This is a genomic window from Rhizobium hidalgonense (assembly GCF_002914525.1).
Lineage (GTDB): Bacteria > Pseudomonadota > Alphaproteobacteria > Rhizobiales > Rhizobiaceae > Rhizobium > Rhizobium hidalgonense.
Genome location: NZ_LODW01000033.1, coordinates 112,032 through 167,870, shown reverse-complemented (window position 1 = coordinate 167,870; position 55,839 = coordinate 112,032). Strand labels below are relative to the sequence as shown.

Below are 55,839 nucleotides of genomic sequence, written 5' to 3'. Positions count from 1 at the left end.
TCGGCGGCGCTCTCGGGGCGCAGCAGCAAAAGGCGCTCCTGCGCAACGCCGATTACGTCTTCAACCATGCGGGTGATCTGCCGGCGCATGATTTCATGGGTGAAGCGGCTCGGTTCCAGATGCGGATACCGGTCCCTCACCTCGGCCATCAGCCCGGCAAGGAACGGGATTTCCTCCAGCATATCGAAAGTCAGGTAGCCGGAGCGCAGCCCGTCGTCGATATCGTGGGTGTTGTAGGCGATGTCGTCGGCGATCGCCGCCACCTGGGCCTCGAGGCTGGCATAAGTTGCAAGCTCGAGATCGTGCAGTTCGCAATAATCGAGGATCGGCTGCGGCACGGGCCCGCGCGTGCCGACACCATCCGGCGTCAGCAGCGGACCATTGTGCTTGACCAGACCTTCGAGGCTTTCCCATGTCAGGTTGATGCCGTCGAATTCGGCATACCGCCGCTCCAGCTTGGTCACGATGCGCAGCGATTGGGCATTGTGATCGAAGCCGCCATAAGGCAGCAGCACCTCGTGCAGCGCGTCCTCACCGGTATGACCGAACGGCGTGTGGCCGAAATCATGCACCAGCGCCACGCCCTCGGCCAGATCCTCGTCGAGCTTCAGGGCGCGGGCGAGCGCGCGGGCAATCTGCGCCACCTCGATCGTATGCGTCAGCCGGGTGCGGTAGTGATCGCCGTCCTGGGCAATGAAGACCTGGGTCTTGTGCTTCAGCCGGCGGAAGGCGGTAGTATGGACGATGCGGTCGCGGTCGCGCTGGAAATCGGAGCGCGTCGGGCTTCCGTCCTCGTGATAGAGCCGTCCGCGGCTCGTCCAGGGGTCTGCCGCATAGACCGCCCTCTCACCGCTGCCGAAACCTAAAGCACGCCTATCGATCGTCATTCTTCACAGTCATCCTGCATGTTGCCGCATCTGCCCATTGACGCCGCTTTGCCCTCTTCATACCTATAGCCCGAAGAAACGGCAAAGAGGCACTTTCTCATCCACCTCGGCGCATCGTGGCCTTTTTCCGAGGATCATGATAAGTTTGTTTGATATCAGGCATTTGAACATTCAAGTGCCAAAACCCATTCTCTCCGGATCTTGACCCCGGCAGGAGGAAACATGACGGATACGAGTGTAACCCTTTCAGATGCCGCAGCAAAGCGTATCGCTGCGATCGTCGGCGCCGAAGCCGGCAAGAGCGCGTTGCGCGTCTCCGTCGAAGGCGGCGGCTGTTCGGGCTTTTCCTACAAGTTCGACCTTGCCGACGGCGCCGGCGACGACGACATCATCGTCGAAAAGAACGACGCCAAAGTGCTGATCGACAGCCTTTCGCTCGTCTACATGGCGGGCTCGGAGATCGACTTCGTCGACAATCTGCTTGGCCAATCCTTCCAGATCAAGAACCCGAATGCGGTGGCAAGCTGCGGCTGCGGCACCAGCTTCTCGATCTGAAGATCTGAACCTAAGGCATTGTCCCCATCGAACCGGCCGAAGAACTGCTTCCGGCCGGTTTATCGTCTTGTCCCCTGGCGAAATACCGCGATACAAGAAGCCCGCTAAAGCTGCATCGACGCTGATTCATGCGGCACGCTTTAGCTCTTTGTTTTTACGCATGTCGTCATGAACGGGACAGAGCCATGAAGATCGCGACCTGGAACATCAACGGCGTCAAGGCGCGCATCGACAATCTCACGCAATGGCTCAAGGATTCCGATCCGGATATCGTCTGCCTGCAGGAGATCAAGACGGTCGACGAAGGTTTTCCCAGGCTGGAGATCGAAGCGCTCGGCTATCACGTCGAAACACACGGTCAAAAGGGCTTCAATGGCGTGGCGATCCTCTCCAAGAGTTCGCCTTCCGAAGTGAACCGCGGCCTGCCCGGCGATCCACTCGACGAACAGTCGCGCTTCCTCGAAGCCGTGTTCACGCTGCCCGACACACGCATCCTGCGCGTCTGCTGCATCTACCTGCCGAACGGCAACCCTGTCGACACGGAGAAATACCCCTACAAGCTCGCCTGGATGGAGCGCCTGCGGACCTTTGCCGCCGAACGGCTGGCCTATGAGGAGATGCTGGTGCTTGCCGGCGACTACAATGTCATCCCGGAACCGCACGATTGCTTCGATCCCAGGGTCTGGGAAAGTGATGCGCTGTTTCTGCCGCAGACGCGGGAGGCGTTCAGACGGCTCGAAAATCTCGGGCTGACGGATGCGGTGCGCGCGACGACGGATGCGACGCAGTTCTATTCGTTCTGGGACTATCAGGCCGGCGCCTGGCCGAAGAACAACGGCATCCGCATCGATCACCTGCTGCTATCGCCTGAGGCGGCCGACCGGATGACCTCGGCTGCGATCGAAAAACATGTACGAGCCTGGGAAAAGCCGTCCGACCACGTGCCTGTGATCGCCTATTTCGATTTCGCGGCCTGAGGCTTCCGTCCGAACTTAATCGTCAGAGCCGCTGGCGATGCTGTGCGACAGGGATACCGCCGTGCGGCGGTCGGCCTCGTTGGCAACCGAGAAGGCCTGTTCCTGCAGCGCTTCCATCCAGTTGCAATCCTTGGGCTTGCAGCGGTCGAGAGCGGCGGTCATCAAAGCGAGACCGCGGGCCGTCTGGCCTTCGTCGAAAAGAATATTGCCGAAAACCGCCATGGCGCCGGGATGACCGCTCTTGCGGGCCTGGTTTAGCCATTTCTTCGCCTGCTGCGGGCTGGCATTGCCACCCTCGCCGGCCAGCATCATCTGCGCCAGCTGGAACTGCGCCTCGGGGACGCCAAAGGTGGAGGCCACCTGAAAATAAAGCTGGCGCGCCTGGGTCAGGTCGATCCGGACCGGACTGCCTGATATGCCATGTTTGTAATAGTTGGCGAGCGAGAGCAGCGCGTTGACGAAGAAGCCGGTATCTTCCGAGCCGGGCTCGACACCCTGCTGGGCGATCTCGCTGTAGATCTTGAAGGCTTCGAAATCATCCTGCGTCACGCCGTCGCCATCGGCATACATGTTGGCAAGCGCCCAGCGCGAGCCGGTGTGGCCCTTTTCGGCAGCGTATTTATAGGCTTCGACCGCCTCTTCCTTCTGTCCGTTCTTATAGGCTTTGAAGCCGAACTTGAAGAGATCGAAGGGTCCGGATTCCTTGCTGACGGGGGCCTTGATGTCGAATGCGCGGACTGGGCCGGACAGCGCCAGCGCTACGGCCAAAGACATGCCCATCAGCATGAATTGGAACAGTTTGAACTCGGACGTCACCATTTCAACCGATTTCTTTCGCTCATCGCAGGCAGGAGGCAGCGGCGCTCGCGCCGTGCGTTCCGCGGATGTATTTCGTCGAGGCGAGCGATCCCGCGGCGAGCTCCATGGCTCCTTTGCCCGCGTCGCATCCAGCCCATTGACCTTCTCTCGAAGGCCGAATTCTCACCCCATCACTCAGAACCACCCGGCTCCCGGCATGGCCCGACTGCAATCTCCGTGGCACTCTTTCGGCAGGTGCGGCATCCGCCTTCCCGCCTTCACCATATTCGTAAACGGCAAATGTGACGAAACCGGTATCGGCGTCTCCGGCAATGCCGGGCTGCTGACCCGAGCGGGCCGAAAACGACAACAACGAACGGCTCGACGGCGCCGCCGCGAGGCCGGGTTGGCGGCCGGAACACCCTTGTGCGGAAAGCGAAACGCCCACAACCAAACGATTGCCGCCAATCGTATCGCGCGATCTGGTATTACCGGAAAAAAATCGACCCATGCTACTATTTACACGCACCGCAAGCCTGCCCACATCCTCGCCTGCAAATATCGCTGCGCTCTCTTTGTGGCGGGAAATGGACAATTTCACCCCGCCGCCACCTTACGCCAATCGTCGTAAAAAAGTGTTGCGGAATCGTCACAAAACGGGATGAGAAAATGGCATGATTAACGGGCGTGAATAAAGAAGAGCCCGGTAGTGCCGGGCTCGTCAATTCTTCAAATGGGAGGATTAGAACTTGACCTTTAGGCTGGTCGACAGTGCAGCGACCAGATCGTTGCCAAAGGAATAGGAGACATCATCTCCGAAGGTGACGCCGTTCCGGGTCATGACCCCGGACGAACCGCTCGTCAACACGCCCACGGCACCGGCGACACGCCATTCAATATGTTCGGTCGGTGTGTAGGCTGCACCGAGCCCCACGGTCCAGCTGTCGGTCTGCGCGCCATAGCCCTGGCTGGTGCCGCGGTCCCATGTCAGGCTGACTGCACCGGACCACTGATCGTTGAACTTGTGGCCCACGCCACCGCTGATCGTCCAGCCATCCTGATAAAGCAGGTCGAGCGAGGTTAGCTCCGTCGAGCCGCCGGATTTGCAGGCAACCACGCCCTTGGTCGACGTCGGGCAGAAAGGCACGGATTGCAGGACACTCCAGTTCGTCCACTTGACCGACCCGAAGGCCAGCCAATCCGGAGCGATTCCGCTTTGCAGCTTCAGCTCCAGCGAATCCGGCGCTTCGGCGGAACCAAAAACAGGTGTGACTTGGCCGCCAAACATCGGGACAACCGGAACCTGACGGAGGTCAACAGTCCCGGTCAAGTTATCGTACTTGACGCGGCTGTTATAGACGAGGCTCGCACGCATCGCATATTCCGGAATCTCGTAAGCGAGACCCGCACGCCAGCCCCAGCCGCTATCGTCGAGATCCAGGCGGCCGACGCCAGTTCCAGTACCGAACAGAAGCGGAACCGTTGAAACCAGACGTTCTTTGAAGCCTTCGACTTCCTGATAGAAAGCGCCGCCGATGAAGCGAAGCTGTCCAGGGCCGACATCAAAACGATAGGAGCAGGTGCCGCCATAGTTGCGAGTCTTGATCTCTGTCTCAATGTTATTGTTGGCGCCGGCCCAGTTCGAACCGGGGTCGGTATGCGCGCCGAAGGGCTCCGAATAGTCGACAAGGCAGTCGACTGCATCGCCGAAACCAGCCTTAAAGCCGATATAGGGGATCGTGTAATTTGAGGTCTCGTCGGCGGAGTTTGGACGGCTGTTCAGATTGCCGCCTGAAGATAGCGACGTCTCCGTATCGCGGACGTCCTTCAGCTTGCGCTGCGGCGTGACGTAGGTCACGCCCGACTGAAATGAGAAAGGCGACGTATCGAACAGCTGATCGATATTGTATCCACCGCGCTCCAGACCGCCGGCGAAGGACGGGGATGCAAGCGACGAAAAAAGAACGAGCGACGTAACGCCCTTGGAAAACCTACGCGATGCCATTGTGTCTCCCCCACTCCAGCAATTGATGTGACGCCACTCTAGTAAGTGTTCGCTCGACCTGGCAACGCGCCCCACGGCGGTGCTCCCAGGCCTTAGATCGGCCAACTTACGTAAAGAAATTGACGGACACGTCAAAAAATCTGGTTAATAAAATTTTATTCCAGAGCGGCCGATTTTCAGATGGGGTTTTGGGTTTTCATTCCACACATTGCGGAAGCTGTATCAATCCGACAACAGTGACAGTTTTCGCCCGCAGGAGGCCCGGGAAGCCACAATCCACAGCCTTAGCGCCTGAAATCAGCGTTTTCAGGACCGAATCAACGCGCGCCCAAACGACAAAAGACGCGCCCCTGGGGAGCGCGTCTTTGAAATAGCTTGCCAAAACGAGGGCTGAAACTTATCCGGCTTCGCTCACCCTGGAGAGCGCGGTCTTCAAGCTGGCGATCTGCCCCTTCAGCTCCTCGAGGCGCTCACGCTCGGCGTCGACCACGTCGGGATTGGCATTGGCGACAAACTTCTCGTTGGAGAGCTTGCCGTCGATGCGCGAGATCTCCCCTTCCATTTTGCCGATCGCCTTTTCCAGCCGGGCTTTTTCAGCGGAAAGGTCGATCAGATTGCCGAGCGGCAGGCAGATGGTCGCCTCGTCGACGACGATCTGAGCAGCCCCCTTCGGCGCATCGTCGGCCAGCGATATCGCCTCGACGCGCGCAAGCCGCTTGATGGCGGCGTCGTGGCGGAACAGCCTTTCGCGCGTCAGGTTGTTGGCCTTGACGACGACGAGCGGCGCTGTCGCCGACGGCGGCACGTTCATTTCGGCGCGCACCGAGCGGATGCCGGAGACGAGGTCGATCAGCCAGTTGATCTCGTCGGCGGCCCCGTTATCGGCATAGGAGGGCGAGGGCCATTCGGCATGGCAGACCAAGGTGTCGCGCTCCTTGCCCTCGCCTGCCGTATGCGCCCAGAGCTCTTCGGTCATGAAGGGCATGAAGGGATGCAGCAGCTTGTAGATCTCTTCGAGGATATAGGCGCTGCAGGCCTGCGCCTCGGCCTTGGCGCCCTCGTCCTCGCCGTTGAAGACCGGCTTTAGCAGTTCGAGATACCAGTCGCAGACCTCGTTCCAGACGAAACGGTAGAGCGCGCCGGCGGCATCGTTGAAACGGAAGGATTCGAGCGCTTCCGTAACGTCACGTTCCGTACGGGCAAGTTCCGTCAGGATCCATCGGTTGATGGTGAGTTCGGCAGCCTCGGGCACGAAATACGGATCACTCTTGGCACCGTTCATCTCGGCGAAACGCGTGGCGTTCCAGAGCTTGGTGCCGAAATTGCGATAGCCTGCGATGCGGGCCGGATCGAGCTTCACGTCGCGGCCCTGCGCCGCCATGATTGCCAGGGTGAAACGCAGCGCATCGGCGCCGTATTCGTCGATCAATTCCAGGGGATCGATGACGTTGCCCTTGGACTTCGACATCTTCTGCCCATTCTTGTCGCGCACCAGCGCGTGAATGTAGATCGTATGGAAGGGTTCGACGGGATCGCCATTCTCGTCCTTCATGAAATGCAGGCCCATCTGCATCATGCGAACGACCCAGAACGGAATGATATCGAAACCTGTGACCAGAACACTCGTCGGATAGTAGCGGGCAAGTTCCGGCGTCTGGTCGGGCCAACCGAGAGTCGAGAAGGGCCAGAGCGCGGAGGAGAACCACGTATCGAGCACGTCTTCATCGCGCGTCAGGATTTCGCCCGGTTTGAAGTTTTCGAGCAGGTCCTCGACATAGGCCTTCATCGGCCCCTCATGCGAGAGGTAATGCTGGATCGCCGCCTGCAGCGCCTCCTCCTCGGTCTGCTCGACGAAGACCTGACCATCCGGGCCATACCAGGCGGGAATCTGATGCCCCCACCAGAGTTGGCGCGAAATGCACCACGGCTCGATGTTCTCCAGCCAGTTGAAATAGGTGTTTTCCCAGTTCCTCGGAATGAACCTGGTTTTTCCCTCGCGAACGGATTCAAGCGCGGGCTGTCCCAATGTCTTATTGTCGACAAACCATTGTTCGGTCAGCCGCGGCTCGATCGGCACGCCGCCGCGGTCTCCGTGCGGAACCATATGCTTGTGCGGTTCGATCTTGTCGACGAGGCCGGCCTCCTCGAAAATCTCGACGATGATCTTGCGCGCGTAGAAACGGTCCTGCCCTTCCAGACGGTCCCAGGCGCCATGCAGTGCGGCCGGGTTGTCGAGGCCTTCGAGGAAATCCTCGTTGTCCTTGATGGTAATCGTGGCATCGACGTTCATAACGTTGATGGCGCGCAGCTTCGCGCGCTTGCCGACTTCGAAGTCGTTGAAGTCGTGCGCAGGCGTGATCTTCACCGCACCCGTGCCGGCCGTCGGGTCGGCATAGGAATCGGCGACGATCGGAACCTTGCGGCCGACGATCGGCAGGATGACATGCTTGCCGACGATCGATTTATAGCGCTCATCTTCGGGGTTCACGGCAATGCCGGTATCCCCGAGCATCGTCTCCGGCCGCGTCGTCGCAACGACGATATAGTCGCGCGTCTCGAATTCGGTCGGCTTGCCTTCCTCATCGAAGGCAATCGGATATTGATAGGTGACGCCGGGCTCGAGCGGATAGCGCAGATGCCACAGATGGCCCTTCACCTCGTGCTGCTCGACCTCCATGTCGGAAATAGCCGTCAGGAGTTTGGGGTCCCAATTGACGAGGCGCTTGTCCTTGTAGATCAGGCCTTCCTTGTAGAGCGTGACGAAAACTTCGAGCACGGCCTTCGACAGGCCTTCGTCCATGGTGAAGCGTTCGCGTGACCAGTCGCAGGACGCGCCCAACCGCTTCAGCTGGTTGAAGATCAGCCCGCCCGATTCAGCCTTCCACTCCCAGATCTTGTCGATGAAGGCCTCGCGGCCCATTTCGCGGCGGCCAGGCAGCTGCTGTTCCATCAGCTTGCGCTCGACGACCATCTGCGTGGCGATGCCGGCATGGTCCATGCCGGGCTGCCAGAGCACGTCCTTGCCGCGCATGCGCTCGAAGCGCACCATGATGTCCTGCAGCGTGTTGTTGAGCGCATGGCCCATGTGCAGCGAACCGGTGACATTCGGCGGCGGGATGACGATGGTGAAGGTCTCGGCCCCGGGCTTGGCGTTCGCGCCGGCGCGGAAAGCGTCTTCCTCATCCCATTTCGCGGCGATTTTGGGTTCGACGGCAGCAGAATCATAGGTCTTGTCGAGCATTTTCTGACCAATTTTCGAGGTTCGAGGGTGGCGTTTGTAAATAGGATGGGCACCGGCAAGTCAATAAAAAAGCCGCCCCGGAGACCGGAGCGGCTTTTCAGGAAAAAGCAATCCGATCAGCGGCGCGGGCCGCGCGCCACGCGCTCGATTTCCTCGCGCACCAGCCGCTCGACCAGCGTCGGCAGATTATCATCGAGCCATTCGCGCAGCATCGGGCGCAGCATATCCTCTGCGATCTCGTCCAGCGAGCGGCGCTCCGCACCGTCGATGGCGGCGGCGAGCTCTTCGAAGGAGCGGCTGATCTGCAGGCCGGCATTCTCGGAAAGCAGGTTCGGCTGAACCTCGTCGGCGAGGCTCGGCAGAAAACGCTCGGCCGAGGACTGGACCGGTTCCAAAGGCGGCAACGCCGTCTCCACGGCAGGCGCCGGCTCGGCGACTGCGACCGCCGGGGTTTCTGCAAACACCGGCGCCTCGACCGGCTGCTGAATTGCGACCTGCTGAACGGACGGGGTAGCCTCGAAAACAGGCTGAGCCGACTGCGGCTGCGGTGCCGCGGCGCGCGGCGCTTCCGGCATCGGGGCCGGCTGCGGCTCGGGCTGACGGAAGCCGCTCGGAATTTCGCGCAGTGCCTGACCGGCCTGCACGGCGCTGCGCTCGGAGGCGGCGCGCACGCGGGCGGCGACATCGGCAAGCGACAGGGCGCGGGCCGGCACTTCAGCTTCGGGGGCGGTGCCGGCCGAATTGGCGGCAACGAAACGCGGATCGGAGGAGCGCAGGGCCGGCTCGGGGAACTCCACGCCGGCATAGGTGTCATCCACCGTCAGATGGATTTCGGAGCCGTTGTCATCCTCGTCGGCGCCGTAGACCGGCGGCAGGGATGCGGAAATCGCCTTGCCCGCGCCGGGCTCATTGCTTTCGATGATCTGGCGGATGGAGGCCAGAATTTCTTCCATGGACGGTTCACGCGCTACACTTGGCTGAGCCATTTCTATCCCCGTTATCCAAAAACAACGACCGGACGATGTGGAGCGTTCATCCGAATCACCACGACCTTAGAATACCCCAGCCATGAAAAAAATCATCGCGAATCAATTGAGTGCGGCCATGCACAGTTTTGTTACCTGGTGTTTTCGACATGGCGGCGTCAGGATAAATCATGTTTGTGAAGGCGCTCACGCGGCCCCGATAAAAAAATGGGCGCCGATGGCGCCCATTGCTAAACGCATCGACAAAATCAGATCAGAAAACGAACTCGCGCACCTTGGCGAAACCCGGCAGCGGCTTGACCGAAGCGTTGAAGAAGACGTTTTCCGAAACGGCGCCGCGCTCGGCGACGAACACTTTGGCGCGGGCGGCATTGCCGTAACCTTCGACCGTCACAAGACGGCCGCCATCACGCAATTGACCGAGAAGAGCTGTCGGAACCTCCTCGACTGCGCCATTGACGAAAATCAGATCATAGGGAGCGCCGGCAGCGTAGCCCTTTTCGAGCGGCCCGGTGACCACCTCGACCTTGGCGTAGCCGGCGAGCTGCGTCTTCGCCTCGGCGGCCAGCGCCTCGTCGCATTCGAGGGCGATGACCGAGCCGGCAATGATCGACAGCAGCGCCGATGTGTAACCGGTGCCGCAGCCGACTTCGAGAACGAAATCATCCTTGGTGATCGCGGCCAGCTGCAGCAGCTTGGCGAGCGGCGATGCCTCCATCAGGAAGCGTGCCGGCTTTCCGGGTGCGGCAGCCGATATCTCGACGTCGTTGTCGATATAGGCCAGCAGCTTCGCCTTCTCCGGCACGAATGCCTCACGCGGCACCGTGAGAAACGCCGTCAGCACGGAATGCGACGTAACGTCCGTCGTGCGAACCTGGGTGTCGACCATCTTTGCGCGCGCTGCTTCGAAATCCATCATGTCCTCTCGCTCTTGAAAGCGGTTCCTGTCCCTCGTCTCTTAATCCCCGCCACCGATGCTTTCAAGGCTTGGCAGCCGCCGGCGAAAAGAATCCGACAAACGCTTCTTCCGCGCCACAGAGGCAATGAGGCGCTGCAACGCAACGTGGAATCCCCTGCCCCTTCATGTTATTGTTTTCAACGGAGGAAATAGGAGGAGCAGGCCATGTCTGCGATTTTGGAGTATTTGACGCTGTTCGACTTCTTCATCCTTGCAGCGCTCATCGGCATCTTCTGCTGCGGGCTGCTGGACGGCGAAACGACCTTGAAGTGATAAGGGCGCGCGAACGCGCTCAAACATCGTCTCCGCATAGAGTCTGTGGCAATCCCATGCCGACGGACGTCACGACATGCGACGGTACGCGGCGCGGGTGGCACTGCGCCTCAGGCGCCAATGCGGGCGTCGCCGCCTGGGTGCATTTCAGCCGAGTTATGTCATGTGGGAAGATGTTGGAGGCCTCGCCCGGAATTGAACCGGGGTACAAGGATTTGCAGTCCTCTGCGTCACCACTCCGCCACGAGGCCTCACGGGCTCGTTATCTGAGCCGTGGCGAGCGTTTAGAATGATCGTAAGGAAATCGCAAGAGGGCATTTCCGAAAAACGCTATTCCGCAGTTGCCGAAAGGACCGTTTTCTAGCGCACGTCACAGGCTGGAAATTCCATGACCGTAGCGATGCCCCGCTGCCCGCCCTGATCGCATTTGAAACAAATCGTTAGCTTGACGATCGCCCCGCGGGCCTCATATTGCCTCCGGGAGGGTGATAGGAGCTGCAATGGATTGGGCTGCCCTCAAATCGAAGCACGCGCGTGCCGCATATGATGCCGAGAGCCGGGATCTTCATGTAAAATTCCCGGGTTCTCCAACCGTCAAACATGCGGACATTCCACCGCACGTCTACCAGAACCTGCTGGAAACGACCGATCCGCACTTCTACTACAACTATTATATTGCGCCCTCCCGCGTATCACCGGGCCGCAGATATGCGGTTTCCGTGTCCTACGCGATGAAGCTCGTCCTCATCCTGGCCGCCTGCAGCCTGTTGTTGGCCACCAGCCTTGATCCGGATCATGGCGGCACTTTCGAGGAAAGCGAACTCAGATCGAATTAGGCCGATGCCGGCTGAATTGCAGCGCGGCAATGCGGCTGGATGCAGCCTCGAAATTGTCGCTTCTGTTCTGGTTGCGAAAGCGGCGATCGTCCCGGCCGCGGTCGTTGTCGCCATCCCGCTCGTTCCGGCCGTTGAAATTGCGATAGTTGCGAGGACCTTTATAGCTGCCACCCTGGCCGTGATCGACCACGCAGCCTTCCGAACGACGGCAAATGCCGCGCGCGTCAAATCCGCGGCTATCGACCTGAGCCTCAGCGGGGAAAACGCCGGAGAAGATCGTCGCCGTGGACAGGGCGATTACAAAAAATGCCTTCATTTCCTCACCTGGCCCATTGGACGCGTTTTCGGCGTTTTACATTCCATAAACCACGAATGCGAAAAGCGCTCCGCCGTTCCATGCCCCCCGGGGTGGTCGTCAGTCGGCCGGTTTCCGCCGCCTGTGCCACCAGACTGCCAGCCGCCGCCGAAGCCGGCGTGCGACCGGCAGATCGTGCGAAAGCACGAGGAAGCCGAGCGGCAGCATCCAGAAGCCCAGGATCGGCAGGAACCCCAGAAACCCACAAAGAATGAGGGCGACGCCGATTCCCATCCGCGCGATGCGCGAGCGCGGCAAGCCGATGCTGAAGGAGCCGAGCAATAGCCTGCCGCTCGCATGATCGATGCCGAAGCGCTTTGCCCGCTTCCCGGGCTTTTCGCCGCCCCTCGCCTCGCCGTAATCATTCCCGTTCGTCATTCCCCAGAGATGGGCGCAGGCATCCCAAATACAAGTTCATTTCATTTTTTTGAAAAAACCGCTTGGCAAATCGGGAAAGCATTTGTATTAGCCCACTCACACCGCGCCAAGCAGTGATCCCTGGTAGCTCAGCGGTAGAGCATTCGACTGTTAATCGACAGGTCGCCGGTTCGAATCCGGCCCGGGGAGCCATTTTTCAAGTTAATTGCCTGTTTCGTTGAGACGTCCGGAGCAGGCACTTACTTCCCCGCTTTTCTCCCCCTTTTGGATGCCCATGAGATCCGCGTTCTCTGCTGTGGAGGGTTTATTCCGGTCGATCTTCCCGTCAGCTCATCAACTGAGCTCCGGCGAAATCCAGAAGCCTGCGATCAATCTTGCTCAGAAGCTTGTCGCATCGGTCAAGACTGGATTGACGGCGCGCACCTCTACAGACATGAACCCGGCGATCAGGAACCGCCGCAGCCTCCTCTCGAATTGGCAATTTATGGTGAGTGCCCTCTTTACTACGATGGCGAGAAACGGAAACGCCGCCGGCCGGGCAGGCGACAAAGAGGTTGGCGCCCCCCTCGCCTAGCCCTAAATCAGCACTCCCTAATCCTTGCGAAAATTCACGAGGCGCATAAATTCAATCTACCGGATAGCTTTTGCTGGTGACCACGGATGTACTGGCACCGTGCGGATGCAATCAAAGAAGGGTCGGCGCGAGCATTCGCCCCGACCTTTTTCTTTGTTCAGGCGCCGGAAACAAAACGTCCGCCGGGTTGGTCGATCGACGGGCTGCTGTGGTGGCGTGGTGAGGTCAAGCCGACTGCTTCAAGTGAACTGCCGACTAAAAATCGAAGTACACGGTCACACCTGACCGACGACGATAGGGGTAATCGTCGCGATAGCCGTAATAGTCGCGATAGCCATACTGCCGAGGACGGTAGCACGAGCCGTAGTACCGGCAGTCGCGGTAAGCGTATCGGCTTTTCTTCCAGTGGCCATACGCATGTCCATTACCGTGGCGACGGTGTTTGACCTGCTCGACGTCGGCGGCGTGCATCGCCATGGCTTTCGGCACGACGATTGGCGTGGCGTTTAGCGGCAGGGCGAAAGATGCAGACAAGACCATGGCTGCAAGCGAGGAAAAAAGCATCTTCATCGGCACATCCTTTCAAGCCGCGATTCTGGGTTAATAAGCATTAACCTCCGATGAACGGCTGCGCGCTTGAAGGAAGACCGTCCGGCGCGCTGCTGCTGTTGGCGCAGGTGGTGACCGCGCCGGCCATCGGTGTTCATGCTGCCTGCAGGCGTCAAGGCAAGCACCCACCGGCAGCACAGCCGGCCGCCACCGGCTATCTGCGAGGGGTGCCGGGTGCCGCAAGCGGCATAAAGTTCCTGCACGAAAGCGCCGCTGGCGACCACGGGTAAACTGGGCCATGCAGATGATGGTTGGGGAGGGTCGGCGTGAACACGATCGCGCCGACCTCATTGCTTCAACTCCAAGAAAACCTCATCGAAGGCGGCCACCGCTCCTCGCACCGGGATTGGTCAGATCCCGACAGATAGCGGCGGATGTTGCCAAGCCGCATGTTCTTGTCTCGAGCGGCCATCTTTGCGTTGCCGGTTTGATGGTATACAGACTGCCGCAGAACGCGACCGCCATTAACTTAAGAATGGGGTCGGGCGGCAGATTGACGTCACGTCGCTGCCACGAGATCACGTGGCCGTTCTGTCTTGATCATGGGAGCACGCGTACCGGATAGCATCAGCGATGGCTCTCGGTATGGCGCCGCGGTTGGCCCGATGAAGCCGTAGCGGGCTGAGCCGACCGCCCTAGTAGCTGCACGAACGGCCGTCGCCAGGGCGAAATCCATCCGCACAAGCTGGGTTCATCGAATCTCCCGGCTGATATCCCGATGCCGAACCGTATGAATTCGGCGCGGTCGAGCAGGCCGAGGCTATGGCGGCAAGCGTGATCACTCCGGCAGCTAGAAATGCCCGTAATCCGTTCATCGATACTTCTCCAATTCAGGCCGTAGGCAAAATGATCGGTGCCTTCTGCCAAAAGAGAAATGGCAGGAGAAATTTCCGGCAATTCATCTCCGTCCAGAGCACCCCATGTGGAAACATATATGTATTCTCCTCGGCTGGCGTCAGCGGCGAACGCGCAATATTTCCGTCGATATCTGCGCCATCGCCCCTCCTCGCCGCACTTCGCCCGTTTTGGGTGGGTCGTCCAATCGCCCGTTCACACAGGGCCCGGAATGAGCTGCGCGGACTATCCCCCGCTCTTGACTCGGGATCTGACCGGAACATAATAAGAACATCGGCAATACTGCCGCCAATCTGAGAACTTGCATCTGATAACTCCGAAAGAGATCAAGGCCGTGCGTCCGCAAATCGCCGAGAAACTGGCAGAAGAAGCGCTGAAGGAAGACGTCGACGCAGTTGTCGCCTACCACGATGGCGACGTCCGTGCCGCCATCACGACGTTGCTGCTGGATTGCCGTCATTTGCGACTTCAGCTTGCCCTCGCAGAAGGGCAGACAATCGGCAGCATGACAGCGGGATCGCGGCCGACTGCCCAACGAACATGAAACATCGCCGCAGTATCGAGCTCGCGCCCCCTGAGGGCTTTGCCGTCGAGGAAAAGCAGACGCTCGCAACCTTGCCGCAATGGTTCGTCGTCCACGCCCGCTGTGGCGTCTGCGGTTACCAGTCACTTCTCGAGCGCCGGGGCATTGCCCGGCGCTGCGGCCTAGACCTGTCTCTCGCCAGACTGGCCGGACGCCTCAAATGACGAGAATGCGGCAACCGGTCCGACAATCTCTTGTTGCTTGGTAAGCTGCCGAGAGATTGACTTACACCGCTACCGGAGGGCGTTGGGAAATTCTTCCTGCCAGTTCCAAACCGGCCGGGAACAATCGGCGCAGTAAAAAGTTGAGTGGCATCAACAACGTAAGGTCAACCCTGACAGGAGGTCTCTCATGGGTCGCGGTATTCTACTTTGGCTGCTCGGTGTTCCACTGCCTATCATCATCCTTCTTGCTCTGTTTATGCGATAGGAACAGATCATGTCGGTTTCAATGATAGGTTCCGGAGAGGTTGCCACTCCGGTCGAATCCTCCAAATCGGCCATGACGTGGGGCCCCATCTTCGGCGGTGCTGCCGCTGCCATCGGCGTAACCCTGATCCTTCTGCTTCTCGGATCCGGGCTCGGGCTGACAATGGTCTCCCCCTGGTCGGGGCAAAGCAGTTCGCTCGGCACACTCGGCGTGACGGCGGCAATCTGGCTGGTTCTCGTGCAATGGCTTTCCTCAGCGCTCGGCGGCTATATTACCGGCCGGCTGCGGACGAAATGGGCGGCCGTTCACACGGATGAAGTTTTCTTCCGTGATACGGCGCATGGTTTCTTAAGTTGGGCTCTGGCGACCGTCTTCGTCGCCGGGTTTCTTGCATCGTCGCTGACCTCGCTGGCCGGCGCAGGTGCACAAGCCGTGGGGTCGGCGGCCACGGCCGCCGGTACGGCAGCAGCATCGTCGGCAACCTCGCCGGCGGACCTCTCCACTTCCTACTTTACCGACGCATTATTGCGCCCTGATCAGGCTCGCGCGGCGGCGACATCCAATGATGCCGCAGCAACATCCGAGGTATCACGCATCCTCCTCAACGGCGCCGCCCAAGGCCAGATTCCCGATGATGACAAGGCCTATCTTGCCACCATCGTTTCTGCTCGAACCGGTCTTTCAGAAGCCGATGCGCGCACTCGCGTCGACACGGTGCTGAAGCGCATCGACGATGCCAAGGTTGCCACCCAGAAAGCTGCCGATGAGGCACGCAAGGCGGCGTCGACCACGGCCTTGCTCGGCTCCTTGTCACTTCTGATTGGGGCTTTCATCGCCTCTGCCGCTGCAGCGTTTGGCGGATCGCAACGCGACGAAGAGGAAGATCTCCTCGTTACGCGGCTCTGACAACCGGCGGAAATCATCGGGCGCGGGGTCGAAAGACCCCGCGCCCTCTTTTATGCATCTGATTTAATGTCGTTATCACGCGCAACCCGTCGCGACGCCGCTGTTTATTTTGCCGCGGGCGGAACATGTCGCCATTTTTGAGCTTCGGTTAGGTCAAACGCTTTCCGGAGAAAATAAATGGCCAAGACGACGAAGACCTCGCCCTCGGACGACGCAACGATTCATGATCAGAAAATGCACCGCGGTGCAGGCGGTGAGCTGCATCAGTTTGCCGAAGACGGCATGCCGGTGCTGACCACAGCACAAGGCGGCCCGGTCTCCGACGATCAGAATACGCTCCGTCTCGGCGCCCGCGGCCCCGCCCTCATCGACGACTTCCATTTTCGCGAAAAGATCTTTCATTTCGATCACGAGCGCATCCCCGAGCGGGTCGTGCATGCGCGCGGTTACGGCGCCCATGGCTATTTCGAAACATATGAATCGCTGGCCGCCTATACCCGGGCCGATCTTTTCCAGCGGCCCGGCGAAAAGACACCGGCCTTCGTGCGGTTTTCGACGGTCGCCGGCAGCAAGGGGTCCTTCGATCTGGCGCGCGATGTCCGCGGCTTCGCGGTGAAGCTCTACACGCAGCAGGGGAATTGGGATCTGGTCGGCAACAACATTCCCGTTTTCTTCATTCAGGACGCGATCAAGTTTCCCGACGTCGTCCATTCCGTGAAGCCGGAGCCCGACAGGCAATTTCCGCAGGCGCAGTCGGCGCATGATAATTTCTGGGACTTCATCTCCCTCACCCCGGAAAGCATGCATATGATCATGTGGGTCATGTCGGACCGTGCCATCCCACGCTCCTTCCGTTTCATGGAGGGGTTTGGCGTTCACACCTTCCGCTTCGTGAACGCGGCCGATGAATCGACCTTCGTCAAATTCCACTGGAAACCGAAGCTCGGCCTGCAATCCGTCGCCTGGAACGAGGCGGTCAAGATCAACGGTGCGGATCCGGATTTCCATCGCCGCGACCTCTGGCAATCGATCCAGTCAGGCAACTTTCCGGAATGGGAACTTTGTGTTCAGCTTTTCGATCAGGACTTCGCCGACACGTTCGATTTCGACGTCCTCGATCCGACGAAGATCATTCCGGAAGAGATTCTGCCGGTCAAACCGGTCGGCCGGCTTGTGCTCAACCGCATGCCCGAAAACTTTTTCGCCGAGACCGAGCAGGTCGCCTTCATGACCCAGAACGTTCCGCCCGGCATCGATTTCAGCAACGATCCGCTGTTGCAGGGACGGAACTTCTCCTATCTCGACACGCAGCTGAAACGTCTGGGCGGCCCGAATTTCACGCATCTGCCGATCAACGCTCCGAAATGTCCCTTCCACAATTTCCAGCAGGACGGCCACATGGCGATGCGCAATCCCGTCGGGCGGGTCAATTACCAACCGAATTCGTGGAATCAGGGACCGCGAGAGTCGCCGGTTCAGGGCTATCGTCACTTCCCGGCCGAGGAGCAGGGTGCCAAGGTCCGGCTGCGGCCGGAAAGCTTTGCCGATCACTACAGCCAGGCCCGGCAGTTCTACATCAGCCAGACGCCGCCGGAGCAACGCCATATCGCCGCAGCGCTGACCTTCGAACTGAGCAAGGTCGAAACCCCGGTCATTCGCGAGCGCATGGTCTCGCATCTCCTGAACATCGACGAGACCCTGGCCGGCAAGGTCGGCCACGCACTCGGCTTCAAATCGATGCCGAAGCCTGCCGATGCCGCCATGCCGACACGCCAGGACCTCGAGCCGTCGCCGGCGCTCAGCATTATCGAGCGTGGTCCGCAGCGCTTCGAAGGGCGCAAGCTCGGTATTCTCGTCACCGATGGCAGCGACGCTGCGATCTTCAAGGCGCTGCTTGCCGAGATCACCGAACAGAAGGCAACCTTCGAAGTCATCGCGCCAAAGATCGGCGGCGTGACACTTTCCGACGGCAATTGGATCGAGGCGCATCAGATGATCGATGGCGGACCCTCGGTGCTCTACGACGCCGTCGCGCTGCTGCCCTCGTCAGAGGGAGCCAGCGATCTGCTGAAGGAGGCAACGGCCCATGATTTCGTGTCGGATGCCTTCGTGCACTGCAAGTTCATCGGCTATGTGAAAACCGCGCTGCCACTCATGCAGAGGGCCGGAATTGCAGATTCACTGGACGAGGGCGTGATTGCGCTTGGCGCGGCTGGGGATGTCGCAGCCTTCATCAAGGCGCTCGGCAAACTGCGTGTCTGGGGCCGGGAACCGTCGGTCAAACTGAATTGATCTCTTGTCGCCATGAGATACGGCCGTCGTCATATAAAACCCGCGGAAACGCGGGTTTTACACCGTTCGCGCCGCGCATTTTATTGAATGAGGGTGATGGAAACGGCTTCGATCTGCTCCATCTTCAATGTTGTGCGCTGTGGAGAGCCGTATGCGCTGGCGTTTTCGACAGATTTCCGACTTGGCCGTCTTGTGGGCAGGGCATCGCGCGGTACCTATAACGCTCATCATAGTCGCAGTCTTGTGGGCGGCAGTCGGTCTGCACTTATCTTACCCACGACAATGGTTTCTGCTGACCAACATGGTGGGGACTCTCATCGTATTTTTCATTTTATTGCTGGTGCAGCACTCCCAAAATCGGGACATGATGGCGCTCCAAACCAAGCTTGACGAACTGATCCGATCAAGCAAGGCCGGAAACCACTGGATTGCGGCCGAGAAGAAAGAGGCTGAGGCCATTGAGGAAATGCGCCAGCAACACCAAGACCAGATCTCAGAGACGATGAACTGAAGCGCGTCGCATCGAGGCGATATGCATCAGGTGGAGGTTGCCTGTGCCGCAGATTTCTCATCCGCTTTTTCCTCGACGCATTCGGCCTGCGCGGCAAGTGTCTTGCTCATTTCTCTGAGTTCACCCTCCTCCAGCTTTTCGATGCCGACGAACTTGTTGGCGGCCTGGCTCGTCAGGATGAGTTCGTCAAGCTTGGCCTGGACTGCTTTGCCGTCACGGTTCTGGCTATTCTGCAACACAAATACCATCAGGAAGGTAATGATGGTCGTGGTTGTGTTGATCACCAGTTGCCAGGTTTCAGAATAGCCGAAAAAAGGGCCGGAAACCGCCCAGCCAAGCACGAGCGTCAAAGCCGCGACAAAGGTGAACGGCTTTCCCGAAAAATCGGCGACGGCGGTTGCAAAAGAAGAGAAGAAGTTGGGTTTGTTCGACATCTGAAAAGCCTCGCTGGATCGCAGCATCATGCTGTCGATCGCCAACTTCAACGTCATTTCCGGGCCGAAGTTCCTCGGGCTGCCGAGCTGCCCACGCACTCGGAAAATCCGGCTACTCAGAAAATATTGTGCAGCGCAGCAACTTTCCGCCGACTGACGCGTTTAGTCATGCATCACCGCCATCCCGGCAGCTGATTGGCGGAGACTTTCATGAGATCTATGTCAGACACACTCGCACGCCTTGCTGCGCTGCGAGGAACGTTTCGCCCCCGCCCCATGCAGGACAATCCCGATCTGGTCGCTCTGGCCGCATTTGGTACGAACCCGGGTGCTTTGGGAGGTTATATCTACCTGCCGTCGAAGCGCGCAAGAAACATGGCCCTAGTCGTCGTCCTGCACGGCTGCACGCAGACTGCCGCCGGCTATGATATCGGGGCGGGTTGGTCTGGCTTGGCCGAAGATTATGGTTTCGCGCTGCTGTTTCCCGAGCAGCGGAGGTCAAACAATCAAAATCTCTGCTTCAACTGGTTTAACCCGGAGGATATACGCCGGGATCACGGCGAGGTCTTTTCCATTCGGCAGATGATCGCAAAGGTCGTTGCGGAACACAGTATCGACAGCAGGCGCGTTTTCGTGACCGGGCTTTCGGCCGGTGGCGCGATGACCGCCGCGATGCTTGCCACCTACCCGGAGGTTTTTGCGGGCGGCGCCATCATTGCCGGCCTGCCCTATGCAAGTGCTGCGACCATTCCCGAGGCCTTCGACCGAATGCGCGGTCATGGCGGCCCGACCGCTCGAGAACTGGAACTGCGCTTGAGAAACGCCTCAGGCCACCGAGGCCCGTGGCCGACATTATCGCTCTGGCAGGGAAGCGCGGACAGAACCGTCGTGCCATCCAATGCGAATGCAATCGTCGAGCAATGGAGAAACGTCCACGGCATCGACGCACTACCGTCGCGCGTGGAAAATATCGGACGACACCAGCGGAGGGTCTGGACAGATGCCCATGGGGTCGAGGTGATCGAGCTCTATACGATTGCCGGCATGGACCACGGCACGCCGCTCGATGTCGGCACCGGCTACGGGGCAAGCGGCCCCTTCATGCTCGACGTCGGAATTTCCTCGACCGTCGAAATTGCCAGGTCCTGGGGTCTGGTTCCCTCGTTTGAAAAACGACGCAAGGCAGACCTCTCTGCTGCGCAAAACACCGCGGCTACATCCACTACCGGCAGCGACCGCGGCGGCATTCAGCAGGTCATTGAAGACGCCCTCCGGTCGGCCGGGCTGCTGCGGTAATTGTCGAAAATTGCCGTTATCGGTTCCGAGACTTGGGCAGCGGCCCGTTTTGATGGCTGAGGACGAGTTCGATCTGGACATCCTGCTGAAACTGCAGCACCCGCTCGCCGACGTCGCTCTCCGGCATCCCGGCTGCCAGAAGCTGATCGGCAATCCTGCGGCATTCCGCTCTCCAGAATTCTATCGCATCAGCGCCATGTCGCCGGCCGAGTTCACGGGCGCAGCGCTCGATATTGGCGGTTCCGGTTCCGGAAGGAAAAGCAATCACCACGCCTTCACTCAGGGCGGCGGGGCGGCAGGTCATTTCAGTAGCCATCGAACGCAGGTTCCTTTGATCCTGTTCGTTGTCTACGGGACTATGGTTAATGCTTTCTATCCGTCGTACCCGTTCTTTCCACGAATCAGAATTTGCAACCGAAGCCGTCACGCCGTGTCGCCTTCGACCTTGACGCCGGCCCGCCGATACGCCGACAGTTCACATCACGATCGACACTCCAGGCAGAGACACCGATGACGATATCAACTCCCCGCGATTTCCTGAAAAGCCTGTTCGACGCGGCGGTTCGCGCCGCCGATCCGCTGACCGGCATCAGGGCGAACCTGCCTGACAGGCCGAAGGGAAGGACCGTGGTGATCGGCGCCGGCAAGGGTGCTGCGCAGATGGCGCGAACGCTCGAAAGCGTCTGGGACGGACCGCTCGAGGGTCTGGTGGTCACACGCTACGGCTATGGCTGCGAGACGCGCGACATCGAGATCATCGAGGCCGCCCATCCGGTCCCGGATGCGGCAGGACTTGCCGCGGCAAGACGGCTGATGGAGACGGTGAATGGACTGACGGAAGACGATCTGGTGATCGCCCTGATCTGCGGCGGCGGCTCGGCGCTGCTGCCCGCGCCGCCGGAGGGGCTGACCCTCGAAGACGAGATTGCCCTCAACGAAATGCTGCTGGCTTCGGGCGCGCCGATCTCGGCGATGAACGTCGTGCGCAAGCATCTCTCGACCATCAAAGGCGGGAGACTTGCGGCAGCCACCAGAGCAAGAGTCGTCAGCCTGATCGTCTCCGACATTCCCGGCGACAATCCCGCCCATGTCGCCTCGGGGCCGACAGTGCCGGATAGTTCAACGCGGCACGATGCGCTTGACATCGTCAAGCAATATGGACTGCAGCTGCCGCAGGCAGCCCTCGACCATCTGCACTCGCCGAAGGCCGATGCGCCGCAGCCGGACGATGCGGTCTTTTTACGCCACGCGCATCACGTCATCGCCTCTGCCGGCGTGTCGCTGGAAGCAGCGGCCGTCCTGGCGAAATCGCAGGGGATCGAGCCCGCTATCCTTTCGGATGCGATCGAGGGAGAATCGCGCGACGTGGCGCAGGTGCATGCGGCGATCGCCCGCGAGGTGCTCGGCCGGAACAGGCCGTTTTCCAAGCCGGTGGTCATCCTTTCCGGCGGCGAGACGACGGTGACACTGCGAGCCAAGGGCGGCAAGGGCGGACGCAACGGCGAATTCGCGCTCGCCATGGCGCTTGCGATCGACGGACAGGAGGGCATCCATCTCCTTGCCGCCGACACGGACGGGATCGACGGCTCGGAGGATAATGCCGGCGCCTTTGCCGATGGCGGCACAGTCAAGCGCTTGCGTGCCGCCGGGCTAGATCCGCGCCGGCTGCTCGACGGCAATGACAGCTATTCTGGCTTTGCAGCCGTCGGCGATCTCTTCGAAACCGGCCCGACCGGCACCAACGTCAATGATTTCAGGGCAATCCTGATCCGTTAGGTGTTGGCGGTTCAGATCTTGATCCGCCCCTGCCCGATCAGCCAGCCCACAGCCTCCTGCACTGCCTGCAGCGAGGTGTATCTCGGGGTGTAACCGAGCAGGCGTCGGGCTTTGGCGATCGAGCAATTCGGGCTGCGGGCGATATGCTCCCATGTCGCCTCTGCGTCTTCGGCCGTCTGGCTTTCGGCCCAGGCGTCGAAGGGGGCAAAGCTGAGCTTCGGCTCCTTCCCGAACCAGTGCGACATGGCTTCGGCAAAACCGCGAAGCGTCAGCGCCTGCTCCGAAACCGCGTGGAAACTTTCGCCGGTCGACGCATTCCAGCTGGCGATCGCCCCCATGAACATCGCCGCCACGTCATCGGCATGGACGTGATGGACCGTCTCCAGGCCGAAATTGGGCAGGACCAGGACGTCTCCGCGGGCAAGGGTCGAAAAGACCTGCGGGTTGAAATTGCCGGCCGGATTGAGCGGCGCCCATCCGGGGCCGACGATATGGCCGGGATGGATAATGGTCGCCGGAAAGCCGCGTAACCTTGCCTGCTGCAGCAGATAGGTTTCGATCGCCGCCTTCTGGATACCGTAGTCACCGAAGGGAGACTTCGGCGCCTCTTCAAGGGTCGGCACAATCGTGGAGTAGCCATGGGTCCAGATCGTGCCGGTGTGCAGGAAATGACCGACATGCCCGGCCAGCGCCGTCACCAGGTGTTCGGCACTCGCCAACGTGAAGCAGATCATGTCGATGACAATATCGGCTTTCACTCCGCGCACGACCGGGCCGAATTCGCCGGTCCGCTCCATTTCGGCCCGATCCATCTGCCGCTGGTCAACGGAAGCCCATGCGTGATTGGCCGAATAAGGCTTTGCTGTGCCGCGGCTGATGGTGACGACGTCGTGACCCGCCTCCACCAGACGAGGGACGAGATAGGTGCCGACATGGCCCGTCGCCCCGATGACCAAAATCCGCATTGTCGTTCCTCCCTTTGGCGTGATCGCGCCGACTATGCTGCGCCGTGTCGCGATCTTGCAAGCGACTTTTCGTGATCAGGGCGGGCGGAACCCGCGCCCTATCTGTTCCTGAAGACAAGGCAGGTGCCGCCATGTTTGCGGATCTGGTTGCAGAGGTTGTCGGCTTCCACACGCGTCTGCCGGCCGATGCGGGCGGCATAACGCGGGCGAAAGCCGAAGCTGCGATCACGCTGGCGCAGGATCAGCGGCTGCTCCGCATTCAGAGGTGCTGGCAGATCCTGCACCGCATCGACAAACATGCGCCGGGCCACCGCGACATTTGCGTTGGCGGCAAGCTGGACGCCCCAGGGCGCCCAGTCACCCTCCGGACGCCAGGGAGCTTCCTTCAATGTCCGCCTTTCGGCAAGCGCCACACAGCCATCGAGAAAGGGCTTGTCCTTGTCGAGCGGGGCTGCCGCATCTTCCGGCGGATTATCCTTCCACTCCTCGACCGTATGAGCGGTGATCGCCATGACGTAGCCGCGCGTCTCGTGAGGTAATCTTCCTGACGCTAGGTAAGAGGCAAGGCCGTTTTCGCCGGCATTATAGGCAGCGGCGGCAAGGCCGAGATTGCCGAAACGATCGCGCAATTCGTCGAGATACTGCGCCGATTTCCTGAGCGCTTCCAGCACCTGATAGCTGTCTTCGAGGCCGCGCAGTTTCGCCGTTCCGGGCATGAACTGCGCAATCCCTTGCGCGCCTTTGAAGCTGACGGCATCGGGACGAAAGGTGCTCTCGCGCCAGATCAGACGGGCGAAATAATCCGGCGGCAGTTGATTGGCGCTGGCGAAATGCTCGATTGCGACGCAGAGATCGCGATTGAAACTGTCCTTGCGGATGCAGAGCGTCTCATCAGTTCCCAAGGCTGAAGGCCCGGAATAGAGACAGGCCGGCTCGGAAGCGCTTTCTTCCGGCTGGGCCTTCGGCGTCTCTATGACGGAAAACAGAAAACACAGCGAAAGCAGGGCCTTCGCCGATCTCTTGCCCATGTCGGACTGACGCTTTCGCCCTATCATCGGATCTCGGCAGGTTCGACTTCCATCGCGACGCTGATCTTAGATAGCATCGATCAAGCCGCGAAGCTTGCCCATTCCGCAATGACGGCGTGAAAAAGCCGCCGGGCCACGGGCCGCGGCGGCTTCAGGAGCGGGTTGAAGGCAGAGAATCAGGCCGTCGGCTGCTTGGTCTTGCGGAGATAGGGCAGAACCGTATCGAAGGAGCCGAAACGTGTGATCGCGTCTTCGTTGGAAACCGCGGCGGTGATGATGACATCCTCGCCCTGGTTCCAGTTTGCCGGTGTCGCCACCTGGTGCTTGGCGGTCAGCTGGATGGAATCGATGGCGCGCAGGATCTCGTTGAAATTCCGGCCCGTCGTCATCGGATATGTGAGGATCAGCTTGATCTTCTTGTCGGGACCGATGATGAAAACCGAACGCACCGTGGCGTTGTCGGCGGGCGTGCGGCCTTCCGAGCTTTCGCCGGCGCCGGCCGGCAGCATGTCATAGAGCTTGGCGACCTTCAGGTCCTTGTCGCCGATCAGCGGGTATTCGACGTCGAAGCCGGTGGCGGTCTTAATGTCGTTCTTCCACTTGGCATGGCTTTCCACCGGATCGACAGAGATGCCGATGATCTTGGCGCCGCGCTTGGAAAAGTCCCCGGCCAGGCCAGCCATGGCGCCGAGTTCGGTCGTGCAGACAGGCGTGAAATTCTTCGGATGCGAGAACAGCACCGCCCAGCCGTTGCCGATCCAATCATGGAAGCTGATCGGCCCCTGCGTGGTGTCGGCGGTAAAATCGGGGGCAATATCGTTGATGTGTAAGCTCATGGTCGGCCCTCCAAAGCCTTGTGTTAAATCTTGTTCGTCTCAAATCGAGGCCATGGGATCCGTCGGCCGATGCGGCCGCTGGATTGCGGTCGTCAGGATCGCGCCGGCCGAAGGAAAAAAACGTCCCATCCCAGGATTTTAAGTAAGTCATATACCACGATAACCGAAGGCATGCTCTTTCGATTTCCGGCCTGCTGCCGCATTATTTTTCCGGCTAATGCTCGCGATGAATAGACCGATGGTTTTCCATCGTCCCGTCAAAAGCTGCAGGAGCAATGGCCCGCCCCTCGCTCAGGCCGCCTGAACGGTTTTGATCCTGTCGATGCCGCCGACAACCGGCGCGAAATCAGCCCAGACGGCTTGCGCGCCCTTCTGCCATTCCTCGAAGGCTTCCGGCTTCAGGAGCTTGCCGCCATGGCTAAGCGCCGTCTCGACGGACTTCGCCTCGTCGTCGACGATCAGCTGGTTGAAGTAGGCAGCCCCTTGACTGGAGGCCTGCTGGAACACCGCCTTCTGCTCGTCATTCAGGCCGGCCCAGAAGGTCGAGGCATAATAGATGACGCCGGATGCCCAGATGTGGCCGGTCTCGGTCATATCGGGCACGACCTCATAAAGCTTGAAGCCGGCATAAGCCGATTTGGTCAGGTCCATCGCGTCGGCAACGCCGGTTGCGAGCGCATTGTAGGTCTCGGTGATCGGAATGCCGATCGGCGTCGTGCCGAATGCGCTCCAGAGCTTGGTGTGCAGCGGGCTCTGGATGACACGGATGCGCTTGCCCTTGAGCTGCTCCGGCCGCGTCACCGGTTCCTTGGTCAGCAGATGGCGGGCGCCGTAATTGATGTAATCGCCGACGACGAAATTCTGCGCCTGCAGCTTCTGCTTGAGATCGGCGCCGACATCGCCGCTGACAGTCCTGCGCACGTGGTCGGCATCGCGGAAGAGGAAGGGCAGGTCGAGGAGCTGCAGCTCGGGCGCCCAGCCGGAGAGCGACGAGACTGTGGAGAGGCTGGCCTGGATAGAGCCGAGGCGTACGCCCTCGGCTACTTCCTTCTCGCCGCCGAGCGCACCATTCCTGACGATATTGAACCTGAACTGGCCGGGGAGCTTCGCTTCGACCAGTTCGCCGATCTTCACCCAGATCTTCGTCTCCGGCTTGTTGTCCCCAAGCAGCGAGGCGATCGTGATCGTCGTCGTACGGGCGGCGGCCGTGCGGACGAAGGCGGGCGCTGCAAGCGCCGTTCCGGCGAGGGCGGCGGTCTTCAGGAAATTGCGGCGGCTGAAATAATCCACGAGGTTGTCCTGTTCGTTAGAAGATGATGGCCCATGCGCAAAGAATTGCGAGCGAAACCAGGAGAGCGAGAAGATAGGGAACGACGGCCCGAAAGAGTTCCGAGGCAGGAATGCGCGTGACGCCGCTGACGACGAAGATCAGCATGCCGAGCGGCGGCGTCAGTCCGTGGATCATCAGGTTGACGACGATGATCACGCCGAACTGGATGGGATCGATGCCGGCGGCAACCGCTGCCGGCAGCAGGATCGGGCCGAAAAGCAGGATCGCGGCGCCGATATCGAGAACGAGACCGACGGCGAACAGAATGACGTTCGACAGAAGGATGACGGCAAGCGCGCTGCCGCCAAGCGTCGTTGTCAGATGCGCGATCAGACTGGACACGTCGTCGACGGCGAGCAGGAAGGCGAAGGGACCGGCCGTGCCGATCAGCAGGCCGATTGCCGCCGCCTCGACCGCCGCCTGGCGGAAGGTGGCATAGAGCGAGAGGATGCCCAGCCGCGCGCCGATGCCGAGCAGCAGTGTGTAAAAAGCGGCGAGTGCTGCCGCCTCCGTCGTCGTGACGATGCCGATGCGAATGCCGACGACGACGATGACACCGAGCCCGAAAGCCGGGATCGCCTGCACCGCCGATTGCCCACGCTGTTTTGCGCTTGCGCGCGCCAAGGGCACCTGCTCTCGTACGGTCAGATGGATGGCGACCGCCAGACATATGGCCATCAGCCCGCCGGCGAAGAAGCCGCCGACCAGCAGCGCGCCGACGGAAAGATTGGTCGCCGAGGCAAGGATGAGAAAGGCGATCGATGGCGGGATGATGTTGTCGAGAACCGATGTCGCGGCGATGATTGCCGCCGCCTGCGCCGGGGGATAGCCGTGTTTGACCAGTTCGGGCTGGAAGGTCGAGGCGCCGAAGGCAGCATTGGCAACCGAGGAGCCGGAGGCGCCGGAAAAGAGGACGCTGGTCAAAAGCGTGGTCTGCGCCAGCCCGGCCCGGCGATGGCCGACCATGGCGGCGGCGAAGCGCACGAGCTGATTGGCGACGCCGGAAGCCGTCAGCAGGCCGCCGGCAAGCAGAAAGAAGGGAATGGCGAGCAGCAGGAATTTCGATATGCCGGTGACTGTGGAGGAGACGATCGCCGGCTCCGGCAGACTGCTGCCGAAGGCGATGGCAACATAGGCAGCAGCAAGAAAGGCATGCGGCAGCGGTGCGGCGAGCAAGAGGCCCAACGCCGCAATCAGCCCAAGGAAAATGCTCGGCGGCCAGTCGAGATCAAACGAGATATGCGGGATGCCCGCATAGAGCGCGACGCCGAGGGTCAGGGAAAGAGCAACCGCCAGGATCTTGCCTTCGGCGATGCGCTGCAGAAGCAGCACCACGAGGATCAGTGCGCCGCCGGCGCCGAGAAAGCCGAAGCGGATCCATTCCGGCAGACCGAGCGTCGGCGAGATGCCGCCGAGCATCGTCATGATCTCGCTGCCACCGAAGGCGAGGATCAGCGCCGAAAGCACGGTGAAGACATCGGCACCGATCCGCGTCACCTTCTGCAGCTTTTCCGGCAGCATCCTGACGAAAACGTCGAGGCGCATGGCAAGCGCACTGTTGAGACTGAGCGGCGCACCGAGCGCGATCAGGGCGACATGCAGCCAGATGCCGAGATCCTCGGCGCCGATGAAGCCGGTGCCGAAGAAATAGCGCAGGCAGACAGTGACGAGCACCGTGAAGAGCAGCACCGCGAGAACGACAGCCACCGCAACGCCGAGGATGGTTTCGATCGCCCGCAGTGCGCGCGTTGCCAACCCCGGAGTAGCCTGGTCGATCGGATGAAATTCACTGGCCGCCACTAATTTACCTTCTGCTCAGAGGATCACCGCTCTTGACGGTCACAAGATCCCGGTCGAAAAACATCAGCCGGATATCGTCCCACGCCCTTGGCGACTTCCTGCCGACCTCAAGCCGCGGCAGACCTTTTCGCCGAAACGAAAGACTTCCTCAAGCAGCCGCATGCCGGAAAAGACAACGGTATCGACGCCAGCCTTTGATGAACTTAGAATGCGTGCGGCCACACTGCGCTCGAAAGCGGCAGATCGACCAATTTTTGTGCACATCTATTTGTGCACACTTTTCAGGCGGACGCGCTTGCCAAAATTGCTGCAGTGCGTCATGAATATAGCAATGACGCATCTCGATCTGACGATTCTGGTCATCGACGAAAATGCCATTCGCGCCTCCATCATCGAAGAAGGGCTGCGCGAGGCAGGGCATGCGCGCGTCACCGTTGTGCATGAGGTCAACGGCATCGCGCGGACCATCGAAACACTGATGCCCGACGTGATCATCATCGATATCGAAAACCCCAACCGCGACATGATGGAACATCTGTTCCAGCTGACGCGTACGGTCAGCCGGCCGATCGCCATGTTCGTCGACCGCTCCGACACTGCTTCGATCGAGGCCGCGGTCGATGCCGGCGTCTCCGCCTATATTGTCGATGGATTGAAGAAGGAACGCGTCAAACCGATCCTCGACATGGCCGTCAGCCGCTTCAATGCCTTCAACCGACTGCGGCGGGAGCTTGCGGATGCCCGCTCGGCGCTCGAAGAACGCAAGCTCATCGAGCGTGCCAAGGGCATATTGATGAAGATGCGCGGTCTGTCCGAGGAAGAGGCCTTTGCCTTGCTGCGTCAGACGGCGATGAACGAAAAGAAGAAGATGTCGGAAATCGCCCAGAGCGTTGTCACCGCTGCGGGACTTTTGATGTAATGGCCGCCCTGGCGAATTTCCGGAGGAAACCGGAGTGGATATGATGACGAACACCGCCAGTTCCAGCGGCGGGCTGCCCTCGCCCGCACGCGTCAACAATGAAGGGCCGAAAGTGTTGCGGGCCGGTTTCATTCCGCTCGTCGATGCATCGGTGCTGATTGCGGCGGCCGAATTCGGCTTCGCTGAGAAGCAAGGCCTGACGCTCGATCTCGTCAGGGATGTCTCCTGGGCGAATGTGCGCGACCGCCTGGCGTTCCGCCAATTCGATATCGCCCATATGCTGTCGCCGATGCCGGTCGCCTCCATGCTCGGTCTCGGCTCCAATCCTTCGCCGACGATCACGGCGTTTTCCCTTGGGCGCGGCGGCAATGCGATCACCCTGTCGACGCGGCTCTTCGAACGGATGCGCGATGAGGCCGGATTGCCGGAAACGGCAAGCGCGTTGGATAACGCCCATGCCCTTTCAAAAACCATCGCGGCAATGAAGGCGCGCGGCGAGCCGCTGCCGACCTTCGGGGTCACCTATCCCTTCTCTTCGCATAATTACGAATTCCGCTACTGGCTGGCGGCCGGCGGCATCAACCCCGACAAGGATGTCAAACTCGTCGTCGTGCCGCCGCCGCTAACCTCGGACGCGCTGGCGGCCGGCGCCATCGACGGTTTCTGCGTCGGCGCGCCGTGGAACATGGTCGCCTCGGAGCGCGGTCTTGGCCGCATCGTCGCCACCAAACAGGACATCTGGCCCTCGGCCCCGGAAAAGGTGATCGGCATGCGGCCGGACTGGGCCGAAAGCCATCCGGAGACCGTTTCCAGGCTGATCGTGGCGCTCGACGCAGCAGCCCGCTGGTGTGACCGGCCGGATAATCACGACGCGCTGGCGGCGGCCCTCGCCGATCCGCGCTACATCGCTGCCCCCGTCGGCATTATTCGCCGTGTTCTCGCCGGCGAATTCAACCTCGATGCCAAAGGAAACCGGCGCATCATCGCCGATTACTTCCAGTTTCATTCCGGCTTCGCAAACTATCCGAGGCCGAGCCATGCCCTGTGGATTTACAGCCAGATGATCCGCTGGGCACAGGCCGAGGCCAGCCTCAACAAGGCGCGGGCGGCCGCCTCCGCGTACCGCCCGGATCTTTATCGCACGGCTCTCGGCGACATCAACGCACCCGATGACGCCGATATCCGCATCGAAGGCCATGACGAGGGCGACCGCTTCATGGATGGCCACGTCTTTGATCCGACGGAACTGCCGGACTATGTCGCGAGCTTTGCCGTCAAAAGCGCCCTGCCTTTCGCTTCCCATGGCGATGAGACCTGATCCGTGCCAGCCTGCACAAAAGGCCAGCAAAGTTCGATGCCCGCCATCGCCGCAACGCACAAAAGATTTGCACGTTTTCTGGCAGCCGCAAAAACATGCAGATGGTCAAATATTGAAAATTCCATTTATACTCAATCACTTAAAATAAATGCGCAAAACTGGCACACAGCTTGCAGGGCTATTACCGCACAGATCAATGGCGATCAGCGCAGTATGAGGGCGCAATAAGCGCTCGCAGAAGACCATGAATTCGGCGTCCAACGGCGGGCGCCACCAGCAAAGCCGCTGATCAGGATATTTCGCGCGCCTCGTGCATGCGCAGCCTGACCAGCGGCTTTTCGTTTTTAACCCCCAGCGATGGATCGGCACGACCTTGTCGCGCCACGGAGAAGCCATGTCTGTCACCGAGAAAACGCAGCCTATGTCCGCCGGCGAACCCGCCAAAGCACTGTGGATCTCTACGGTCGCCTTTACCCTCTGTTTCGCCGTCTGGACGATCTTTGCGATCATCGGCATCCGCATCAAGCAAGAGCTCAACCTCAATGAGGCCGAGTTCGGACTGCTGATCGGCACCCCGGTCCTCACTGGCTCGCTCGTGCGCATCGTCCTCGGCATCTGGACGGGGCGTTATGGTGGTCGTCTCGTCTACACGCTCACCATGCTTGCCGCCGCGATAGCGACCTTCCTGCTCTCCTACGCCCAGACTTATACGCAGATGCTGATCGCCGGCCTCGGCGTCGGGCTTGCCGGCGGCTCCTTCGCGGTCGGCGTCGCCTATGTCTCGCCTTTCTTCCCGGCGGAAAAGCAGGGAACGGCGCTCGGCATCTTCGGGGCGGGCAATGTCGGCGCGGCGGTGACCAAATTTGCCGCTCCCTTCGTGCTACTCGCCTGGGGATGGCAGGCGGTTGCCGAGATCTGGGCCGTCTGTCTGGCGCTGATGGCGATCGTCTTCTGGTTCACCACCACTGATGATCCGGCCTTCCGCCTTCGCCGCGAGCGCGGCACCGCCTCCAAGAGTTTGGCTCAGGAATTCGCGCCGCTGCAGAACGTTCAGGTCTGGCGCTTCTCGCTCTACTATTTCTTTGCCTTCGGCGGCTTCGTCGCCCTGTCCTTGTGGCTGCCGCGTTATCTGGTCGGCGTCTACGGCTTCAACCTGGAAACAGCCGGCATGGTCGCAGCCGCCTACTCCATCCCGGGCAGCATCTTCCGGGCCTTTGGCGGCGTTCTGTCGGACAAGAAGGGTGCGCGCAGCGTCATGTATGCGATGTTTGCCGTGTCGGCCGTCGCCACCCTGATCCTTTCGATGCCGTCTGCGACCATCACACCCGTGATCTTCATCGCCGTCATCTTTGTGCTCGGCTTCTTCATGAGCCTCGGCAAGGCCGCCGTCTACAAGCACATTCCGGCCTATTACCCCGAAAACGTCGGGGCCGTCGGCGGCATCGTCGGCATGATGGGCGGTCTTGGCGGCTTCATCCTGCCGATCGCCTTCGGCCTCCTCAAGGACATGACGGGCCTTTGGTCCAGCTGCTTCCTGCTGCTCTTCGCAATCGTCGCGATCTCGCTCGTCTGGATGCACCTGTCCGTCAAGCAATTGTCGCGCCGTGGGCACTCCGCGCCCGTGGCTGCCACCTGATCTAAGGACCTGGAAACATGACAGAAAAACTCGTCATCATCGGCAATGGCATGGCGCCCGGGCGCATGCTGGAGCACCTCCTCGAACGGGCTCCCGGACGCTACGAAGTCACGATCTTCAATGCCGAGCCGCGCGTCAATTACGACCGCATCATGCTGTCGCCGGTTCTCTCCGGAGAAAAGGACTACGAGCAGATCATCATTCACGGTGACGGCTGGTACATCAAGCATGGCATCATGCTCTACAAGGGCCACAAGATCGTCAACATCGATCGCGTAGCCAAGACCGTCACGTCAGACCACGGCGTCACCGAAAGCTACGACAAGCTGGTGATCGCCACCGGTTCGGTGCCCTTCATCATCCCGGTTCCCGGCAAGGATCTGCCGGGCGTCATCACCTATCGCGATCTCGACGACGTGCAGGCGATGCTGCTCGCCGCCCAGTCGCGCGAAAAGGCCGTCGTCATCGGGGGCGGCCTGCTAGGCCTTGAAGCGGCGGCCGGTCTTGCCCAGCGCGGGATGGACGTCACCGTCCTGCACGTCATGCCGACGCTGATGGAGCGCCAGCTCGATCCCGCCGCCGGCTATCTGCTGCAGAAGGCGGTCGAGGAACGCGGCATCAAGGTCATCTGCAAGGCCAATACCAAGGCGATTATCGGCAACGGCAAGGTTGAGGGCATCGAGCTCGACGACGGACGGATCATCCCGGCCACGCTGGTCGTCATGGCCGTCGGGATTCGTCCGAGTGTCGGCCTGGCCAAGGATGCCGGCTTGGCGGTCAATCGTGGCATCGTCGTCGATGCCGGTATGCAGACCTCGGACGGCGACATCTTTGCGCTCGGCGAATGCGCCGAGGTGGGCGGCATGGTCTACGGCCTCGTCGCCCCACTCTATGAAATGGCCCGGATCGCCGCGGCACATCTTAGCGATGATCGCTCACCGGCTTTCGTGCACGCCGACACGCCGACCAAGCTCAAGGTCACCGGTATCGAACTCTATTCGCTCGGCGATTTCGCCGATGGCGACGATCGCGAGGAGATCGTGCTGCGCGATGCCAGTGCCGGCGTCTACAAGCGTCTCGTGTTGAAGGACAACAAGATCATCGGCACCGTGCTTTACGGCGAGACTGCCGATGGCGCCTGGTTCAATGACCTGAAGAAAAAAGCGACCGATATCTCGGAGATGCGCGAGACGCTGATCTTCGGACAGGCCTATCAGGGAGGGTCGCCGCTGGACCCTATGGCGGCCGTTGCAGCCTTGCCGGATGACGCGGAGATCTGTGGCTGCAACGGCGTATGCAAGGGCAAAATCACCTCAACGATCACTGGCAAAGGGCTGACGTCACTCGACGACGTGCGTGCCCATACCAAGGCATCCGCCTCGTGCGGCTCCTGCACCGGCCTCGTCGAACAACTCATGGCATTGACGCTCGGCGACGGCTACAATCCGGCTGCCGTACAGCCGATGTGCACCTGCACCGAACTCGGCCATGACGACGTTCGCCGGCTGATCAAGGCCAAGGGTCTGAAGAGCATTCCTGCCGTCATGCAGGAGCTCGAGTGGAAAACCTCCTGCGGCTGCGCCAAGTGTCGGCCGGCGCTCAACTATTACCTGGTCTGCGACTGGCCGGACGAATATGCCGACGACTACCAGTCGCGCTTCATCAATGAGCGTGTCCACGCCAATATCCAGAAGGACGGCACCTATTCCGTCGTGCCGCGCATGTGGGGCGGCGTCACCAATTCGAACGAGCTGCGCGCCATCGCCGATGTCGTCGATAAGTTCGAAATCCCGATGGTCAAGGTGACCGGCGGCCAGCGCATCGACCTGCTCGGCATCGAGAAGGAAGACCTGCCCGCCGTCTGGGCCGATCTCGGCAAGGCCGGCTTCGTCTCCGGCCAGGCCTATGCCAAGGGCCTGCGCACGGTGAAGACCTGCGTCGGTTCAGACTGGTGCCGCTTCGGCACCCAGGATTCCACCGGTCTCGGCATCCGCATCGAGAAATTCATGTGGGGCTCCTGGACGCCGGCCAAGCTGAAACTGGCCGTTTCCGGCTGCCCGCGCAATTGTGCGGAAGCAACCTGCAAGGATATCGGCGTGATCTGCGTGGATTCCGGTTTCGAGATCCATTTCGCCGGTGCGGCCGGTCTCGATATCAAGGGCACCGAGGTGCTCGGCCTCGTTAAGACCGAGGACGAGGCGCTGGAGCATATCGTGGCGCTGACGCAAATGTACCGCGAGCAGGCCCGCTACCTCGAGCGCATCTACAAATGGGCCAAGCGCGTCGGTCTGGACGAAATCCGCCGCCAGATCATGGGTGATGCCGAAAAGCGCACAGCCTATTACGAGCGTTTCGTCTTCAGCCAGAAATTTGCCCAGGTCGATCCCTGGTCGGAGCGTGTCTCCGGCAAGGACAAGCATGAGTTCAAGCCGATGGCGACGATCGGCTATCCGCAGGCAGCCGAATAAGGAGATGGACATGAACTGGATCTCAATCGGTGACATCTCCGAAATCCCCTTGCGCGGTGCACGTTGCGTGAAGACGCCGCAGGGCAAGATCGCCGTCTTCCGCACGGCCGAAAACGAAGTTTTCGCCATCGAGGATCACTGCCCGCACAAGGGCGGCCCGCTCTCACAGGGCATCGTGCATGCCAAGGCCGTCACCTGCCCGCTGCACAATTGGGTGATCTCTCTCGAAACCGGCAAGGCGCTCGGTGCCGACCAGGGCGAGGTGCGGACCATACCGGTCCGCAACGAGAACGGCGCCCTGTTCATCGCCCTGGAAAGCCTCTTGATGGCGGCTGAATAATGGCGGCTGAGGTCAAGACCACCTGCCCCTATTGCGGCGTCGGCTGCGGCGTTATCGCGACTGTCGACGAGGCCGGCGCCGTCAGCGTCAAGGGAGATCCCGAGCATCCGTCGAATTTCGGCCGGCTCTGCTCGAAGGGGTCGGCGCTTGCCGAAACCATCGATCTCGACGGCCGGCTGCTTTACCCCGAGATCGCCGGTCAACGCAGCGGCTGGGACGAGGCGCTCGACCTGGTCGCCCGGCGTTTTTCCGAAACGATCGCCGAACACGGGCCTGATTCCGTTGCCTTCTACGTCTCCGGCCAGTTGCTGACCGAGGATTATTATGTCGCCAACAAGCTGATGAAGGGCTTCATCGGCTCGGCCAACATCGACACCAATTCAAGGCTCTGCATGTCTTCGTCGGTCGCCGGGCATCGCCGCGCCTTCGGCGCCGATACCGTGCCGGGGACCTATGAGGATATCGAACTCGCCGACCTCGTGGTGCTGACAGGCTCCAACCTCGCTTGGTGTCATCCCGTCATCTACCAGCGGCTGGCCACCGCAAAGGCGGCGCGGCCGAACATGCGGATCGTGGTCATCGATCCGCGCCGGACGATGACATGCGACATCGCCGACCTGCATCTGGCAATCCGCCCGGACGGCGACGTGGCGCTGTTCATGGGACTGCTTGCCCAGCTGGCGACCAGCCCGGCGATCGACCAGAATTATATCGCCTCCCACACCGAAGGTTTCGCCGGCGCCTTTGCGGCCGCCGCAGCGATTGATATCAACGATCTGCTGGAACGGACCGGCCTGCCGGCCATGCAGATCCGGGAATTCTTCCGGCTGTTCGAGACGACTGAGAAAGTCGTGACCTGCTACAGCCAGGGCGTCAACCAGTCCTCCTCCGGCACCGACAAGGTCAATGCCATCCTCAACTGTCATCTGGCGACCGGCCGTATTGGCCGCCCGGGCATGGGGCCGTTCTCGCTGACCGGCCAGCCGAACGCAATGGGCGGGCGCGAGGTCGGTGGTCTTGCCAATATGCTCGCCGCCCATATGGCGATCGAGAACCCGCAAGACCGGGATCGCGTGCAGCGTTTCTGGGAATCGCCCGTCATCGCCGCAAAACCTGGTCTGAAGGCGGTGGACATGTTCCGCGCCGTAGCCGACGGCCGCATCAAGGCGCTCTGGATCATGGCCACCAATCCCGTCGTCTCGATGCCGGATGCCGACAGCGTCGAAAGTGCGATCGCCGCCTGTCCTTTCGTCGTCGTTTCCGACATCCTGAGAGAAACGGATACGGCCCGGCACGCCGAGGTGCTTCTGCCCTCCCTCGGCTGGGGCGAAAAGGACGGCACCGTCACCAATTCCGAACGGCGCATTTCCAGACAGCGGCCGTTTCTCGGGCTCCCCGGCGACGCGAGGGCCGACTGGTGGCAGCTTGCGGAGGTCGGACGCCGCATGGGCTTTGCCGCCGCTTTCGATTTCGACACGCCGGCGGAGATCTTCTCCGAACATGCCGCCCTTTCCGCCTTCGAAAATAACGGCAGCCGCGATTTCGACATCGGCGCCCGCGCCGGCTTGACCGGTGACACCTATGACGCGCTGTCGCCCTTTCAGTGGCCGCAGGCGGCAGGGACCGAACCCGGCGTCACCCGCTTCTTCGCCGATGGCGGTTTCTACCATGGCGATGGCAAGGCGCGCTTCGTCGCAGTGGCACCGCCCGAAACGGACCGCACCAATGCCGACTTCCCCTTCACGCTGAATACCGGGCGCATCCGCGACCAGTGGCACACGATGACGAGGACGGGAAAGAGCGCCCGGCTTTCCGCCCATATCGCCGAACCCTTTGCGGAGATCCATCCGCGCGATGCGATCGAGACCGGCATATCGAGCGCTGGTCTCGTCGAGATCGACAGCCCCTACGGCAAGGCGATCGTCCGGGCGCTGGTGACCGATCGCCAGGCGCGTGGCGGCATCTTCGCGCCGATGCACTGGAACGACCAGTTCGCGGCCAAAGCGCGGATCGATGCCGTGGTCGCGCCGATCACCGACCCCTTTTCCGGTCAGCCCGCCTCGAAGAACGTTGCCGTCGCCATTCGCCCCTTCCGCGCCACGCATTACGGCTTCGCCGTCTCGGCGACAAAACCGGCCACACCTGACGCGGCCTATTGGGCGCTGGCGAAAGCCGATGGCGGCTGGCGGCTGGAGCTCGCCTTCACCGAGGCGGTCGAAGACTGGACGGCCTGGTGCCGCGCTGTTTTCGCCATTCCTGATGGCATCGAGCCGCTGGGTTATGCCGACCGGCAATCCGGCGACCTCAGGCTCGCCTTCTTCGACGGCGAGACCCTGCTGGCCGCACTGTTCCTCGCCCGCGAACCGGTCGCCGTCGCGCGCAACTGGGCAATTTCGCAGCTCGCCACCGCCCACGGCGATTTGAGAAAACGCTTTGCGCTGGTCGCTGGCCGTCCCGGCGCCGGCAGACCGGATCCGGGCGCCACCGTCTGCTCCTGCTTCAGCGTCGGGGTCAATCAGATCGCTGCCGCGGTACTCGGCGGATGCCACAGCGTCGAGGCGGTCGGCAAGGAACTGAGCGCCGGAACCAATTGCGGCTCCTGCCGCGGCGAAATCGGCAGGATCATCGATCGCTGTCTCGCTGCAGCCGCGGAGTGAGCACTCAGCGGGGATCGGGCGGTGTCAGGCCGCTTTGGGGACGATAAACATCTTATGGTCGGCTGAGATGCGGACCGAGATCTCGTCATAGGACGAGAGGGTCGGATGCGGCGTGTCCATCTTCTGGTGATGGGTTGCGGTCACGACCATGACATCGGCGCCCGCCGCCTCGCCGGCGATGATACCGGCTGCGACATCCTCGAACACCAGGCAATCCCGTGTGCTGACGCCGAGGCGTTCGGCGCCCAGGATATAACATTGCGGATCGGGTTTTCCGACCTTCACATCCTCCGCCGTCACCATGAATTTCGGCAGCGGCAGACCTGCCGCGTCCAGCCGCCGATGGGCAAGGCGCAGTGGCGAAGATGTGACGATCGCCCAGCGATCCGGCGGCAGCGCACTCAGGAATGCCGCGGCACCCGGAATGGCCACGACATCGCCAACATCGGCGATTTCGGCCTCGGTCACCAGCCTGGCCTCATGTTCGGGGTCAACGCCTGGCAGGTTCAGGCGGGCGATCGTGTCGACGCCGCGCGATCCATGCATCTTCGGCAAAAAGGCGGCGACATCGAGCCCCTGACGCTTTGCCCAGTCGCTCCATACACGCTCGGCAGCACGGATCGAATTGAGGATGGTGCCATCCATATCGAACAGGAAGGCGGCATAAGGCTTCTCGAAGCCGCGGGGCATCGGCAGGGACAAAGGCGGATCCTTTAAGGAAGAGCATCGGATGGTTATCGTTATCGCCCGATGAAACGGCAAATCGAGGCCTTTTGCAAGCTTTGGCAGGGACGGGCCGGTCTAACGCCGCGGCAGACCTTGGCGACATGCGTCAGCGAAGCAGCTTCAGCGAGCCCGTCAGCGAGCGGATCCACTTCGTCGGACCGGCGAGCCCGATGCCGTCGATGGTTTCCGAAGACAGGTCGCGCTCCGGCAACGAAGCCTCGTAGTCGGCATAGACGTGCAAGGCGCGTGCAAAACGCGGGAATGGCACGACCAGGGCTCCGTCAGGCGCCGGCAAGGCCTTCAGCAGCAGCGATCTCAGATCCGCGGCCGCCGCCTGCAGGACAGGTACCGGCTTGTTGGCGCTCACATGAAATATCCGGCCGGCCTGGTCACTCAGCCGCCCTCCGGCAAGCGCGGGGGCCGCAGCGCCGAGCCCGATCGATAGCACGGCGACGGTGTTGGCGAGTTCGCCGGTCGGCAACCCCGGCTCGACGATCACCGCGACACGCCAGTCCTCACCCGTCATCCCTCATTCTCCCTTCCTGGCTCGATCTCCTCAGCCTATCGAAAGCCAGGGAAATATTCTGCCTATTCCTGTCGTTCCGCCCGCGATTTTGGTAGGATCTACCTGTATAATGATAAAATTCGAAAGGACTTACCGACGATGGAATTCGAGCCGGGAGATATCCGCATATTGAAGGCATTGCAGAGCGAGGGGCGGCTGACCAACCAGGAGCTGGCGGAACGCGTTGGGATGTCGACCTCGCCCTGCTGGCGCAGAGTGAAGCGGCTGGAAGAGGCCGGTGTCATCCGCGGCTATCAGGCTCTCGTCGATCGGCGCGCCGTCGGCCTCGGCGTCCTCGCCTTCGTGCGTGTACAGATCGATACGCATTCCCATGACGAGGCCGAGCGTTTCGAGCGCGAGGTCGGCGAACTGGAGGCGGTCATCGCCTGTTTTTCCGTCGCCGGCGAAGCTGACTTCCTGCTGCAGGTGGTCGCAACCGATCTCGACAACTATGCGAATTTGCCATGACAGTGATCCGCCGCCTGCCCGGCATCAAGGAGATGCATACGATGTTCGTCCTGAAGGACATCAAGGCGTCGACGATCCTGCCCGTGCAGCTATCGGCCACCGGCCGTTCGCGCTGACGCGCTCAGATCGTCATCTAAAAGGCTGTGCTGCCGGTGGCGATCAAGTCGCAGGAGAGGCGCAGGCCGATCGGGTCATGGCACAGTTCATCGCGGCCGCCGGCGAGTTCCAGCTCGGCGGGAGCGTCGGAGCGCAGATAGGCCTGTGTCGGGTCGACGCGCATCGGGACGTCGGTCCATAGGGAGGGGCGGCTGAGGTCGATCGCTGATATACCGGCCTTCTCGCCGCCCATGGCAGAGGACGCGATCGCCATGCCGCTTGCCGTCAGGGCAAGTGCGAGGGCAATCTGGAGACCGAGATCTGCAGCCTCGCGGGGGGAAACGAACATAGCGGCCTCATGCTGCTGATTTTTAGCGTTTCAGCATGCCACTAAGGCAGGCGGCATCCGTGATCCAGCGGCTTCGGCGGTTAAGGTTTATGCGTAACCATGAGAGGTCGCGTGCAGGTTTTTCGCAAATTTCGGAACAATGATTCCAGCAGGCGGTTACCCAAGGGCCACCCAAGATGAAAATCAAAGGAGGATATCCTTATGAGCAAGTCCCTTATCGCCGCTTCGCTGCTTGCGATCGGCATGGCATCCTCGGCCTTTGCCCAGTCGAACCCCGATCCCATCGGGCCGACCAATGGCGGCTCGACCGACCCGAGTTCGGGTACCTATTCTTCCGATTACACCAACAGTGACAACGGCATGTATCCGGTACGCACCGCTCCGGTCGATCCGATGACGACACAGAGCATCGGTCAGCCGCAAACGATGGAATGCCCTGGCATGCCGCAACAGAGGTCGGGCGTCGATACACGCGGCGGCGAAAGCGGCGCCTCGATCAGCGAAGCCTGCCGCGAATACGACAACTGACAGGCAGTCTTTGCTACAAAGCATGTCGCACAAAGTGCGTCACGCTTGAAAAGGCCGGTTCACGCCGGCCTTTTTTCACGTAGCAACGAAACTTTTGATCCGGGCTTTCCGTACATCCGCAGCAGCTTGAACGAACAAGGGAACGGTCTCATTGGCAAAGGACGCGGCAAAACCGGTCATACTGTGGTTTCGCAAGGATTTGCGCCTTGACGACAACCATGCGCTCGCGGCAGCCGATCTCTCCGGGCGACCGATCATCCCTCTCTATATCAAAGAGCCCGCGGCACATAGCGGTGCGCTCGGTGCGGCGCAGGCGTGGTGGCTGCATCATTCGCTGGAAGCGCTCGACGGGTCGCTGCGCAAGCGGCAGGGACGGCTGGTGCTTGCCAGCGGCGAGGCACTCGACGTGCTTGGCGCCCTCATCAGCGAGAGCGGCGCCGAAGCCGTCTTCTGGAACCGATGCTACGATCCGTCCGGAACGGCCATCGACATCCGTATCAAGCACGAATTGCAAAAGCAGGCGATCGAGGTGAGCAGCTTCGGCGGCCAGTTGCTTCACGACCCTTCCCGGCTGATGACCGGCGGCGGCACGCCCTATCGTGTCTACACACCGTTCTGGCGCGCGCTGGAAGGCGCCGGCGAACCGGAGCGGCCGGTGGAGGCGCCGGCGAAACTGCGGCTGGCAGCGCAGCTTCCGAAATCGGAAAGGCTGGAGAGCTGGAAACTGCTGCCGACCAAGCCGGACTGGGCGAGGGATTTCGGCGATCTCTGGACGCCGGGCGAACAAGGCGCGCGGGAAAAGCTCCGCTCCTTCGTCGAGGACGGGCTCGACGGTTATAAGGAAAACCGCGACTATCCGGCGAAGCAGGCGACATCGTTGCTGTCGCCGCATCTGGCGCTCGGCGAGATCTCCCCTGCCCGCATCTGGGACGCGACGCGTGGTCTGTCGAAACGGATGCCGGCGGCCGACATCCTGCATTTCCGCAAGGAGATCGCCTGGCGTGAATTCTCCTACCACCTGCTATTCCATTTCCCGCGTCTTGCTTCGGACAACTGGAACGCTCGTTTCGACGGCTTTAAATGGCGCAATGACGATGACGATTTCGCGGCGTGGCGCCGCGGCATGACCGGTTATCCGATCGTCGATGCCGGCATGCGCCAACTCTGGCGGCATGGCTGGATGCACAATCGCGTGCGGATGATCGTCGCCTCCTTCCTCATCAAGGATCTGATGGTCGACTGGCGCCGGGGCGAGGCATGGTTTCGCGACACGCTTGTTGATGCCGACCCCGCCAACAATGCGGCAAGCTGGCAGTGGGTGGCGGGCTCGGGAGCCGATGCGTCGCCGTTCTTCCGGATCTTCAATCCGGTGCTGCAGGGCCAAACCTTCGATCCGCACGGCGACTATGTCAGAACTTATCTGCCTGAGCTTCGAGAACTCGCGGCAAACTACATCCATCGGCCGTTCGAGGCACCGGAGAGCGTGCTCGACTCGGCAGGCATCATTCTTGGCCAGACCTATCCGAGACCGATCGTCGATCACGCCAGCGCGCGCAACCGGGCGCTGGCCGCCTACGACGTCACAAAGCATGCCGTATGAACGCGCACTTCCGTTCCGCGCCGCCCGTCTTTTCGGACGAGCAAAGGCGCTGAGACAGATTGAACCGCTCTTACGATCTTATCTTAAATCTGTTCCGATTTGAGCAATTATGCAGTAGCCTTCGATCTAATCGCCGGGGGGCGGCCGCGCGTATATTCTAGGGCTTCGTCGTCCCTAACCGGCAAGAAAATGCTGGAGGAGGAGAGATGAGCAAGGCGCAGGACTGGAATCTGCTGGCTCGTGATGCGGTGACGCTGACGGCCGAAAACATGTCCCGCATGGTGAAGGGCCTGCCCTTCAAGGCAAAGCTGGCGTTGCGCGGACTTCTGCACATGCAGCACGGTTCGCTCGCCGTTACTCTCCCCGATGGCCGCCGGCTGCTGGTCGAGGGCCAGAAGGCCGGGCCAAAGGCGGCGCTCAGCCTCCACAACTGGAACCTCGCCTATCGGGCGCTGACGAGCGGCACGATCGGGGTCGCCGAGACCTATATGGACGGCGATTGGGACAGCCCCGACCTCACCGCCTTCCTCGAACTCTTCCTGGTCAACGGCGAGGCCGCGTTCAGCTATGCGCATGGCAAGAGCGGTGTCGGCCGCCTCTTCGAGCGCGTACGCCACTGGATGAACGCCAATACCAGGACGGGCTCCAAGCGCAACATCTCCGCCCATTACGATCTCGGCAATGATTTCTACAGGCAATGGCTCGATCCAAGCATGACCTATTCCTCAGCGCTCTACTCCACAGGGGCCAACGACCTGCAATCGGCCCAAAACGCCAAATATCGCGCGCTCGCCGAGGCGACCGGCATCGGGCCGGGGGATCACGTGCTGGAAATCGGCTGCGGCTGGGGCGGTTTTGCCGAATTCGCCGCTGGCGAATTGAACTGCAAGGTGACGGGGCTGACGATCAGCCGCGAGCAGCTCGCCTTTGCGCAGGAGCGCATCCACAAGGCCGGCCTCGACGACCGCGTCGAATTCCGTTTCCAGGATTACCGTGACGAGATCGGGCTCTACGACCGGATCGTCTCGATCGAAATGTTCGAAGCGGTCGGCGAGAAATACTGGCCGTCCTATTTCTCCAAGCTCAGGCAATGTCTGAAACCCGGCGGCAAGGCCGGTCTGCAGATCATCACGATCAAACCCGAGTCCTTCGACCAGTATCGCAGCAATCCTGACTTCATCCAGAAATATGTCTTTCCCGGCGGCATGCTGCCGACGCGCAATCATCTGGCCGAACTCGCCGGCAAGGTCGATCTGTCACTGGTCAGAGACTTCGGCTTCGGGCTCGACTATGCCCGCACGCTTGCCGAATGGCGCGAGCGCTTCTGGTCAGTCTGGGAACGCATCCGCCCGATGGGCTTCGACGAGCGTTTCAAACGGCTCTGGGAATTCTATCTGTTCTATTGCGAAGCCGGCTTCCGCGCCCGCAATATCGATGTGCGACAGGTCGTGTTCTCGCGCAGCAGCTGATCATTCCGCCGGATGCGGTGTCGCCGGATGGTGACCAGGCGATGACGGCCGCTCGCGCCAGCCGGTGACGCGGTTGACCAGCGGGAAATAAGCGCAATAGGGCAGCAGGCGCGCGAGTTTCAGCATGGTGGTGAACCGCCTGGGGAAGGTGATCTCGAAGGCCTGCGACTTCAGCCCGGCGGCAATCTGCTGGGCAGCCTCCTCGACCGACACCACTGATGTTATCGGAAAGGCGTTCTTCCCGGCCGCCGACGTATCGACGAAACCCGGGCTGACGAGCTGGATGCGGATGCCGATCTTGTCGAGATCGAATTTCAGGCTTTCGGCCATGTTGATCAGCGCCGCCTTGGTGGCGCCACAGGCAGCACCCGTCGGCAGACCGCCATAGCCGGTGGCGCAGGAGACAACGGCGATCTGCCCCTGCCCTTTCGCCTTCATATGACCGATTGCCGGCACCATGCAGTTGACGACGCCGGAAAGATTGACGGCAAAGCTCTTGTCGAAATCGGCGCGGTTCAGATCCTCGCCATGAACAGGCAGGCAGACGCCGGCATTGAGGATCGCCATGGCGAGCGTGCCGTGTTCATATTCGATTGAAGCCATGACATGTTCCATGTCCTCGGCATCGGTGACGTCGCCGTCGAGAACGACGATGCTGCCGGAAAGGCCGCGGGCCTCGGCCTGCAGTTCGACCAGCTTTTCGTGACTTCTGGCGGTGACTGCGACCTTGTATCCTTCAGCCGCGAGCTTCAGCGCCAGCGCCCGGCCGATACCCGAGCTCGCCCCGGTGATCCAGACGACTCCATGTTCGGGACGGGCGATGAAATCACGCATGACATGTTCCTCCTGCTGCCTTGCAAACACGAAAACAGGTCCGGAAGTTTCTCTGCTCCTCCCGGATTTATGGCTCTATCACACCATTGTGGCTGCTTTCAGCCGATCAGATCGCCGATCATCTGACGAAGGGATCCGGTGAGCTTCACCGGCCCGTCCGAAACGGCAAAGGCGATGCAGGGCCTGTCCTTTTCGGCGACTGGCCGGTGGTCGATCGTGTCGTCGGCAATGGAGATGTCGCCGGGGCCGAAACGGCCGCGCTCATCGTTGAACGCGCCGTCAAGAATGAGGATCAGTTCCAAGCCTTCATGCGTATGCGCCGGCAAGGCGCGACCCGGGCGGATCCACATCAGGCTGACCTCGCAGCCGTCCATGTCGAGGCAATATTCCTTGAACCCCGGCAACCGCGTGCGCCAGGGCACATCCTCGGCTTCGAAGCCGACGAGATCGCGCAACGCTTGGGGAAACAGCGCGTTTTCCCGCCGCGCGGCGGCCGGCGCCGACATGGGAGAGGCGGAGGAAAAGATCGCCGCAAGCCGCCGGTCGCGGTCGGCAATGGCGGCTGCAGGAGCACTTTCGAGCGCCTCCCCGGCCAGCAGTTCGAGGCTGTTCACCAGGCGGCGATTATCCGGTTTCATTTCCAGATGAGACTGCACCAGCACACGCGCCGGCTCGGGCAGGGAGCCGGCGACATAATGCGCCATCAATGCATCGATCGTGTCGATCTGCTCGTGAATCATGCCCGTTTCGGCCACGCCCTGTTACCGCGCTCCGCTGTCGCTTTGTCGTCATCCGTACGGGGAAAGTCAATCGTCGGATCACCCGCCCGCGGCGGGATTGCCGGCCATGCGTCATTTCGGGGGAGGAAGGCCAAATTTTATCGTGCCCGACAGAGGCGTGGAATAGCATTTCTTGCCAACTCAGCCTTGTGAAGGGAAAAGACCGTTCCTAAAGTAAGAGTTCGAATAGAGGCAGATTCCATGACCTTCCACCCTTCCGTCCTCGAAGCCATCGGCAACACCCCCCTGATCAAGCTCAAGGGCGCTTCGGCGGCGACCGGCTGCACCATTCTCGGCAAGGCGGAGTTCCTGAACCCCGGCCAGTCGGTGAAGGATCGCGCAGCGCTCTACATCATCCGCGACGCGGAACGGAAAGGGCTGCTTCGATCCGGCGGCGTCATCGTCGAAGGCACAGCCGGCAATACCGGCATCGGGCTGACGCTGGTTGCCAAGGCGCTCGGCTACCGCACCGTCATCGTCATCCCGGAAACGCAGAGCCAGGAAAAGAAGGACGCGCTGAAATTGCTCGGCGCCGAACTCGTCGAAGTGCCCGCCGTTCCCTACAAGAACCCGAACAATTATGTGAAGGTCTCGGGCCGACTCGCCGAACAACTGGCCAAGACCGAGCCGAACGGGGCGATCTGGGCAAACCAGTTCGACAATGTCGCCAACCGGCAGGCGCATATCGAAACGACGGCAAAAGAAATCTGGAACGATACCGACGGCAAGGTCGACGGTTTCATCTGCTCCGTCGGCTCCGGCGGCACGCTGGCGGGTGTCGCAGCCGGCCTCAAAGCCTTCAATGCGGACATCAAGATCGGCATCGCCGATCCCGATGGCGCCGCCCTCTATGAATTCTACCACAACGGCACACTGAAATCCGAGGGCTCCTCGATCACCGAGGGCATCGGCCAAGGCCGCATCACCGCCAATCTCGAGGGCTTCACACCTGATTTTTCCTATCGGGTCTCTGATGCCGAAGCGCTTCCCTATCTTTTCGATCTCGTCGAAAACGAGGGCCTCTGCCTCGGCGGCTCGACGGCGATCAACATTGCCGGCGCGGTCAAACTCGCCCGGGATCTCGGACCCGGCCACACGGTGGTGACGATCCTCTGCGACTACGGTAACCGCTATCAGTCAAAGCTCTTCAACCCGGATTTCCTGACCTCGAAGGGACTGCCCGTTCCGGGCTGGATGGCCAAGTCGCCCGAGATCGACGTTCCCTACGAACCCGCGTGAGACCCATGCCCGTCAATGCCCTTTATCGTGACGACTTCTATCTCTCGACATGCGAGGCGGTTGTCACCGCCGTGCACGAAGATGGGGGCATTGAACTCGACCAGACCTGCTTCTATGCGACGTCAGGCGGCCAGCCGGGTGATACGGGCGAACTTGAACGTGCTGACGGCACCAGGATCGCGCTCGGCCAGACGAAGCACGGTGCAAGCAAGGATATCGTCATCCATGTTCCCCTCGAAACCGAGCCGCGGCCTGATGTCGGAGAAACGCTGGTTCTGCATGTCGACTGGCAGCGCCGCTACAGGCTGATGCGCATGCACACGGCCTGCCATCTGCTCTCCGTCGTCTGCTCCTATCCGATCACCGGCGCCGCCGTCGGCGAGGAGGAGAGCCGCGTCGACTTCGACATGAGCGAGACGATCGACAAGGACGCTGTAACCGCCAAGCTGATGGAATTGGTCGCTGAGAATCATCCGGTCTATCTGCAGTGGATTACCGACGAGGAGCTTGCAGCCAACCCCGATATCGTCAAATCGAAGAATGTCCGCCCGCCGATCGGGCTTGGGCGCGTCAGCCTCGTCTGCATCGGCGAGAACTCGTCGATTGACAGCCAGCCCTGCGGCGGCACACATGTCTCCGAAACACAGGAAGTCGGCCAGATTCACATCGCCAAAATCGAGAAAAAGGGCAAAGAGAACCGGCGCTTCCGCATCCGTTTCGGTACGCCCGGCGACGAAGCCTGACCATCAAGGGAGATCATCATGAATGAGACCAAGAGCCGTTTCGTCGTCTCGGCCGACTGGCTGCAGGCCGAACTCGGCGAACCGGATCTACGGGTGCTGGACGCCTCCTTCTATCTGCCGGCGCAGAAGCGCGATGCCGATGCCGAATACGCGGCCGGCCATATTCCCGGCGCCATCCGCTTCGACCAGGACAAGATCGCCGACCATTCGACGTCGCTACCGCACACGATCCCCTCGCCCGATTATTTCGCCACTGAGGCCGGCCGGCTCGGAATCAGCGAGAACGATCGCATCGTCGTCTATGACGGCATCGGTCTGTTCGCCTCGCCCCGCGTCTGGTGGCTGTTCCGGGTGATGGGCGCAAAGAACGTCTTCGTGCTCGACGGCGGTCTCGACGGCTGGAAGGCCGAAGGCCGTCCGCTAGAAACCACGACACCCGACCCTGCGCCGGCGACCTTTAGGCCTGACTTCGACGAGAGCCGTGTCGTGACGCTCGATACGATGCGCGACATCGTCTCGAGCGGCGCGATGCAGATCGCCGATGCCCGCAGCGCCGGCCGCTTCGCCGCCGCCGAGCCCGAGCCGCGCGCCGGCATGCGCTCCGGCCATATGCCCCGCGCCCGCAGCCTGCCCTCCGGCACCTTCGCCAACCAGGGCCGCTTCAAGTCGCTGCCCGAACTCCGCCAGACGATCGAGGATGCCGGCATCGATCTTTCCAAGCCCGTCGTCACTTCCTGCGGCTCGGGCATAACAGCGGCGATCATCACGCTGGCGCTGGAGTCGCTCGGCCATCACGACAACAAACTCTATGACGGCTCATGGAGCGAGTGGGGCAGCCGTGACGATACGCCCATCGTCACCGGTCCGCCGACGCCGGTTAAAGCCTGATCGCCATGGGGAAGACACCCGCTTCTTTGAAAGCTCACATCACGCGGCTCGAAATGACAGCGGCGCCGAAGGCTAGCATGCCGGTGCCCGTCAATATCCAGACGGCGATCATGCGCGCGCCTGAGATACCGCTGCCCTTCTATCGCTACCTCTACCGGCAGGTGGGCGCGCGCTGGCAATGGGTGGACCGGCTGCGGATGAGCGACGAGCAGCTTACCCTGACGCTGAATGACAAGCGCAACAATATCAGCGTCCTCTACGTCAACGGCGCGCCCGCCGGCTTCTACGAATATTTTTGCGAGGACGAGGATACGATCGAGCTCAGCCATTTCGGCCTGATCGAACATGCGCTCGGCCTCGGCATCGGTAAATGGTTCCTGCTGCAGGCGCTCTACGCCATCTGGACGCTCAATCCGAAGCGGGTCACCACCACCACCAACAATCTCGACCATCCGCGCGCTCTGCAGCTCTACCAAATGTTCGGTTTCTCCCCGGTGTCCACAGGCACCGGCATCGTCCGGCCGCTGAGCGACAAGGAACTTCTGGAGATGGCGCGGAAAGGCTGACCGCTCTCTTTCCCGACGTCGCTAACGTCGCGACAGGTTGTTCGGGCGGCGCGGATCGTTGCGGCGCTCGAAATCGAGTGTGCGATCCGACTGCTCCTTCAGTTCCGCCACCTCCCGGCGCAAGGCCTTCAGCTCTTCCAGTATTTCTGCATTCTGCTGCGCCAGCAGCGCGAGATCGACGTCGGCCATCGCCTTCTCCTTTTCGTCATGCAGTTTGCGGATTCGATAGCAAATGATCCGTGCACGAGTTTGACCTTATTAAACCCCAACCGTGCCGCCTCCGTTGAAGCCCATAACATCTAGCCGTGCCGGCGGCCTGTGATCAACCATGCGCGCGAATCGAAGTGAATTCCGTGGAGTGTCTGGTGCGCCTCCAGCATGTCGAGTAGCCGCGCCCGTATTTTGGCGGCCGTAGCAGTGGGATGATTGAGAGCTTTCTCGACATTCTCAAATGTCTGAATAGTCGCCAATGCAGTCTGAGGATTCGGACCGTAGTATACAGGCTCGTTTATTTCATAGAACTCGATGGCAGTGAACCCAGCCGTTTCTAGCAGCGCAGAAGTCACGGAGGGTTCGCTCAGCGAAAAGGCCTTGCTGGCCGCAACCGGACCGGTTGCTTCAGGGTCAAGGGCCTCATGGATGCCGGTCGCCCACTCATTGCGGTCTCTGCCCTGCCAGACCATGAACACGAAACGACCTCCTGGCCGTAGGGCGTTGGCGATGTTCGCGAAGGCTGCCGCCGGATCCGCGAAGAACATGACGCCAAATCGACTGATGCAAATGTCAAATTCCCCTTGAGCGAAGACATGGTTCTGCGCATCCGCCACTTCGAACGTCGCATTTGACAAGCCCTCCTCGGCACTGCGCCGGCGGGCAATCTCCAGCATCGTGACGGACAGGTCTATTCCGTGCGCTCGTCCTTTTTCAGCAGCGCGAGCCGCGTCACGGGTGGTTTGTCCAGCGCCGCAACCGATATCGAGCACACGATCAGAATGCCCGACTGCGGCGACGACCCTAAAATGCGCGTTGTGGAGAGCAAGCTCCGCATCATAGAAGTCTGCGAAGTTCAATACTGCTTCTTCGGCCATCACCTGTCCCCCAGAAAGCGAAACTCGTGAGGTGTAAGGTCGGGCCAGCGACCCTCACAACCCGACCAGCGGCCCTTACATGTGCCACCCGATCGCTTACCACGGGATGGAGAGGCTAGACATACCCGGCGCTGCCACGAGAGACACGATCGGATCGACGACAGCATTTTACCGCGACAAGGACGCCGGCCCATGACGCCCCAATGCCTGCGGCGCGCAAGAAACGGGTGGCTCACGCGATCATTCGGGCGCATTTCATGACAATCACAAAGGAGATTGCCATGACCGTCATTCGTTTTGCCGCCATGCCGACTGCCGATGCCGAAGCTCTCTGGAACGGCGGCCGCGACGCCTATGACAACCTGCCCGAGACGATGATATCAGACGGTGACGGCAACCCTTGCCGCCACTGCCTGCAGAATATCGAAGAGGGCGAGGAGTTCTTGGTTTTCGCCTACCGACCGTTCCCGGCGTTGCAGCCCTATGCCGAGACCGGGCCGATTTTCCTGCACAAACAGCGCTGCCGGCGTTACGCCGCCGAGGAGATCCAGCCGCCGATGCTGGCGATGAGCCCTGACTTCATCGTTCGCGGCTATGGCGAGAATGACCGCATCGTCTATGGCACCGGCGCAGTGACCGAGATCGCCGATATTCCGGCCTATGCCGAGACATTACTCGCGCGGTCTGACATTGCGTATGTTCATGTCCGCTCAGCGCGCAACAACTGCTTTCAATGCCGGATCGACAAGATAGAGGCGCCGGCCCTTGCGGAGACCGGCGCCTAACCTCGAGTCAGGAAGCTTACGCTACGTTGAGCACGCTCTCCGGCGCGAAGGCCTCGTAGCCGAGCGCCTCGGCGACCGGCTTGTTGGTGATGCGACCCTTGTGCACGTTGAGGCCGTTCCTCAGATGCTTGTCTTCGGCGATGGCGCGCAGGCCGCGGTCGGCAAGCGCGAGGCCATGGACGAGCGTCGCATTGTTAAGCGCATGCGCCGAGGTGACGGGGACTGCGCCCGGCATGTTGGCGACGCAATAATGCACCACGCCGTCGACTTCGTAGGTCGGATCGGAATGGGTGGTGGCATGCGAGGTCTCGAAGCAGCCGCCCTGGTCGATCGCGACGTCGACGATGACGGAGCCCTTCTTCATGCCGGACAGCATCTCGCGGGTGACGAGCTTCGGAGCGGCAGCACCGGGGATCAGCACGGCGCCGATAATCAGATCAGCCGAGAAGACTTCCTCCTCCAATGCTTGGATGCTGGAATACCGCGTGTGGACGCGGCCAGCGAAGATGTCGTCGAGCTGGCGCAGGCGCGGCAGCGACCTGTCGAGGATGCTGACATCGGCGCCGAGACCGGCGGCCATCCGGGCCGCGTGCAGGCCGACGACACCGCCGCCGATCACCGTGACCTTGCCTGGCAGCACGCCAGGCACGCCGCCGAGCAGCACGCCGAGCCCTCCATTGGCCTTCTGCAGGGCGGTTGCTCCCGCCTGGATCGACAGGCGGCCGGCGACCTCCGACATCGGCGCCAGCAGCGGCAGGCCGCCGCGCTCGTCGGTGACCGTCTCATAGGCAATCGCGGTGACGCCGGAGGCGAGAAGACCCTTGGTCTGTTCGGGATCCGGGGCGAGATGCAGATAGGTGTAGAGAAGCTGACCGTCGCGGAGTTGCGCCCATTCGGAGGCCTGCGGTTCCTTCACCTTGACGATCATGTCGCACTTTTCGAAGATATCCTTGGCGGAGGCGGCAATCTTCGCGCCAGCCGCGGCATAAGCGGCGTCATCGGCGCCGATGCCGGCGCCCGCCTTGGTCTCGACCCAGACCTCGTGGCCGTGGGCGACATATTCGCGCACAGAAGCCGGTGTCAGACCGACGCGATATTCATGATTCTTGATTTCCTTCGGGCAACCGACACGCATTGGCGTTCCTCTCTTATCGTCTCCGCAATTGCGGATCTCCTCAGACGATGAATCCAACCACCAAGGCGGTGAAATGTCCTTGCAAAGACGATTTGCGAATAGACGATTTTTCGGCTATTATTGCGCCTCATATTCCTTTTTTCGAAGGTCCTTCGAATGGCCGATCTCGATACCATCGATCTTGCGATTCTCAAGGCATTGCAGGCCAATGCCCGCATCACCAATGCCGAGCTTGCTGAAAGGATCGGCCTGTCGCCTTCGGCTTGTTCGCGCCGGCTCGACATCCTGGAAAGAAGCGGCGTCATCGACGGTTACCATGCGCGGCTGTCGCACAAGGCGCTCGACTACAAGATGATCGCCATCGTGCATATCTCGCTCTCCGGCCAGTTCGCCAAGACGCTGGCGGAATTCGAGGCGGCAGTGAAGCTCTGCCCAAACGTGCTGGTTTGCTATCTGATGTCGGGCGAATACGACTATATCCTCAGGGTCGCCGCCCGCGATCTCGAAGACTACGAGCGCATTCACCGCGACTGGCTGTCGGCCCTGCCCCACGTCGTCAAGATTAATTCCAGCTTTGCGCTCAGAGAGATCATCGACAAGCCGAATGTCGGGCTTTGAGCCCTTGCATATCGTCCGAAAGCCTGCCCAGACTTTTCATGCGCGCGGGCGTTTCCCGCTCAATGGCAAGTCATGACATCGAAGACCCAAGGCTATATTTTCGCTCTCTCGGCGCTCACCATCTTTTCGTTGCAGGACGCCATCTCGAAACATCTGGCAACGACCTATCCGCCGATCTTCGTGACGATGATCCGCTACTGGGCCTTCGCGCTTTTCACGATCATCCTCGCTTCGAAGATGCGCGGCGGCATCAAGGCGACGGCCCGCACCAAACGCCCCCTTCTGCAAGTGACGCGCGGCGTGCTGCTTGCGGTCCAGGTGGTCCTGGCCATCACCTGTTTTGCCGTGATCGGCCTTGCCCGCTCACAGGCGATCTTTTCCGCGACGCCGATTCTGATCGCGCTGCTGGCGATGCCGATCCTCGGCGAGCGGGTCGGTTGGCGGCGGTGGGCGGCGATTGGCGCGGGACTTTTCGGGGTGCTGCTAATCCTGAAGCCGGAAGGCGAATTTTTCGATGTGAAGCTGCTTATCGCCGTCGCCTCCTGCTTCAACTTCGCCTTCTACGTCATCGCCACCCGCCTCGTCAGCCGCGACGATTCGTCGATGACCAGCTTCTTCTATACCGGCGTCGTCGGTGGCATCACGATGACCATCGTCGGCCCGTTCTATTGGAGCTGGATGTCGCCGGGCGACTGGGGCTGGATGGCGCTCGTCTGCATGACCAGCATTTCCAGCCATTATTTCCTGATCCGCGCCTACGATATTCTCGATGCCGCCGCCGTCCAGCCGCTGACCTATCTGTCACTTGTCTACGCCTCGATCATCGGCGTGACCATCTATGGCGAAACGCTGAGCCTCAACATGATCGTCGGCTCGGTCATTGTCGTCGCCGCCGGCATTTTCACGGTCTGGCGCGAACATGTGGTTGGGCGCAGAACCGCCAAAACCAATTGACGGTTCGCTGCAATTTTAGCCAAGCCACTAAAACCATTTCAATTTTCAGCTGCTATGGTCCCTGACTGTATCGAGGGAGACAGCATGACCCGCAACTTGAAAATCACGGCGCGAAAGGCTGATCGGCAAAACTGCCGCGTCTTCGGCAGCGTCAAATATTTGAACAGCGAAGTGGATGTGCGCATTCTCAACCTGTCGGTGACCGGCGCCGCCCTGGAGACGAAGACGCCACTTCATGCCGCTTCCGGCAGCAAGGTGCGCATCGAAGCTGAAAACCTCGGTCTGCTCGAAGGCATCATCCGCTGGAAGCACAATGGCCGTGTCGGCATCCAGTTCGACGTGAATTCGAATGCGCGGGCACAGGTCTCCTCCTATTTCCGCTTTTTCCATAAGGAAATACGGCCGGTGCTGGCGGTGCGTCAGCTGAGAGCCGCGACCAGCGGCGAACGCCCACCTCATTTGGCCACGTCGACGCTGAAATCGTAAGGCCGCACCGATTCTGCGCCGAAGGAGCGGCCGAGATCGTTCCTGAGCTGCCGTTGACATTGCGGCGAGCGCAACAAGGCCTGCGTCTGCAGCAAGCGGGCGCCGAGGTTCCTGATGTTGAGGGCGGTGGCACGCAATGAGACGCTTGCTCACGATCCCGCCTCCGATGAATTTCAGTCGGAGGACTGCACCATAAATTGCATTTCAAAACCGCATCGCCTTTGCTACCGATTGTTTTGCCGTCCTGTCATTTTTGCAGTGTACTCCTCGCCAAATCGTCCTAATTCTGACGGGCCGGACGATGCATGATCCTTCAAGGAGAGTTTCAATGTCTTCCCTTTTCGATGTCGGCGTCATGAGCCGCCGTTCCCTGCTCGGCGGCCTCGCCGCCACCTCCGCCCTGGTGCTGCTGCACCCATTCAGCGCGCGCGCCAGCGCCAACCAGGCGCATCTCCGGCTGATGGAAACGACGGATATTCACGTCAACGTCTTCCCCTATGACTATTATGCCGACAAGCCGAACGACACGATGGGTCTTTCCCGCACCGGGACGATCATCGACAATATCCGCGCAGAAGCCGTCAACTCGCTGCTGATCGACAATGGCGACGTGCTGCAGGGCAATCCAATGGGCGACTACATGGCCTATCAGCACGGCATGAAGGACGGCGACGTCCATCCCGTGATCAAGGCAATGAACACGCTCGGCTACTCCGTGGGAACGCTCGGCAATCACGAGTTCAACTACGGACTCGACTTCATGTTCAAGGTCCTATCCGGCGCCAACTTTCCCTTCGTCTGCGCCAACCTGACCAAGGGCCAGCTCGCGTCGGACCCGAAGAAGGACGATCTCTTCTTCAAGCCCTACGTCATCGTGGAAAAACAGATCAAGGACGGTGCCGGCAATGAGAGCCCGGTCAAGATCGGCTTCATCGGCTTCGTGCCGCCGCAGATCATGCTCTGGGACATCAAGAACCTCGAAGGCAAGGCCCAGACGCGTGATATCGTCGAGGCCGCCAAAGCCTGGGTTCCGGCCATGAAGGAAGCCGGCGCCGATATCGTCATCGCGCTCTCCCATTCCGGCATCGACGGCAGCGCGCCGTCCGAAAAGATGGAAAACGCCTCGCTGCATCTCGCCGCCGTCGAAGGGATCGACGCGATCTTCACCGGCCATCAGCATCTCGTCTTCCCCGGCCCGAAGAGCTGGGACGGCATCGCTAATGCCGATCCCGTCAAGGGCACGCTGCATGGCAAGCCCGCTGTCATGGCCGGTTTCTGGGGCTCGCATCTCGGCCTTATCGACCTGCTGCTCGAAAAGGACGGCAACAGCTGGAAGATCGTCGATTTCACCTCGGAAGCGCGGCCGATTTATCACCGTGACGACAAGAAGAAGGTGGTCGCCGACTACGCTGACAAAAAGGAAGTGGTCGAGGCCGCAAAATCAGAGCACGAGGCAACGCTTGCCTATGTCCGCACCCCTGTCGGCAAGACCTCCGCACCGCTCTATTCCTATTTCGCGCTTGTTGCCGACGATCCCTCCGTGCAGGTCGTCAGCCAGGCCCAGACCTGGTACATCAAGCAGATGCTGGCCGATACCAAGTACAAGGATCTGCCGGTGCTTTCGGCGGCGGCCCCTTTCAAGGCCGGCGGCCGCGGCGGCGCAGACTATTACACCGATGTTCCGGCCGGCGATATCGCCATCAAGAACGTCGCCGATCTTTATCTTTATCCGAACACGGTGCAGGCCGTCGCCATCACCGGCGCCCAGGTTAAGAACTGGCTGGAAATGTCGGCCGGCATGTTCAATCACATCGCAGCCGGCTCGAAGGATGCGCCGCTGCTCAACAACGACTTCCCATCCTATAATTTCGACGTCATCGACGGCGTTACCTACCAGATCGACCTGTCGCAGCCGCCGAAATATGATTCATCCGGCAAAGCGATCAATCCGGATGCCAACCGCATTCAGAACCTTGCCTTCGACGGCAAGCCGATCGATCCCGGCCAGAAATTCGTCGTCGTCACCAACAACTACCGCGCCGGCGGGGGCGGCAGTTTCCCGGAGATCGCGGCGGACAAGGTGATCTTCCAGGCGCCGGACACCAACCGCGA

55 protein-coding genes, 2 tRNA genes and 1 pseudogene (2 of these 58 running past the window's edge) are annotated in these 55,839 nt (G+C 61.0%); 31 read left to right on the top strand and 27 right to left on the bottom strand.

Annotated elements, in window-relative coordinates:
• Positions 1–887: the 5' portion of a deoxyguanosinetriphosphate triphosphohydrolase gene (locus tag ATY29_RS03440; RefSeq protein WP_003573563.1), read on the bottom strand. It extends 331 nt beyond the left edge of the window; the window shows 887 of its 1,218 coding nt (coding positions 1–887); its start codon is at positions 885–887; its stop codon lies beyond the left edge, outside the window.
• A gap of 222 nt (positions 888–1,109) precedes the next feature.
• Here ATY29_RS03440 and erpA point away from each other — a divergent pair, with 222 nt between their 5' ends.
• Positions 1,110–1,442 carry an iron-sulfur cluster insertion protein ErpA gene (erpA, locus tag ATY29_RS03435; protein WP_003573565.1) on the top strand — a complete coding sequence of 111 codons (333 nt, stop codon included), beginning with the start codon at positions 1,110–1,112 and terminating at the stop codon, positions 1,440–1,442.
• A 185-nt stretch (positions 1,443–1,627) separates the two neighbouring features.
• Positions 1,628–2,419: an exodeoxyribonuclease III gene (gene xth, locus ATY29_RS03430; RefSeq protein WP_097535171.1), complete on the top strand. Its 792-nt coding sequence runs from the start codon at positions 1,628–1,630 to the stop codon at positions 2,417–2,419.
• Positions 2,420–2,434: 15 nt separating this feature from the next.
• Here xth and exoR read toward each other — a convergent pair whose 3' ends face one another.
• From exoR to ATY29_RS03395, 7 genes are all read right to left on the bottom strand, one after another.
• Positions 2,435–3,238, bottom strand: a complete 804-nt coding sequence (gene exoR, locus ATY29_RS03425; RefSeq protein WP_003573569.1) for an exopolysaccharide production regulator ExoR — start codon at positions 3,236–3,238, stop codon at positions 2,435–2,437.
• Positions 3,239–3,257: 19 nt separating this feature from the next.
• Positions 3,258–3,818, bottom strand: coding sequence for a hypothetical protein (locus ATY29_RS03420; protein ID WP_003573571.1), 561 nt, complete (start codon positions 3,816–3,818; stop codon positions 3,258–3,260).
• 141 nt (positions 3,819–3,959) lie between these two features.
• Positions 3,960–5,222, bottom strand: coding sequence for an OmpP1/FadL family transporter (locus ATY29_RS03415; RefSeq protein ID WP_097535169.1), 1,263 nt, complete (start codon positions 5,220–5,222; stop codon positions 3,960–3,962).
• A 397-nt stretch (positions 5,223–5,619) separates the two neighbouring features.
• Entirely contained in the window at positions 5,620–8,463 is a 2,844-nt protein-coding gene (locus ATY29_RS03410) for a valine--tRNA ligase (protein WP_097535167.1), read from the bottom strand.
• Positions 8,464–8,579: 116 nt separating this feature from the next.
• On the bottom strand, positions 8,580–9,449 hold the full coding sequence (locus ATY29_RS03405; RefSeq protein ID WP_097535165.1) for a DUF2497 domain-containing protein: 870 nt from the start codon (positions 9,447–9,449) through the stop codon (positions 8,580–8,582).
• Between the two features lie 253 nt (positions 9,450–9,702).
• Positions 9,703–10,368, bottom strand: coding sequence for a protein-L-isoaspartate O-methyltransferase family protein (locus ATY29_RS03400; RefSeq protein ID WP_172643059.1), 666 nt, complete (start codon positions 10,366–10,368; stop codon positions 9,703–9,705).
• A 489-nt stretch (positions 10,369–10,857) separates the two neighbouring features.
• Positions 10,858–10,931: transfer RNA gene (locus ATY29_RS03395), tRNA-Cys, on the bottom strand.
• 249 nt (positions 10,932–11,180) lie between these two features.
• On the opposite strand from ATY29_RS03395, the gene ATY29_RS03390 reads away from it, so the two are divergent.
• On the top strand, positions 11,181–11,516 hold the full coding sequence (locus tag ATY29_RS03390) for a KTSC domain-containing protein (RefSeq protein ID WP_097535163.1): 336 nt from the start codon (positions 11,181–11,183) through the stop codon (positions 11,514–11,516).
• Here the strand turns inward: ATY29_RS03390 and ATY29_RS03385 are convergent.
• On the bottom strand, positions 11,503–11,832 hold the full coding sequence (locus ATY29_RS03385) for a hypothetical protein (protein ID WP_097535161.1): 330 nt from the start codon (positions 11,830–11,832) through the stop codon (positions 11,503–11,505). The genes ATY29_RS03390 and ATY29_RS03385 overlap by 14 nt on opposite strands.
• Positions 11,833–11,931: 99 nt before the next feature.
• Positions 11,932–12,249, bottom strand: a complete 318-nt coding sequence (locus tag ATY29_RS03380) for a hypothetical protein (protein WP_025416048.1) — start codon at positions 12,247–12,249, stop codon at positions 11,932–11,934.
• Positions 12,250–12,366: 117 nt separating this feature from the next.
• On the opposite strand from ATY29_RS03380, the gene ATY29_RS03375 reads away from it, so the two are divergent.
• A tRNA-Asn gene (locus tag ATY29_RS03375) sits at positions 12,367–12,441 on the top strand.
• A gap of 637 nt (positions 12,442–13,078) precedes the next feature.
• On the opposite strand, the gene ATY29_RS03365 is transcribed toward ATY29_RS03375, so the two are convergent.
• Together ATY29_RS03365 and ATY29_RS37420 are read right to left on the bottom strand one after the other, a co-directional pair.
• Entirely contained in the window at positions 13,079–13,393 is a 315-nt protein-coding gene (locus tag ATY29_RS03365) for a hypothetical protein (RefSeq protein WP_025415995.1), read from the bottom strand.
• A gap of 674 nt (positions 13,394–14,067) precedes the next feature.
• Positions 14,068–14,247 carry a hypothetical protein gene (locus tag ATY29_RS37420; RefSeq protein ID WP_003573590.1) on the bottom strand — a complete coding sequence of 60 codons (180 nt, stop codon included), beginning with the start codon at positions 14,245–14,247 and terminating at the stop codon, positions 14,068–14,070.
• A gap of 374 nt (positions 14,248–14,621) precedes the next feature.
• On the opposite strand from ATY29_RS37420, the gene ATY29_RS03350 reads away from it, so the two are divergent.
• The 5 genes from ATY29_RS03350 to ATY29_RS03330 all read left to right on the top strand — a co-directional run bounded on the left by ATY29_RS03350 (position 14,622) and on the right by ATY29_RS03330 (position 19,008).
• The gene (locus ATY29_RS03350; RefSeq protein ID WP_244597339.1) at positions 14,622–14,831 is read left to right on the top strand and encodes a hypothetical protein; all 210 of its coding nucleotides are present in this window, start codon (positions 14,622–14,624) and stop codon (positions 14,829–14,831) included.
• The gene (locus ATY29_RS03345; RefSeq protein ID WP_097535157.1) at positions 14,828–15,034 is read left to right on the top strand and encodes a hypothetical protein; all 207 of its coding nucleotides are present in this window, start codon (positions 14,828–14,830) and stop codon (positions 15,032–15,034) included. Before ATY29_RS03350 ends, ATY29_RS03345 begins: the two co-directional genes overlap by 4 nt.
• 274 nt (positions 15,035–15,308) lie before the next feature.
• Positions 15,309–16,205: a hypothetical protein gene (locus tag ATY29_RS03340; protein ID WP_097535155.1), complete on the top strand. Its 897-nt coding sequence runs from the start codon at positions 15,309–15,311 to the stop codon at positions 16,203–16,205.
• A gap of 177 nt (positions 16,206–16,382) precedes the next feature.
• Entirely contained in the window at positions 16,383–18,497 is a 2,115-nt protein-coding gene (gene katE / locus ATY29_RS03335) for a catalase (protein WP_097535153.1), read from the top strand.
• A 151-nt stretch (positions 18,498–18,648) separates the two neighbouring features.
• Positions 18,649–19,008: a low affinity iron permease family protein gene (locus tag ATY29_RS03330; RefSeq protein ID WP_003573598.1), complete on the top strand. Its 360-nt coding sequence runs from the start codon at positions 18,649–18,651 to the stop codon at positions 19,006–19,008.
• A gap of 26 nt (positions 19,009–19,034) precedes the next feature.
• Here ATY29_RS03330 and ATY29_RS03325 read toward each other — a convergent pair whose 3' ends face one another.
• Positions 19,035–19,442: a low affinity iron permease family protein gene (locus tag ATY29_RS03325; RefSeq protein WP_037092934.1), complete on the bottom strand. Its 408-nt coding sequence runs from the start codon at positions 19,440–19,442 to the stop codon at positions 19,035–19,037.
• Positions 19,443–19,652: 210 nt separating this feature from the next.
• Here ATY29_RS03325 and ATY29_RS03320 point away from each other — a divergent pair, with 210 nt between their 5' ends.
• Complete coding sequence (locus ATY29_RS03320) at positions 19,653–20,738, top strand: extracellular catalytic domain type 1 short-chain-length polyhydroxyalkanoate depolymerase (protein ID WP_097535151.1); 1,086 nt, start codon at positions 19,653–19,655, stop codon at positions 20,736–20,738.
• A gap of 16 nt (positions 20,739–20,754) precedes the next feature.
• Here ATY29_RS03320 and ATY29_RS03315 read toward each other — a convergent pair whose 3' ends face one another.
• Positions 20,755–21,054, bottom strand: a complete 300-nt coding sequence (locus ATY29_RS03315; RefSeq protein ID WP_003573603.1) for a DUF6074 family protein — start codon at positions 21,052–21,054, stop codon at positions 20,755–20,757.
• A 194-nt stretch (positions 21,055–21,248) separates the two neighbouring features.
• Here ATY29_RS03315 and ATY29_RS03310 point away from each other — a divergent pair, with 194 nt between their 5' ends.
• On the top strand, positions 21,249–22,514 hold the full coding sequence (locus tag ATY29_RS03310; protein WP_025415987.1) for a glycerate kinase type-2 family protein: 1,266 nt from the start codon (positions 21,249–21,251) through the stop codon (positions 22,512–22,514).
• 11 nt (positions 22,515–22,525) lie between these two features.
• Here ATY29_RS03310 and ATY29_RS03305 read toward each other — a convergent pair whose 3' ends face one another.
• From ATY29_RS03305 to ATY29_RS03280, 5 genes are all read right to left on the bottom strand, one after another.
• Positions 22,526–23,479, bottom strand: a complete 954-nt coding sequence (locus tag ATY29_RS03305) for an NAD-dependent epimerase/dehydratase family protein (RefSeq protein ID WP_097535148.1) — start codon at positions 23,477–23,479, stop codon at positions 22,526–22,528.
• A 98-nt stretch (positions 23,480–23,577) separates the two neighbouring features.
• The gene (locus tag ATY29_RS03300; RefSeq protein ID WP_097535146.1) at positions 23,578–24,534 is read right to left on the bottom strand and encodes a lytic transglycosylase domain-containing protein; all 957 of its coding nucleotides are present in this window, start codon (positions 24,532–24,534) and stop codon (positions 23,578–23,580) included.
• A 149-nt stretch (positions 24,535–24,683) separates the two neighbouring features.
• Positions 24,684–25,343, bottom strand: a complete 660-nt coding sequence (locus tag ATY29_RS03295) for a peroxiredoxin (RefSeq protein WP_097535144.1) — start codon at positions 25,341–25,343, stop codon at positions 24,684–24,686.
• A gap of 291 nt (positions 25,344–25,634) precedes the next feature.
• Positions 25,635–26,633 carry a TRAP transporter substrate-binding protein gene (locus ATY29_RS03285; RefSeq protein ID WP_025415985.1) on the bottom strand — a complete coding sequence of 333 codons (999 nt, stop codon included), beginning with the start codon at positions 26,631–26,633 and terminating at the stop codon, positions 25,635–25,637.
• 16 nt (positions 26,634–26,649) lie between these two features.
• Positions 26,650–28,473: a TRAP transporter large permease gene (locus ATY29_RS03280; RefSeq protein WP_097535142.1), complete on the bottom strand. Its 1,824-nt coding sequence runs from the start codon at positions 28,471–28,473 to the stop codon at positions 26,650–26,652.
• 331 nt (positions 28,474–28,804) lie between these two features.
• On the opposite strand from ATY29_RS03280, the gene ATY29_RS03275 reads away from it, so the two are divergent.
• The 7 genes from ATY29_RS03275 (at position 28,805) to ATY29_RS03250 (ending at position 37,811) form a co-directional block, all read left to right on the top strand.
• Positions 28,805–29,392 carry an ANTAR domain-containing response regulator gene (locus tag ATY29_RS03275; protein ID WP_037092785.1) on the top strand — a complete coding sequence of 196 codons (588 nt, stop codon included), beginning with the start codon at positions 28,805–28,807 and terminating at the stop codon, positions 29,390–29,392.
• A gap of 34 nt (positions 29,393–29,426) precedes the next feature.
• Complete coding sequence (locus tag ATY29_RS03270; RefSeq protein WP_172643060.1) at positions 29,427–30,710, top strand: CmpA/NrtA family ABC transporter substrate-binding protein; 1,284 nt, start codon at positions 29,427–29,429, stop codon at positions 30,708–30,710.
• Positions 30,711–30,746: 36 nt separating this feature from the next.
• On the top strand, positions 30,747–30,938 hold the full coding sequence (locus tag ATY29_RS36700; protein ID WP_165779389.1) for a hypothetical protein: 192 nt from the start codon (positions 30,747–30,749) through the stop codon (positions 30,936–30,938).
• Positions 30,939–31,104: 166 nt separating this feature from the next.
• Complete coding sequence (locus ATY29_RS03265; RefSeq protein WP_003573619.1) at positions 31,105–32,346, top strand: MFS transporter; 1,242 nt, start codon at positions 31,105–31,107, stop codon at positions 32,344–32,346.
• 17 nt (positions 32,347–32,363) lie between these two features.
• Positions 32,364–34,814, top strand: coding sequence for a nitrite reductase large subunit NirB (gene nirB / locus ATY29_RS03260; RefSeq protein ID WP_003573621.1), 2,451 nt, complete (start codon positions 32,364–32,366; stop codon positions 34,812–34,814).
• A 4-nt stretch (positions 34,815–34,818) separates the two neighbouring features.
• The gene (gene nirD, locus ATY29_RS03255) at positions 34,819–35,154 is read left to right on the top strand and encodes a nitrite reductase small subunit NirD (protein ID WP_025415980.1); all 336 of its coding nucleotides are present in this window, start codon (positions 34,819–34,821) and stop codon (positions 35,152–35,154) included.
• Entirely contained in the window at positions 35,154–37,811 is a 2,658-nt protein-coding gene (locus tag ATY29_RS03250; protein WP_097535140.1) for a nitrate reductase, read from the top strand. The genes nirD and ATY29_RS03250 overlap by 1 nt, the downstream gene beginning before the upstream one ends.
• Positions 37,812–37,835: 24 nt before the next feature.
• Here the strand turns inward: ATY29_RS03250 and ATY29_RS03245 are convergent, their stop codons facing one another.
• Complete coding sequence (locus ATY29_RS03245; protein ID WP_003573626.1) at positions 37,836–38,513, bottom strand: HAD-IA family hydrolase; 678 nt, start codon at positions 38,511–38,513, stop codon at positions 37,836–37,838.
• Between the two features lie 130 nt (positions 38,514–38,643).
• A complete protein-coding gene (locus tag ATY29_RS03240; protein ID WP_003573628.1) occupies positions 38,644–39,063 on the bottom strand; it encodes a PTH2-like family protein in 420 nt (139 codons plus the stop codon).
• A 138-nt stretch (positions 39,064–39,201) separates the two neighbouring features.
• On the opposite strand from ATY29_RS03240, the pseudogene ATY29_RS03235 reads away from it, so the two are divergent.
• Positions 39,202–39,686: pseudogene (locus tag ATY29_RS03235) on the top strand (Lrp/AsnC family transcriptional regulator).
• Positions 39,687–39,703: 17 nt separating this feature from the next.
• On the opposite strand, the gene ATY29_RS03230 reads toward ATY29_RS03235, so the two are convergent.
• Positions 39,704–40,015: a hypothetical protein gene (locus tag ATY29_RS03230; protein WP_003573632.1), complete on the bottom strand. Its 312-nt coding sequence runs from the start codon at positions 40,013–40,015 to the stop codon at positions 39,704–39,706.
• 201 nt (positions 40,016–40,216) lie between these two features.
• Between ATY29_RS03230 and ATY29_RS03225 the strand changes: the two genes are divergently transcribed.
• From ATY29_RS03225 to ATY29_RS03215, 3 genes are all read left to right on the top strand, one after another.
• A complete protein-coding gene (locus tag ATY29_RS03225) occupies positions 40,217–40,543 on the top strand; it encodes a hypothetical protein (protein WP_003573634.1) in 327 nt (108 codons plus the stop codon).
• Between the two features lie 151 nt (positions 40,544–40,694).
• On the top strand, positions 40,695–42,143 hold the full coding sequence (locus tag ATY29_RS03220) for a cryptochrome/photolyase family protein (protein WP_097535137.1): 1,449 nt from the start codon (positions 40,695–40,697) through the stop codon (positions 42,141–42,143).
• A gap of 206 nt (positions 42,144–42,349) precedes the next feature.
• Entirely contained in the window at positions 42,350–43,612 is a 1,263-nt protein-coding gene (locus ATY29_RS03215) for an SAM-dependent methyltransferase (RefSeq protein WP_003573637.1), read from the top strand.
• Here ATY29_RS03215 and ATY29_RS03210 read toward each other — a convergent pair whose 3' ends face one another.
• Both ATY29_RS03210 and ATY29_RS03205 read right to left on the bottom strand, forming a co-directional pair.
• Positions 43,613–44,446 (bottom strand): SDR family NAD(P)-dependent oxidoreductase, encoded by an 834-nt coding sequence (locus tag ATY29_RS03210; protein ID WP_097535135.1) that lies wholly within the window; start codon positions 44,444–44,446, stop codon positions 43,613–43,615.
• Positions 44,447–44,544: 98 nt separating this feature from the next.
• A complete protein-coding gene (locus ATY29_RS03205; RefSeq protein WP_097535133.1) occupies positions 44,545–45,186 on the bottom strand; it encodes a ChrR family anti-sigma-E factor in 642 nt (213 codons plus the stop codon).
• 240 nt (positions 45,187–45,426) lie between these two features.
• Here ATY29_RS03205 and ATY29_RS03200 point away from each other — a divergent pair, with 240 nt between their 5' ends.
• The 4 genes from ATY29_RS03200 to ATY29_RS03185 are packed head-to-tail and all read left to right on the top strand — an operon-like array spanning position 45,427 to position 48,661.
• A complete protein-coding gene (locus ATY29_RS03200; protein ID WP_003573641.1) occupies positions 45,427–46,464 on the top strand; it encodes a cysteine synthase A in 1,038 nt (345 codons plus the stop codon).
• 5 nt (positions 46,465–46,469) lie between these two features.
• The gene (locus ATY29_RS03195) at positions 46,470–47,207 is read left to right on the top strand and encodes an alanyl-tRNA editing protein (protein WP_025415973.1); all 738 of its coding nucleotides are present in this window, start codon (positions 46,470–46,472) and stop codon (positions 47,205–47,207) included.
• A gap of 18 nt (positions 47,208–47,225) precedes the next feature.
• Positions 47,226–48,095 carry a 3-mercaptopyruvate sulfurtransferase gene (sseA, locus tag ATY29_RS03190; protein WP_097535130.1) on the top strand — a complete coding sequence of 290 codons (870 nt, stop codon included), beginning with the start codon at positions 47,226–47,228 and terminating at the stop codon, positions 48,093–48,095.
• 5 nt (positions 48,096–48,100) lie between these two features.
• Positions 48,101–48,661 carry a GNAT family N-acetyltransferase gene (locus ATY29_RS03185; RefSeq protein ID WP_003573647.1) on the top strand — a complete coding sequence of 187 codons (561 nt, stop codon included), beginning with the start codon at positions 48,101–48,103 and terminating at the stop codon, positions 48,659–48,661.
• A gap of 21 nt (positions 48,662–48,682) precedes the next feature.
• Here ATY29_RS03185 and ATY29_RS03180 read toward each other — a convergent pair whose 3' ends face one another.
• Together ATY29_RS03180 and ATY29_RS03175 are read right to left on the bottom strand one after the other, a co-directional pair.
• Entirely contained in the window at positions 48,683–48,898 is a 216-nt protein-coding gene (locus ATY29_RS03180) for a hypothetical protein (RefSeq protein ID WP_097535128.1), read from the bottom strand.
• 62 nt (positions 48,899–48,960) lie between these two features.
• A complete protein-coding gene (locus ATY29_RS03175) occupies positions 48,961–49,752 on the bottom strand; it encodes a class I SAM-dependent methyltransferase (RefSeq protein WP_025415971.1) in 792 nt (263 codons plus the stop codon).
• A 278-nt stretch (positions 49,753–50,030) separates the two neighbouring features.
• Between ATY29_RS03175 and ATY29_RS03170 the strand changes: the two genes are divergently transcribed.
• A complete protein-coding gene (locus tag ATY29_RS03170) occupies positions 50,031–50,534 on the top strand; it encodes a DUF1203 domain-containing protein (RefSeq protein ID WP_003573654.1) in 504 nt (167 codons plus the stop codon).
• A gap of 16 nt (positions 50,535–50,550) precedes the next feature.
• Here the strand turns inward: ATY29_RS03170 and ald are convergent, their stop codons facing one another.
• The gene (gene ald, locus ATY29_RS03165) at positions 50,551–51,669 is read right to left on the bottom strand and encodes an alanine dehydrogenase (RefSeq protein WP_003573656.1); all 1,119 of its coding nucleotides are present in this window, start codon (positions 51,667–51,669) and stop codon (positions 50,551–50,553) included.
• Positions 51,670–51,825: 156 nt separating this feature from the next.
• Between ald and ATY29_RS03160 the strand changes: the two genes are divergently transcribed.
• From ATY29_RS03160 to ATY29_RS03145, 4 genes are all read left to right on the top strand, one after another.
• Positions 51,826–52,287: an Lrp/AsnC family transcriptional regulator gene (locus ATY29_RS03160; protein ID WP_003573658.1), complete on the top strand. Its 462-nt coding sequence runs from the start codon at positions 51,826–51,828 to the stop codon at positions 52,285–52,287.
• Positions 52,288–52,359: 72 nt separating this feature from the next.
• Positions 52,360–53,241, top strand: coding sequence for a DMT family transporter (locus ATY29_RS03155; RefSeq protein WP_003573660.1), 882 nt, complete (start codon positions 52,360–52,362; stop codon positions 53,239–53,241).
• 84 nt (positions 53,242–53,325) lie between these two features.
• Positions 53,326–53,727 (top strand): PilZ domain-containing protein, encoded by a 402-nt coding sequence (locus ATY29_RS03150; protein WP_003573662.1) that lies wholly within the window; start codon positions 53,326–53,328, stop codon positions 53,725–53,727.
• Positions 53,728–54,055: 328 nt separating this feature from the next.
• Positions 54,056–55,839, top strand: the 5' portion of a protein-coding gene (locus tag ATY29_RS03145; protein WP_025415968.1) for a bifunctional 2',3'-cyclic-nucleotide 2'-phosphodiesterase/3'-nucleotidase. It continues 205 nt past the right edge of the window; only the first 1,784 of its 1,989 coding nucleotides appear in the window; the start codon lies at positions 54,056–54,058; its stop codon lies off the right edge, out of view.

What these genes read in the sequence shown, in the direction of transcription:
- erpA (WP_003573565.1), top strand. Translation starts at nt 1,110, where the DNA reads ATGACGGATACGAGTGTAACCCTTTCAGATGCCGCAGCAAAGCGTATC.
- xth (WP_097535171.1), top strand. Translation starts at nt 1,628, where the DNA reads ATGAAGATCGCGACCTGGAACATCAACGGCGTCAAGGCGCGCATCGAC.
- exoR (WP_003573569.1), bottom strand. Translation starts at nt 3,238, where the DNA reads ATGGTGACGTCCGAGTTCAAACTGTTCCAATTCATGCTGATGGGCATG.
- ATY29_RS03415 (WP_097535169.1), bottom strand. Translation starts at nt 5,222, where the DNA reads ATGGCATCGCGTAGGTTTTCCAAGGGCGTTACGTCGCTCGTTCTTTTT.
- ATY29_RS03410 (WP_097535167.1), bottom strand. Translation starts at nt 8,463, where the DNA reads ATGCTCGACAAGACCTATGATTCTGCTGCCGTCGAACCCAAAATCGCC.
- ATY29_RS03405 (WP_097535165.1), bottom strand. Translation starts at nt 9,449, where the DNA reads ATGGCTCAGCCAAGTGTAGCGCGTGAACCGTCCATGGAAGAAATTCTG.
- ATY29_RS03400 (WP_172643059.1), bottom strand. Translation starts at nt 10,368, where the DNA reads ATGATGGATTTCGAAGCAGCGCGCGCAAAGATGGTCGACACCCAGGTT.
- ATY29_RS03390 (WP_097535163.1), top strand. Translation starts at nt 11,181, where the DNA reads ATGGATTGGGCTGCCCTCAAATCGAAGCACGCGCGTGCCGCATATGAT.
- ATY29_RS03385 (WP_097535161.1), bottom strand. Translation starts at nt 11,832, where the DNA reads ATGAAGGCATTTTTTGTAATCGCCCTGTCCACGGCGACGATCTTCTCC.
- ATY29_RS03380 (WP_025416048.1), bottom strand. Translation starts at nt 12,249, where the DNA reads ATGACGAACGGGAATGATTACGGCGAGGCGAGGGGCGGCGAAAAGCCC.
- ATY29_RS03365 (WP_025415995.1), bottom strand. Translation starts at nt 13,393, where the DNA reads ATGAAGATGCTTTTTTCCTCGCTTGCAGCCATGGTCTTGTCTGCATCT.
- ATY29_RS37420 (WP_003573590.1), bottom strand. Translation starts at nt 14,247, where the DNA reads ATGAACGGATTACGGGCATTTCTAGCTGCCGGAGTGATCACGCTTGCC.
- ATY29_RS03345 (WP_097535157.1), top strand. Translation starts at nt 14,828, where the DNA reads ATGAAACATCGCCGCAGTATCGAGCTCGCGCCCCCTGAGGGCTTTGCC.
- ATY29_RS03340 (WP_097535155.1), top strand. Translation starts at nt 15,309, where the DNA reads ATGTCGGTTTCAATGATAGGTTCCGGAGAGGTTGCCACTCCGGTCGAA.
- katE (WP_097535153.1), top strand. Translation starts at nt 16,383, where the DNA reads ATGGCCAAGACGACGAAGACCTCGCCCTCGGACGACGCAACGATTCAT.
- ATY29_RS03330 (WP_003573598.1), top strand. Translation starts at nt 18,649, where the DNA reads ATGCGCTGGCGTTTTCGACAGATTTCCGACTTGGCCGTCTTGTGGGCA.
- ATY29_RS03325 (WP_037092934.1), bottom strand. Translation starts at nt 19,442, where the DNA reads ATGTCGAACAAACCCAACTTCTTCTCTTCTTTTGCAACCGCCGTCGCC.
- ATY29_RS03320 (WP_097535151.1), top strand. Translation starts at nt 19,653, where the DNA reads ATGAGATCTATGTCAGACACACTCGCACGCCTTGCTGCGCTGCGAGGA.
- ATY29_RS03315 (WP_003573603.1), bottom strand. Translation starts at nt 21,054, where the DNA reads ATGGCTACTGAAATGACCTGCCGCCCCGCCGCCCTGAGTGAAGGCGTG.
- ATY29_RS03310 (WP_025415987.1), top strand. Translation starts at nt 21,249, where the DNA reads ATGACGATATCAACTCCCCGCGATTTCCTGAAAAGCCTGTTCGACGCG.
- ATY29_RS03305 (WP_097535148.1), bottom strand. Translation starts at nt 23,479, where the DNA reads ATGCGGATTTTGGTCATCGGGGCGACGGGCCATGTCGGCACCTATCTC.
- ATY29_RS03300 (WP_097535146.1), bottom strand. Translation starts at nt 24,534, where the DNA reads ATGATAGGGCGAAAGCGTCAGTCCGACATGGGCAAGAGATCGGCGAAG.
- ATY29_RS03295 (WP_097535144.1), bottom strand. Translation starts at nt 25,343, where the DNA reads ATGAGCTTACACATCAACGATATTGCCCCCGATTTTACCGCCGACACC.
- ATY29_RS03275 (WP_037092785.1), top strand. Translation starts at nt 28,805, where the DNA reads ATGACGCATCTCGATCTGACGATTCTGGTCATCGACGAAAATGCCATT.
- ATY29_RS36700 (WP_165779389.1), top strand. Translation starts at nt 30,747, where the DNA reads ATGCCCGCCATCGCCGCAACGCACAAAAGATTTGCACGTTTTCTGGCA.
- ATY29_RS03265 (WP_003573619.1), top strand. Translation starts at nt 31,105, where the DNA reads ATGTCTGTCACCGAGAAAACGCAGCCTATGTCCGCCGGCGAACCCGCC.
- nirB (WP_003573621.1), top strand. Translation starts at nt 32,364, where the DNA reads ATGACAGAAAAACTCGTCATCATCGGCAATGGCATGGCGCCCGGGCGC.
- nirD (WP_025415980.1), top strand. Translation starts at nt 34,819, where the DNA reads ATGGACATGAACTGGATCTCAATCGGTGACATCTCCGAAATCCCCTTG.
- ATY29_RS03250 (WP_097535140.1), top strand. Translation starts at nt 35,154, where the DNA reads ATGGCGGCTGAGGTCAAGACCACCTGCCCCTATTGCGGCGTCGGCTGC.
- ATY29_RS03240 (WP_003573628.1), bottom strand. Translation starts at nt 39,063, where the DNA reads ATGACGGGTGAGGACTGGCGTGTCGCGGTGATCGTCGAGCCGGGGTTG.
- ATY29_RS03230 (WP_003573632.1), bottom strand. Translation starts at nt 40,015, where the DNA reads ATGTTCGTTTCCCCCCGCGAGGCTGCAGATCTCGGTCTCCAGATTGCC.
- ATY29_RS03225 (WP_003573634.1), top strand. Translation starts at nt 40,217, where the DNA reads ATGAGCAAGTCCCTTATCGCCGCTTCGCTGCTTGCGATCGGCATGGCA.
- ATY29_RS03215 (WP_003573637.1), top strand. Translation starts at nt 42,350, where the DNA reads ATGAGCAAGGCGCAGGACTGGAATCTGCTGGCTCGTGATGCGGTGACG.
- ATY29_RS03210 (WP_097535135.1), bottom strand. Translation starts at nt 44,446, where the DNA reads ATGCGTGATTTCATCGCCCGTCCCGAACATGGAGTCGTCTGGATCACC.
- ATY29_RS03205 (WP_097535133.1), bottom strand. Translation starts at nt 45,186, where the DNA reads ATGATTCACGAGCAGATCGACACGATCGATGCATTGATGGCGCATTAT.
- ATY29_RS03200 (WP_003573641.1), top strand. Translation starts at nt 45,427, where the DNA reads ATGACCTTCCACCCTTCCGTCCTCGAAGCCATCGGCAACACCCCCCTG.
- ATY29_RS03195 (WP_025415973.1), top strand. Translation starts at nt 46,470, where the DNA reads ATGCCCGTCAATGCCCTTTATCGTGACGACTTCTATCTCTCGACATGC.
- sseA (WP_097535130.1), top strand. Translation starts at nt 47,226, where the DNA reads ATGAATGAGACCAAGAGCCGTTTCGTCGTCTCGGCCGACTGGCTGCAG.
- ATY29_RS03185 (WP_003573647.1), top strand. Translation starts at nt 48,101, where the DNA reads ATGGGGAAGACACCCGCTTCTTTGAAAGCTCACATCACGCGGCTCGAA.
- ATY29_RS03170 (WP_003573654.1), top strand. Translation starts at nt 50,031, where the DNA reads ATGACCGTCATTCGTTTTGCCGCCATGCCGACTGCCGATGCCGAAGCT.
- ald (WP_003573656.1), bottom strand. Translation starts at nt 51,669, where the DNA reads ATGCGTGTCGGTTGCCCGAAGGAAATCAAGAATCATGAATATCGCGTC.
- ATY29_RS03160 (WP_003573658.1), top strand. Translation starts at nt 51,826, where the DNA reads ATGGCCGATCTCGATACCATCGATCTTGCGATTCTCAAGGCATTGCAG.
- ATY29_RS03155 (WP_003573660.1), top strand. Translation starts at nt 52,360, where the DNA reads ATGACATCGAAGACCCAAGGCTATATTTTCGCTCTCTCGGCGCTCACC.
- ATY29_RS03150 (WP_003573662.1), top strand. Translation starts at nt 53,326, where the DNA reads ATGACCCGCAACTTGAAAATCACGGCGCGAAAGGCTGATCGGCAAAAC.